General features: G+C 64.9%; 44 protein-coding genes, 2 tRNA genes and 1 pseudogene (2 of these 47 only partly in view). 35 read left to right on the top strand and 12 right to left on the bottom strand.

Annotation, left to right across the window (positions count from 1 at the left end):
• A protein-coding gene (locus BM190_RS20840; RefSeq protein WP_092258379.1) for a GntR family transcriptional regulator crosses the window boundary here: on the top strand, positions 1–91 show its end. Its footprint begins 602 nt before the window's first position; the window shows 91 of its 693 coding nt (coding positions 603–693); its start codon lies beyond the left edge, outside the window; the stop codon is at positions 89–91.
• A 105-nt stretch (positions 92–196) separates the two neighbouring features.
• Here BM190_RS20840 and BM190_RS20835 read toward each other — a convergent pair whose 3' ends face one another.
• The 3 genes from BM190_RS20835 to BM190_RS20825 are packed head-to-tail and all read right to left on the bottom strand — an operon-like array spanning position 197 to position 3125.
• Entirely contained in the window at positions 197–1555 is a 1359-nt protein-coding gene (locus tag BM190_RS20835; RefSeq protein ID WP_018323135.1) for a TRAP transporter large permease, read from the bottom strand.
• Entirely contained in the window at positions 1552–2106 is a 555-nt protein-coding gene (locus tag BM190_RS20830; protein WP_092258376.1) for a TRAP transporter small permease, read from the bottom strand. Before BM190_RS20830 ends, BM190_RS20835 begins: the two co-directional genes overlap by 4 nt.
• Positions 2103–3125 (bottom strand): TRAP transporter substrate-binding protein, encoded by a 1023-nt coding sequence (locus BM190_RS20825; protein ID WP_018323137.1) that lies wholly within the window; start codon positions 3123–3125, stop codon positions 2103–2105. The genes BM190_RS20830 and BM190_RS20825 overlap by 4 nt, the downstream gene beginning before the upstream one ends.
• 336 nt (positions 3126–3461) lie before the next feature.
• On the opposite strand from BM190_RS20825, the gene BM190_RS20820 reads away from it, so the two are divergent.
• Positions 3462–3707, top strand: coding sequence for a pentapeptide MXKDX repeat protein (locus tag BM190_RS20820; protein ID WP_018323138.1), 246 nt, complete (start codon positions 3462–3464; stop codon positions 3705–3707).
• Between the two features lie 109 nt (positions 3708–3816).
• Here BM190_RS20820 and BM190_RS20815 read toward each other — a convergent pair whose 3' ends face one another.
• Positions 3817–4164 carry a DUF6481 family protein gene (locus BM190_RS20815; RefSeq protein ID WP_018323139.1) on the bottom strand — a complete coding sequence of 116 codons (348 nt, stop codon included), beginning with the start codon at positions 4162–4164 and terminating at the stop codon, positions 3817–3819.
• 265 nt (positions 4165–4429) lie between these two features.
• Between BM190_RS20815 and BM190_RS20810 the strand changes: the two genes are divergently transcribed.
• The 3 genes from BM190_RS20810 to BM190_RS20800 all read left to right on the top strand — a co-directional run bounded on the left by BM190_RS20810 (position 4430) and on the right by BM190_RS20800 (position 5934).
• A complete protein-coding gene (locus BM190_RS20810) occupies positions 4430–4666 on the top strand; it encodes a hypothetical protein (protein WP_026202882.1) in 237 nt (78 codons plus the stop codon).
• Positions 4667–4745: 79 nt separating this feature from the next.
• Positions 4746–4964: a hypothetical protein gene (locus BM190_RS20805; protein WP_092258373.1), complete on the top strand. Its 219-nt coding sequence runs from the start codon at positions 4746–4748 to the stop codon at positions 4962–4964.
• Positions 4965–5139: 175 nt separating this feature from the next.
• Positions 5140–5934, top strand: a complete 795-nt coding sequence (locus tag BM190_RS20800; protein ID WP_092258370.1) for a hypothetical protein — start codon at positions 5140–5142, stop codon at positions 5932–5934.
• Positions 5935–6388: 454 nt separating this feature from the next.
• On the opposite strand, the gene BM190_RS40560 is transcribed toward BM190_RS20800, so the two are convergent.
• Positions 6389–6547: a hypothetical protein gene (locus BM190_RS40560; RefSeq protein WP_018323143.1), complete on the bottom strand. Its 159-nt coding sequence runs from the start codon at positions 6545–6547 to the stop codon at positions 6389–6391.
• A 699-nt stretch (positions 6548–7246) separates the two neighbouring features.
• Here BM190_RS40560 and BM190_RS20785 point away from each other — a divergent pair.
• Positions 7247–7465: a hypothetical protein gene (locus BM190_RS20785; protein ID WP_018323145.1), complete on the top strand. Its 219-nt coding sequence runs from the start codon at positions 7247–7249 to the stop codon at positions 7463–7465.
• A 140-nt stretch (positions 7466–7605) separates the two neighbouring features.
• Here BM190_RS20785 and BM190_RS20780 read toward each other — a convergent pair whose 3' ends face one another.
• Positions 7606–7833, bottom strand: a complete 228-nt coding sequence (locus tag BM190_RS20780) for a DUF2171 domain-containing protein (RefSeq protein WP_018323146.1) — start codon at positions 7831–7833, stop codon at positions 7606–7608.
• Positions 7834–7949: 116 nt separating this feature from the next.
• On the opposite strand from BM190_RS20780, the gene BM190_RS20775 reads away from it, so the two are divergent.
• Positions 7950–9236 (top strand): hypothetical protein, encoded by a 1287-nt coding sequence (locus tag BM190_RS20775; RefSeq protein ID WP_092258368.1) that lies wholly within the window; start codon positions 7950–7952, stop codon positions 9234–9236.
• A gap of 33 nt (positions 9237–9269) precedes the next feature.
• Here the strand turns inward: BM190_RS20775 and BM190_RS20770 are convergent, their stop codons facing one another.
• Both BM190_RS20770 and BM190_RS20765 read right to left on the bottom strand, forming a co-directional pair.
• Positions 9270–9497: a hypothetical protein gene (locus BM190_RS20770; RefSeq protein WP_244550686.1), complete on the bottom strand. Its 228-nt coding sequence runs from the start codon at positions 9495–9497 to the stop codon at positions 9270–9272.
• Between the two features lie 141 nt (positions 9498–9638).
• A tRNA-Arg gene (locus BM190_RS20765) sits at positions 9639–9715 on the bottom strand.
• Between the two features lie 408 nt (positions 9716–10123).
• Here BM190_RS20765 and BM190_RS20760 point away from each other — a divergent pair.
• The 6 genes from BM190_RS20760 (at position 10124) to BM190_RS20735 (ending at position 21339) form a co-directional block, all read left to right on the top strand.
• Positions 10124–15328: an alpha-2-macroglobulin family protein gene (locus BM190_RS20760; RefSeq protein ID WP_092258362.1), complete on the top strand. Its 5205-nt coding sequence runs from the start codon at positions 10124–10126 to the stop codon at positions 15326–15328.
• Between the two features lie 122 nt (positions 15329–15450).
• The gene (pbpC, locus tag BM190_RS20755) at positions 15451–17559 is read left to right on the top strand and encodes a penicillin-binding protein 1C (protein ID WP_092258359.1); all 2109 of its coding nucleotides are present in this window, start codon (positions 15451–15453) and stop codon (positions 17557–17559) included.
• 50 nt (positions 17560–17609) lie between these two features.
• Complete coding sequence (locus BM190_RS20750) at positions 17610–19352, top strand: ArnT family glycosyltransferase (protein ID WP_092258356.1); 1743 nt, start codon at positions 17610–17612, stop codon at positions 19350–19352.
• Between the two features lies 1 nt (position 19353).
• Positions 19354–20199 (top strand): phosphatase PAP2 family protein, encoded by an 846-nt coding sequence (locus tag BM190_RS20745; protein ID WP_092258353.1) that lies wholly within the window; start codon positions 19354–19356, stop codon positions 20197–20199.
• Positions 20200–20266: 67 nt separating this feature from the next.
• The gene (locus BM190_RS20740) at positions 20267–21004 is read left to right on the top strand and encodes a glycosyltransferase family 2 protein (RefSeq protein ID WP_092258350.1); all 738 of its coding nucleotides are present in this window, start codon (positions 20267–20269) and stop codon (positions 21002–21004) included.
• The gene (locus BM190_RS20735; RefSeq protein ID WP_018323154.1) at positions 21001–21339 is read left to right on the top strand and encodes a lipid-A-disaccharide synthase N-terminal domain-containing protein; all 339 of its coding nucleotides are present in this window, start codon (positions 21001–21003) and stop codon (positions 21337–21339) included. The genes BM190_RS20740 and BM190_RS20735 overlap by 4 nt, the downstream gene beginning before the upstream one ends.
• A 9-nt stretch (positions 21340–21348) precedes the next feature.
• Here the strand turns inward: BM190_RS20735 and BM190_RS20730 are convergent, their stop codons facing one another.
• The gene (locus tag BM190_RS20730) at positions 21349–23040 is read right to left on the bottom strand and encodes a Na/Pi cotransporter family protein (RefSeq protein ID WP_092258347.1); all 1692 of its coding nucleotides are present in this window, start codon (positions 23038–23040) and stop codon (positions 21349–21351) included.
• 152 nt (positions 23041–23192) lie between these two features.
• Positions 23193–24377, bottom strand: a complete 1185-nt coding sequence (gene metC, locus BM190_RS20725; protein WP_092258344.1) for a cystathionine beta-lyase — start codon at positions 24375–24377, stop codon at positions 23193–23195.
• Between the two features lie 389 nt (positions 24378–24766).
• Between metC and BM190_RS20720 the strand changes: the two genes are divergently transcribed.
• The 8 genes from BM190_RS20720 (at position 24767) to BM190_RS20685 (ending at position 38753) form a co-directional block, all read left to right on the top strand.
• Positions 24767–25783: an amino acid ABC transporter substrate-binding protein gene (locus BM190_RS20720; RefSeq protein ID WP_028144715.1), complete on the top strand. Its 1017-nt coding sequence runs from the start codon at positions 24767–24769 to the stop codon at positions 25781–25783.
• Positions 25784–25807: 24 nt separating this feature from the next.
• Positions 25808–27013, top strand: coding sequence for an amino acid ABC transporter permease (locus BM190_RS20715; protein WP_092258341.1), 1206 nt, complete (start codon positions 25808–25810; stop codon positions 27011–27013).
• Positions 27010–28530 carry an amino acid ABC transporter permease gene (locus BM190_RS20710; protein WP_092258651.1) on the top strand — a complete coding sequence of 507 codons (1521 nt, stop codon included), beginning with the start codon at positions 27010–27012 and terminating at the stop codon, positions 28528–28530. Before BM190_RS20715 ends, BM190_RS20710 begins: the two co-directional genes overlap by 4 nt.
• Before the next feature lie 11 nt (positions 28531–28541).
• Positions 28542–29279 (top strand): amino acid ABC transporter ATP-binding protein, encoded by a 738-nt coding sequence (locus BM190_RS20705; protein ID WP_018323160.1) that lies wholly within the window; start codon positions 28542–28544, stop codon positions 29277–29279.
• A gap of 101 nt (positions 29280–29380) precedes the next feature.
• Positions 29381–31621, top strand: coding sequence for an O-linked N-acetylglucosamine transferase, SPINDLY family protein (locus tag BM190_RS20700; protein ID WP_177237186.1), 2241 nt, complete (start codon positions 29381–29383; stop codon positions 31619–31621).
• 114 nt (positions 31622–31735) lie between these two features.
• Complete coding sequence (locus BM190_RS20695; protein ID WP_177237185.1) at positions 31736–34009, top strand: O-linked N-acetylglucosamine transferase, SPINDLY family protein; 2274 nt, start codon at positions 31736–31738, stop codon at positions 34007–34009.
• Positions 34010–34124: 115 nt separating this feature from the next.
• Positions 34125–36350 (top strand): O-linked N-acetylglucosamine transferase, SPINDLY family protein, encoded by a 2226-nt coding sequence (locus tag BM190_RS20690; RefSeq protein ID WP_177237184.1) that lies wholly within the window; start codon positions 34125–34127, stop codon positions 36348–36350.
• A gap of 162 nt (positions 36351–36512) precedes the next feature.
• The gene (locus BM190_RS20685; RefSeq protein WP_177237183.1) at positions 36513–38753 is read left to right on the top strand and encodes an O-linked N-acetylglucosamine transferase, SPINDLY family protein; all 2241 of its coding nucleotides are present in this window, start codon (positions 36513–36515) and stop codon (positions 38751–38753) included.
• A gap of 61 nt (positions 38754–38814) precedes the next feature.
• On the opposite strand, the gene BM190_RS20680 is transcribed toward BM190_RS20685, so the two are convergent.
• On the bottom strand, positions 38815–39849 hold the full coding sequence (locus tag BM190_RS20680) for a cysteine synthase A (RefSeq protein WP_092258333.1): 1035 nt from the start codon (positions 39847–39849) through the stop codon (positions 38815–38817).
• 721 nt (positions 39850–40570) lie between these two features.
• Between BM190_RS20680 and BM190_RS20675 the strand changes: the two genes are divergently transcribed.
• The 9 genes and pseudogenes from BM190_RS20675 (at position 40571) to BM190_RS40555 (ending at position 52704) form a co-directional block, all read left to right on the top strand.
• Positions 40571–42055 (top strand): efflux transporter outer membrane subunit, encoded by a 1485-nt coding sequence (locus tag BM190_RS20675; protein WP_092258330.1) that lies wholly within the window; start codon positions 40571–40573, stop codon positions 42053–42055.
• Positions 42045–43448, top strand: coding sequence for an efflux RND transporter periplasmic adaptor subunit (locus BM190_RS20670; RefSeq protein WP_092258327.1), 1404 nt, complete (start codon positions 42045–42047; stop codon positions 43446–43448). The genes BM190_RS20675 and BM190_RS20670 overlap by 11 nt, the downstream gene beginning before the upstream one ends.
• Positions 43449–43485: 37 nt before the next feature.
• Positions 43486–46635: an efflux RND transporter permease subunit gene (locus BM190_RS20665; protein ID WP_092258324.1), complete on the top strand. Its 3150-nt coding sequence runs from the start codon at positions 43486–43488 to the stop codon at positions 46633–46635.
• Positions 46635–49739 (top strand): efflux RND transporter permease subunit, encoded by a 3105-nt coding sequence (locus tag BM190_RS20660; RefSeq protein WP_092258322.1) that lies wholly within the window; start codon positions 46635–46637, stop codon positions 49737–49739. The genes BM190_RS20665 and BM190_RS20660 overlap by 1 nt, the downstream gene beginning before the upstream one ends.
• A gap of 37 nt (positions 49740–49776) precedes the next feature.
• A complete protein-coding gene (locus tag BM190_RS20655) occupies positions 49777–50514 on the top strand; it encodes a tRNA-uridine aminocarboxypropyltransferase (RefSeq protein ID WP_092258319.1) in 738 nt (245 codons plus the stop codon).
• A gap of 28 nt (positions 50515–50542) precedes the next feature.
• Complete coding sequence (locus tag BM190_RS20650; protein ID WP_244550685.1) at positions 50543–51430, top strand: ABC transporter permease; 888 nt, start codon at positions 50543–50545, stop codon at positions 51428–51430.
• Between the two features lie 163 nt (positions 51431–51593).
• A pseudogene (locus tag BM190_RS20645) lies at positions 51594–52199 on the top strand (ABC transporter ATP-binding protein); the annotation flags it as partial.
• Positions 52200–52283: 84 nt separating this feature from the next.
• A tRNA-Cys gene (locus BM190_RS20640) sits at positions 52284–52357 on the top strand.
• A gap of 200 nt (positions 52358–52557) precedes the next feature.
• Complete coding sequence (locus tag BM190_RS40555; RefSeq protein ID WP_018320409.1) at positions 52558–52704, top strand: hypothetical protein; 147 nt, start codon at positions 52558–52560, stop codon at positions 52702–52704.
• Positions 52705–52786: 82 nt separating this feature from the next.
• Here the strand turns inward: BM190_RS40555 and BM190_RS20635 are convergent, their stop codons facing one another.
• Positions 52787–52984, bottom strand: coding sequence for a hypothetical protein (locus tag BM190_RS20635; RefSeq protein ID WP_018320410.1), 198 nt, complete (start codon positions 52982–52984; stop codon positions 52787–52789).
• 260 nt (positions 52985–53244) lie between these two features.
• Here BM190_RS20635 and BM190_RS20630 point away from each other — a divergent pair, with 260 nt between their 5' ends.
• From BM190_RS20630 to BM190_RS20610, 5 genes are all read left to right on the top strand, one after another.
• Positions 53245–53505, top strand: coding sequence for a hypothetical protein (locus tag BM190_RS20630; protein WP_026202356.1), 261 nt, complete (start codon positions 53245–53247; stop codon positions 53503–53505).
• A 329-nt stretch (positions 53506–53834) separates the two neighbouring features.
• Positions 53835–54998, top strand: coding sequence for a PspA/IM30 family protein (locus BM190_RS20625; protein WP_092258313.1), 1164 nt, complete (start codon positions 53835–53837; stop codon positions 54996–54998).
• Between the two features lie 10 nt (positions 54999–55008).
• Positions 55009–55668 carry an OB-fold-containig protein gene (locus BM190_RS20620; RefSeq protein WP_092258310.1) on the top strand — a complete coding sequence of 220 codons (660 nt, stop codon included), beginning with the start codon at positions 55009–55011 and terminating at the stop codon, positions 55666–55668.
• Positions 55669–55690: 22 nt separating this feature from the next.
• Positions 55691–57385: a flotillin family protein gene (locus BM190_RS20615; RefSeq protein WP_092258307.1), complete on the top strand. Its 1695-nt coding sequence runs from the start codon at positions 55691–55693 to the stop codon at positions 57383–57385.
• A 206-nt stretch (positions 57386–57591) separates the two neighbouring features.
• Positions 57592–57671, top strand: the start of a protein-coding gene (locus BM190_RS20610; protein ID WP_092258303.1) for a hypothetical protein. Its footprint extends 289 nt past the window's final position; only the first 80 of its 369 coding nucleotides appear in the window; its start codon is at positions 57592–57594; its stop codon lies off the right edge, out of view.

The following is a 57671-nucleotide window of genomic DNA, read 5'->3' as shown; positions in this document are numbered from 1 at the left end:
GCGGCACATCGAAGCCGTGCGCAAGGATCTATTGCAGGTGGTGGCCGGCAGCGTGGTCGCGCCGAAGGTGCGACGGAAAGAGCAGTCGTAGGGTAGGCAAAGGCGCGTAGCGCCGTGCCCACCATCTCTCCGTGACCGCAATCGCGAATGGTGGGCACGCTTCGCTTTGCCCACCCTACGGCCGCCGTGATTGCCGTTACCTGCTCCCGTCCGGCCCCATCACCAGATCCGGCAGCCCGGTCGAAATCGCCGGAAAGAAGCACAGCAGCAGCACTGCCAGCATCATCAGCAGCACGAACGGCAGCGTGCCCCAGATTACCTCGCGCAGGGGAATGTCCGGTGCGACGTTGCGGATGACGAAGATGTTGAGGCCGACCGGCGGGTGGATCAGCCCCATCTCCATCACGATGGTCATCACCACGCCGAACCAGATGATATCGAAATTCGCGGCACGCAGCGGTGGCAGAATGATCGGCGCCGTCATCAGGATGATCGAGACCGGCGGCAGGAAGAAGCCGAGCACGACGACCATGACGAGGATCGCGAACAGCAGCTCCCAGCGCGGCAGGTGCATCGCGACGATGGATTCGGCGACCGATTGCGAGATGTGCAGATAGCTCATCACGTAGGAATAAAGCAGCGACATGCCGATGATCATCATCAGCATGGTCGATTCCCGGATCGTCGACTTCATGATGGGCGCAAGGTCGCTCGGCCGCCACACGCTGTAGATCGCAGCGATGAGCGCCAGCGCCAGCAGGCCGCCGAGGCCGGCGGTCTCTGACGGCGTGGCGTAGCCGCCATAGAGCGCGATCATGACGCCGGTGAGCAGCAGCACGAATGGAATCACCCGCGGCAGCACGCTGAAGCGTTCGGCGAGCGTGTATTCGTCGCGGGCGAGGATCGCCGCTTCCGGGCCGCCGTTCTTGTAGATCGCTTCTGCGGCGGCGTATTCCTGACGGAAGCGGATCACGGCGTAGGCGCCGAACAGCGAGACCAGCAGCAGGCCCGGTCCGATGCCGGCGAGGAAGAGCCGTCCGAGCGATTTTTCGGCGGCGACCGCGAACAGGATCATGGTGATCGAAGGCGGCAGCAGGATGCCGAGCGTGCCGCCGGCAGCGATGATGCCTGCGGCAAAGCCGCCGGAATAGCCGCGCTTGCGCATCTCGGGGATGCCGGCCGAACCGATCGCCGAGCAAGTCGCAGGCGAGGAGCCCGCCATCGCCGCGAACAGCGCGCAGGCGAAAACGTTGGCGACGCCGAGCCCGCCGGGCACGCGATGCAGCCAGGCATGCAGGGCCGAATAGAGATCCTGGCCGGCGCGCGACTTGCCGATCGCGGCGCCCTTCAGGATGAAGAGCGGGATCGACAACAGCGTGATCGAGGCCATTTCCTCGTAGACGTTTTGCGTCACCGTATCGAGGGACGCCGCCGGCATGTAGATGCCCATGAACACGACCGCGACCGCGCCGAGCGCGAACGCAATGGGCATGCCCGAGAACATCACGAGCAGCGTCGCAACGCCGTAGGCAACGCCGATACCGAACACGCTCATGAACGCTTGGCTCCGGTAAACGGCAGCGCAAGCTGCACGAGGATCTGGATGCAGAGCAGGCTCATGCCGAACGCCATCAGCGAATAGGGAATGGCGAGCGGCGGCGACCACATCGAGTTGGAGACCTGGCCGTCGACATAGGCCTCATGGGCCAGCGTCCAGGACTTCCAGGTGAAGAAGGCGCAGAACAGGAACGTGAAGGCGTCGACCAGCCAGAGCCTGATCCGGTTCGCGAGCGGCGAGAGCAGGCCGACAAAGGCCTCGATGCCGATATGGCCGCGGTTCTGCTGCACATAGGCGGCCGTCATGAAGGTCGCGCCGACCAGCAGGAACACGGCGGCCTCGTCCTGCCAGTAATTGGCGGCCTTGAACAAGGCGCGGCTGAGCACGCTGTAGCTCAGGATGGCGCAGGCCGCGACCAGTGCGATCGCGGCGAACACGACGATGATGCTGTTGAGGATGGCAAGACCGCGATCGATCGCCGCCGCAAGGCCGGTCCCTGCGGCAGCGATGGTTTGATCGTCACGATCCGGAAGCGGACCATGGCTCATGCGGCGACGTCGATGGCGAGCTTGAGCAGGTTCGCCGAGGTCGCGGTCTTGGCGCTGTAGTCCTTCCAGGCGGTGTCGCGGGCGATGTCACGCCACTTGCCGACGGTCGCGGCGTCGAGCACCGAGACCTTGGCGCCGGCCTTCTCGTAGACCTTGGCGACCTCGACGTCGTCGTCCTGCGCGCCCTTGCGGCCGAATGCCTCGAGCTCGGTGCCGACCGCGAGCAGGATGTCCTGCTGGTTCTTCGGCAGCTTGTCGAAGATCGCCTTCGACATCATCAGCGGCTCGAGCATGAACCAGTAGGAGGCACCCGCGCCCGAGGTCAGGGACTTTGCGACCTCTTCCAGACGGAACGAGATCAGGCTGGTCGAGGAGGTGATGCCGGCATCGCAGGCGCCGGTCTGCATCGCCGCGTAGATTTCGTTCGAGGGCACCGACAGCACCGAGGCGCCGGCGGTCTGCAGCACCATGTCCATCTCGCGCGAGCCGCCGCGTACCTTCAGGCCCTTGGCATCTTCCGGCGCGACGATCGGCTTGGAGCGGCTGGCGACGCCGCCGGCCTGCCACACCCAGGAGAGCAGGATGATGCCCTTGTCGGCGAGGAAGTCGGTCAGCGCCTTGCCGACCGGCTCCTTCTTCCAGCGCAGGCCCTGGTCGTAGGTGGTCACGAGGCCGGGCATCAGGCCGATATTGGTCTCCGGCAGCTCGCCGCCGGCGTAGGGCATCGGATAGAGGCTGATGTCGAGCGCGCCCTTGCGCATCGCGGAGAACTGCGCGTTGGTCTTGATCAGCGAAGAGTTCGGATAGATCTCGGCGGCGATGTCGCCGTTGCTGCGCTTAGCGACTTCAGCAGCGAACATACGGCAAAGCCGGTCCCGGAAATCACCCTTGTCGATGGTGCCGCCCGGGAACTGGTGCGAGATCTTCAGCGTGGTCGCGGCCTGCGCGGTGCCGGTGCCGAAGCGGAGAATGGCGGGTGCGGCGACCGCGGTCGCGAGCAGATGGCGGCGCGTGAGCATGGTGTGATCCCTCTGAGCGTTTCTTCGAACGGTTCTTGTTGGCGTGATTTGGGCGGGTCATCTGACCGGCACGTAGGCCCATCCTAGCCGGTCTTTCACCCGATATTCTCTCATCTGATAGTTCGAGACCGAATGCCGCGGCAAGGGGGTGGTGACCGTGCTGCGCTGCACACATCCGCTTTCCACCGCAGGCCCCGGCCTGCCTAGAACGGCGGATCGCAGCAGGCTCGTCAAAAATTTATCTCGCGGCGAGGTAACAATGCGGGGCGTCCATCCGTCGAGATTGAATAGCGGCGTCCGTCGCTGACAAACACCATCTCGAAGGAAAGATGATCCATGACCATTCGCACCCGTATCGTGCTCGGCGTCTCCGCTGCCGCTCTCTCGCTCGGCCTCGCGCTCGCGCCGGCCGCCTTTGCTCAGGACAAGATGGGCAAGGATGACGGCATGATGAAAAAGGACACGATGTCCAAGGACGGCATGATGAAGAAGGACACCATGTCCAAGGACGACGGCATGAAGAAGGATCACATGTCGAAGGACGGGATGAAGAAGGACGACGGGATGATGAAGAAGAACTGATCTTCGACTGTCGTCCGCAGCAGACGGACGTGCGTCGAAAACCCAGGGGCGGTCACGTCGACCGCCCCGGAATAGTCAGTTCAACTTCAGTTGAACGCGACCGGGAATGCTACTTGCGCTTGGCCTTGCGGGCGGCGTAGCGGGCGTCGCGCTTGGCCTTCTGCTCGGCCTCGATTTCAGCCTGCTTGGCGATCGCTTCCTCCGCCTCGCGGGCGATCCGGGCTGCCTCTGCCGCTGCGGCCTCTTCCGCGATACGCTTCTGCTCGGCCTTTTCGGCCTCGCGCGCTGCCTTTGTCTCGGCGCGCTTGGCCGCGAGGGCCTCGCGCTCGGCGCGTCGTGCCGCGACCGCCGGATCGTCGTGACCGGGCTGCGACTTGAATTTGTTCAAAAGATTTTTGCGTGCTTCCTGCGCCGCCTTTTGTCGGTCGGAGAAGCCTGGTTCCCTGAATCCACTCATCGAACGAACCTTGTCTTCCTCACTTTCAGCCCTACATCACTGCGTGTTGGTACGTCGGCTGGGCATAGCGGGCGCCACGCGACGCAGAAGCGTGTACATCGGCGCGCGTCGCGAAGCCACCCATAATCGCAGCCGATCAGGTAGACGAAAAATCGCCGCCCCGACGATCTCGTAGCCCGGAAAAACTGCCGAATTGTGATGTCCCTCATAAGGGAGCACGCGGGCGACGCCTAGCGTCCGCCCCGATACGAGACGGAGCACGGGCATGACGTTCTTCCGCTTCCACCAAAAGGCGCTCGCAATCGCCTTGGCCCTGATAGCCGTTGCCGGCGCGGCGCTGCTGCTCGCTCGTCCGCAGCCCATCGAGAGTGCCGTCCTGGGTGCCGACTGGGAATGCACCCAGACCGCGTTCGTGCTCACGACCTGTGCACCGCGGCTCCAACAGGCGATCCCGGCGGTCGAAACCTCGCGCAAGGATGCGATCCGGGCGACCCGAGGCTGAACCCGACGAACTGGGCTGATCGGGATGTGACGGGACGTCGCAGAGGTGGTAAGCCGGCACGCCCGCGCGGTAGGTAGCCATGTCCACGTCCAAGCTTGAGTCCAAGCCCGAACGGGGCGAAAAGCCGAAATCCCAACCCGGTGATAACCGCCGTGGCGCGATCGCCGGCTTGATCATCGCGATCCTGATCCTCGGTGTCGGCTGGTGGCTCGCGCGGGACCTCACCGCGGCCAGCAAGATGCAGGACTGCCTGATGTCCGGGCGGAGCAATTGCAACGTGATCGAGCCGGCCCGCTAGAAGCGGTCCAGCACGGCCCGTCGAGCCGAAAAAATGCCGTGATCTTAACCATTTGTAACGCGACATAGCTGACCAAAGCAGGTCAGCTATGTCAGCCGGCATCAAGCCGAGCGCGATCCGAATCGTCTATCGCGCCAGGCACCACGGCATTCGAGAGAGTAGGGGTCAAGCACGCATGAGTGCGTCCAGCCGCATGAAGATCATCATTTCCCTGGTTTCGGCCACGTCGTTGCTCGCGCTTTCGGCACAGGCCCAGGACGCCGGGCCGTCGTCGAGGGACGCAAGGCTACCAAGGGACGCCGGCCAGCCTCCGGCCCGCCCGGGCGCAGGGGCACCGCCTCCGGACGGTCAGAACATGCGCAGGGGCCCGGCGCCGCAGCAGGCGGCCCGACCCGCGCCGCAGCCCGGTGGCCAGCCTCATGCTGGTCCCGGTCCGCATGGCGCCGGCGGTCCGCCGCCAGGACGCCATGTCGCCCGTGGTCCCGCTCCGACGCGCGACTGGGGCGGACAGGCCTATCGTGGCAATCGCTCCTGGGACGGTGGGCGCTGGCGCCACGAAGTCCACAACGGCCGCTCCGGCTGGTGGTGGGACGTTGGCGGCGTCTGGTATTATTATCCGCAGCGGATGGCCGGTCCGCCCGCCTACATCTCCGAGGAGTATTACGACGACGTGCCGGTGGCCTATGCCCCGCCGCCGCCTCCGGTCGCCTATGCACCGCCACCTCCGCCGCCGCCGGCTGATCCCGGCGCGAGCGCGCTTGGCGGCGCCATCGTCGGCGGCGTGCTGGGCGGACTGATCTCGGGTAACGCCACAGGGGCTGCCGCGGGCGCGGTTCTCGGCGGCGCGACCGGAGCCATCGCCGGTGCCACCGCCGCCTCTCAGCCCGGCTACTACTGGGCGCAGGGCAATTGCTACTACCGCTATCCGGACGGGCAGTACGTGGCGACCGATCCGCGGGCGTGCCGCTAAGGCAGAGGTCGCATCCTGACCTGAAAGAGGCGGGCGAAAGCCCGCCTCTTTTGTTCTGGTGCCGTCAACCGATTGTCTCGATGCGTATGTCGGCGCGACATTCGGCGGCGCACAACAATTGCCTCAAAATAGCACTGGCTCCCGGTGCCGCTTCACGCGATTCTCAAAAGAAAAAACGTTGGGAAAACGATTCGCGGGGACGTGGGACATGCTGGATGCAATCCAGATCAGCCTGGCGCTTTGGGCCATGATCGTTTGCGGCGGGATCAAGCTGGGGCAGGTGGTGCACTGCCTGTTCTAAAGCGCGATGAGATTTGGATGAATCGTCATCGCTCTTTCGGTTGTTGTTTGCGCATGCTCTTTCCGGAAAACCGCTTCGCACGTTTCCGGATCATGCTTTAGCGCACGATCGCTGCCGCGAGCCTTGCTCGCCAGCGCGACGGATCGGCCTGCGTCACACGAGCCAGTTGAAGAACGCAATCGCGCCCCAGACCAGGCCGGCGATCCAGGCCAGCATCACGATGCCGATGGTCCCGAGATAGGCGATGCCGAGCAGGTCGGTCCTTTGTCGTTGCGTCGGGACGTTGGCCGGAGCTGCTGCTTCTTGTGTCATGACGGGAAATACCATCGATGCCTTCGCGGGCTGCTGGAGCGTCGAGATATGGTCTAACCGAGATGCAGGTCGCTGACTGTGACACAATTCACAGATCGCCTGGATGAAAGCCCAGCCAAATGGCTTCGCAATCGGCGCATGCATGCAGTGAAGCAGTCGTGCCGGCCGTTTGCCTCAGTCCGGCAGACGCGACGTTACCCCGCAATCATACGGACGAAATTGCCATGGGCTTGTCCAGATGGCCGGCTAGAGTCGGTCTCATGTGTACCAAGTACGACCCACAGCACGAAGCGGAGGCCGCGATGAAGCGGGCCGCGGCATCGGAAGGCGCCGATCGGCAACGGCTGATCCAGTTGGCGCTGGCCTGGCACGAGCTGGCCCGCGAGCGGCGCGACGAGCGGGCGGACTGAAGGCAAACGCAGGGGAATTTCGCGTCAGACGATGACGGGCCGAGCCCGGCCGATAGGTTGATCTGCATGAGAAAGCCCCGTGCTCGGGGGACAAGCACGGGGCTCTTCAAAGCCGACCGGGGCTGGCAGGTCGGCACCACCTGATTTCAAGCCATCCAACGTCCAGGTCGTGATCTCGTTCCACGCCGCTGCTCATTTTGTTGTGCTCTGCTTGATACGCCTGGCGTTGCGCGGGGCAACGCCTCGCTCACGCTCAGGAACCTCCGTTCCCCGCGGACGTTGGCCGTCCATGACCGACCCTGAGTTACGCGCACAGTCCTTCGACATTGCCTGGAAATATCTCGACCGATCCGGCCTGCTCACAGGCGAACACGAGGACTCCGCTCGCTTCATCTTGAACCGGATCGATCGGTTGATGCTGCGAGGAGAGCGCCGCAGGCTGTTGTTGTCGAACGCTGCGATCGACGCGTACCTGCTGCGGCCGACGCTCGTGCCCATGGCTACGTGATCGATGGCTACGTGATCGATCCGACGAAACGCGATGTTAAGAAAAGCGCAGCGCCGATTTTGCGATTACGATTCGTGCTTTTGGAACGAAGCGGAGTCGGATCGTGAACAAACAAAAAGCCCCCCGAAGGGGCTCAATGTTCAGGCGGCTTCCGTCTTCGGCACGGCGTCGGCATTCATTGAGAGCTTGACGACATCGCCTTCGACGGCACCCACATATTTCGTGTCGATGTAGTGATGATGGTCCTTGTGACCTTCCGGGCTGTCCTTCCGCGTCAGCTTGATGCGATTGCCCTCGACGCGGTCGACCGTGCCGACATGTGCGCCGTCCTTGCCGATGATCTTCATGTGCTCTCTGATCTCAGACATGTTGTCCTCCTTGCACCGTCTCAACGGCCAGGATGGACGTTCGTTGCAGCGGGCGCGCGTTGGACCCAAGGCGATTTCCGTACGTTGTCATCCGATCGGATCTGCCCAAGACGCGCATGGAGACCATTCAGGCCTATCTCGAACGGAAGCACTGGGAACTCGGGCTGTTGAATGACTGCCTGAGGCATCGGCTCGATTTGACGCGTCCGCGATCGGTCGACGAGGTCGTCAGGTCCAAATTCCAGATCACTGCGGCGCTCAGGGCAGAGCACGAGCTGCACGAGTGGAAGGCAACGGAAACAGCCTGGTCGCACACCGCCGATCCCGTCAGCGGGCCCTTCAAGTTCAGTTACGATTACCAGCGTGCCGATCTTACGGTGCGCGGTCCTTCCTTCTATGAGCTCGACGGCGGCTGCATGAGCGCGGCGATCTATACTGCCTCAGGCATGGCTGCGATCTCCGCCGTGCTGCTCGCCTCCGCACAAATCGTCGAGAAGGCCGATTTGCTGGTGCTTCCCGGCTCCTATGGCGAGACACTGGAGCTGATCCGGGGTCTTGTTCCTCATCTGCGGCTCGTCGCTTTGAGTCTGCCGCTGAGCGATGCGTTTGCTTCGGCGAATTCCCCGAAAATTCTTCTGTTGGATTCCTGCTCCCGCGCCGGCGCTTTTGAGGCGGCGATCCGAAGCGACGGCTCGGGTCTCGATCTCGTGATTTTCGATACGACATGCTTCGCGGGCAGCTCGGGCCGGGTCCGGCGCGTCCTGAGCTGGGCCCGACGATACGGAACTCCACTGGTGCTGGTGCGAAGTCACAACAAGCTCGATTCGCTCGGGGCGGAATATGGCCGCCTCGGCTCGGCGGTTTTCGTGCAGGGGGATGAGGACCGGCAGCGGGCGGAGCGGCCTGAATGGACACGTCTTGCAGCCGAAACCCGCAACGCGGTGCGGCTTCTCGGCGGCGCGGCGTTGCCGGCGCACTTCCCGCCCTTTGTCGGCAGCGCGGTCTACTGGGCCCTCACGAAGCGGCGTGTTGCGGCGATCCTGCGCAACGGCCGAAGCATGGGCCGCCATTTTGCTGCAAAGCTCCCGGCGCTCTCGGCCGAGCTCCATTTCGCCCACGGTCTCTACGTCACCTTGCGGGGCAGGCGTCCTCTTGACGAGGCGAGCGCGCGGCAGGCCGCCGAGGACATGAGCAACGAACTGCGCGCCGAGGGCCTCCCGATTCGCCATGCCGGCAGCTTCGGTTTCGACTTTGCTGCGACCGAGTGGTTTCACGACGCGACCACGGACCAATATAGTGTGCGGGTGGCGGTCTCGGATTTGCCGACGGAGGTCTGGGGCGATCTCACCTCAGCGATTGCGTGCTGGTGGCAGATTCGTCAGTCGACAGGTGGCGGAGGATGAATCTCGTCGCTTGCGCGGACGAGGGCGCCTCGATCAGTCGATCGCCAGGCAATGCTCCAGGGCCGGCTTTTCGTTGTTGTCGCGGCTGGGACGCGCCCACTCCTGAACGGCGAAGGCAAGGTGATGCTGGCCCATTCCAGCGCCAATGATCGATGCCTGAGCTACCTTGATGGGCCTTGTGACCACACTGGTGTTCACCACGCCTGCGTCGATTGCCAGATACGACATCGCGACGATCGCCACCGCAGATGCGATAGCCATTCTCGTCCATTCAGTAGGAAGCATCGGAGTCCTTAACGCGGGCGCAATTCGCCCGGCGCATACATAGGGCTGATCTGCGCCGTTCAAAGGCCGGCGTATGGTTACCCACGCGTTCGTGAAGGGCGGTGGATTTAATGAGACTGGCGATCCCAGCAGGACTCGAACCTGCAACCCGCGGAGTAGAAATCCGCTACTCTATCCAGTTGAGCTATGGGACCGTCGCTACGCCAGCCTCCGTTGGGAGGCCGGCTGGTTCATCTACCATGCCAAATATGAAAAATATCGTCTTTCGCCAAGTCTGAACCGAACCCTTTTCCTCAGAGCCGCGACAAAGCGAGACGGTGGCATGTCAGGGTGCCGGGTTGAGCGGCCGCGGACTGGACGATGGATCACATCGCCGGGAACGCTGGCCAGCTTCCGGGATGTGGCCGCCGGTCGACGGGTCGGGTATCGCTGCGCCATCAGGACGGCGTGAGCGGCGGTATCTTGATCGGTCTCCTCTGGGCTTGCCTTTCCATGGCGAATGCGACGATTTGCACCTTTGGTTCCATCGCCTTGAGTCCGTCACCTTTCCGCGCATTTCATGCTGCCAGCGGGCGGCTGTCCGCGATTTCCGGGAGTCCACCATGATCGGTCTTGTTCGCGCCGTCACAATCTGCGCCACGCTGGCGCTCGGCCTTAGCGCAACACACGCTGCCGACAAGGCGTTCAAGCGCGACGACCTCGCCGATTCCGCGATCAAGCTGGAGGCCCAGATCAAGAGCGAGGCGGGGCCCGTCGCCAAGTCCAACGCGACGCTGAAGACGGACGCCGACGCCGCCTTCCGGCGCAACGATTACCGCACCGGTCTGTCGGTGCTCGGCCAGATCGCGGCGACCACGCCGGAAGACGCTGGCAACTGGCTGCGGCTTGCCAAAGTCATCTTCCAGATATCGCCGAAGAGCTCGAGCGAGCAGACCTTCCTGCTGGAACGCGCCTCGACCGCGGCCTACATCGCCTACCTGCGCGCCGGCAATCCGGGCGAGGAGGCCGACGCGCTTGCGGTGCTCGGCAAGTCGCTGTCGGAGCGCAAGCTTTGGCGGCCGGCGCTGGATTCGCTGCGGCTGGCGCTCGACATGCGCGAGGTCGCCGACGTCCGCGGCCAATATGAGAAGATGCGCGACGAGCATGGCTTCCGGCTGCTCGACTACACCGTGGACTCGGATTCGGCGAGCCCGCGGGCCTGCTTCCAATTTTCCGAGGAATTGGCAAAACGCACCGACTTCGCGCCGTACCTCGCGCTGGCGGGGCAGGACAAGCCGGCGCTGTCGGCCGAAGGCAAGCAGCTCTGCGTCGACGGGCTGAAGCACGGCGAGCGCTACAACATCAATCTGCGCGCCGGCCTGCCATCCACCGTGAAGGAGGGGCTGCCGAAATCGGCCGAGTTCAACGTCTATGTGCGCGACCGCAAGCCGTTCGTGCGCTTCACCAGCCGGGCTTATGTGCTGCCCCGAACCGGCCAGCGCGGCATTCCCGTGGTCAGCGTCAACACGCCTGCGGTCAATATCAACGTGTTCCGGATCGGCGACCGCAATCTGATCAACACGGTGGTCGACAGCGATTTCCAGAAGACGCTGTCGAAATACCAGCTCTCCGATCTCGGCGATGAGCGCGGCGTGAAGGTCTGGACCGGCGAGCTCGCGACCGCGATGACGCTGAACCAGGACGTCACCACGGCATTCCCGGTCGACCAGGCGCTCGGCGAGCTTCAGCCGGGCGTCTACGTGATGACGGCCGCCGCCAAGGGCCCGGGCTCGGACGACGATTACCAGCTCGCCACGCAATGGTTCATCGTCTCCGATCTCGGGGTGTCCGCCTATTCCGGCAATGACGGTATCCACGTGTTCGTGAACTCGCTGGCCTCGACCGATCCGGTCGGCAAGGCTGAGGTCCGGCTGGTTGCCCGCAACAACGAGATCCTGGCGACCCGCAAGACCGACGACAGTGGCCACGTGCTGTTCGAGGCGGGGCTTGCGCGCGGCGAGGGCGGCCTGTCGCCGGCGATGCTGACGGTCACGGGCGAGAAGGCCGATTATGCCTTCCTAAGCCTGAAGTCCTCCGCCTTCGATCTGTCCGATCGCGGCGTTTCCGGCCGCGTGGTGCCCGCAGGCGCCGATGCCTTCGTCTATGCCGAGCGTGGCGTCTACCGCTCCAGCGAGACCGTCTATCTCACCGCGCTGTTGCGCGACGGGCAGGGCAATGCCGTCAGCGGCGGACCGCTGACGCTGGTGATCGAGCGTCCTGACGGCGTCGAATACCGACGTGCCGCGCTCGCCGACCAGGGCGCCGGCGGCCGTACGCTGTCCGTGCCGCTCAACTCGGCCGTTCCGACCGGGACGTGGCGGGTGCGCGCCTTCACCGACCCGAAGGGCTCCTCGGTTGGCGAGACCACCTTCATGGTCGAGGACTATGTTCCCGATCGGATCGAATTCGACCTGTCCGCCAAGGACAAGCTGATCAAAGCTAACGCTCCAGTGGAGCTTAAGGCGGACGGCCATTTCCTCTATGGCGCGCCCGCGTCCGGCCTGCAGCTTGAAGGCGACATGCTGGTCGCGCCCGCAAGCGAACGTCCGGGCTTTGCCGGCTACCAGTTCGGCGTCGCCGACGAGGAGACCACCTCCAACGAGCGCACGCCGCTTGAGAACCTGCCCGAGGCCGACGCCAACGGCGTCGCGACCTTCCCGGTGACGCTGGACAAGCAGCCGGCCTCGACGCGTCCGCAGGAGGCCCAGATCTTCGTCCGCATGGTGGAGACCGGCGGCCGCGCCGTCGAGCGCAAGATCGTGCTGCCGGTTGCGCCCGCGACCGCCCTGATCGGCGTCAAGCCGCTGTTCGGTGACAAGAACGTCGCCGAGGGCGACAAGGCCGAGTTCGATGTCGTGTTCGTCTCGCCCGAGGGCGAGAAGCTGCGCCGCGACGGCCTGCGCTACGAGCTCCTGAAGATGGAGTCGCGCTACCAATGGTACCGCCAGAACAATTACTGGGAGTACGAGCCGGTCAAGTCGACCTCGCGCGTGGCCGACGGTGATGTGACGGTTGCCGCCGACAAGCCGGCGCGGATTTCGCTCACCCCCCAGCCGGGCCGCTACCGGCTCGATGTGAAGTCGAACGATGCCGATGGCCCGGTGACCTCGGTGCAGTTCGACGTCGGCTGGTATTCCGACGGCAGCGCCGACACGCCGGACCTCCTGGAGACCTCGATCGACAAGCCGCAATATTCCTCCGGCGACACCATGACGGTGTCGGTCAATGTCCGCAGTGCCGGCAAGCTCACCATCAACGTGCTCGGCGACCGCCTGCTGACGACGCAGACGATCGACGTCAAGGAAGGCACTGCCCAGGTGAAGCTCCCGGTCGGCAAGGACTGGGGCACCGGCGCTTACGTGGTGGCGACGCTGCGCCGGCCGCTCGATGCCGCGGCCCAGCGCATGCCGGGCCGGGCGATCGGCCTGAAATGGTTCGGCATCGACAAGCAGGCCCGCACCTTGCAGGTCAAGCTGTCGCCGCCGGCGCTGATCCGGCCGAACGCAGCGTTGACAATCCCGGTCAAGCTCGACGGGCTCAATCCGGGCGAGGACGCCAAGATCGTCATCGCCGCGGTCGATGTCGGCATCCTCAACCTCACCAATTACAAGCCGCCGGCGCCGGACGATTACTATCTCGGCCAGCGCCGCCTGAGCGCCGAAATCCGCGACCTCTACGGGCAGCTGATCGACGGCATGTCCGGCACGCGCGGCCAGATCAAGTCCGGCGGTGACGCCGGCGCTGGTGAGCTGCAGGGTTCGCCGCCCGCGCAAAAGCCGCTGGCGCTCTATTCGGGCATCGTCACGGTTGGCTCTGATGGCAGCGCGGAAGTCAGCTTCGACATTCCGGAGTTCGCCGGCACCGCACGCGTGATGGCGGTGGCGTGGACCGCGACCAAGCTGGGCCGCGCCAACACCGACGTCGTGATCCGCGACCCCATCGTGCTGACCACGACGCTGCCGCGCTTCCTGCTCAACGGCGACCACGGCACGGTCAACCTCGAGATCGACAATGTCGAGGGCCAGGCCGGCGACTACGTCATCAACGTGAAAACGGGTGGACCGGTGAAGATGACGGGCAATCCCGCCACCACGGTCAAGCTCGCCGCCAAGCAGCGCAACTCGTTCACGCTCGCAATCGATGCGACCGCGGCCGGGCAGGCGACGCTCGACGTCGACATCAAGGGACCGAACGGCCTGGCGCTGGCGCGCCACTATGCGTTCGACGTCAAGGCGGCGACGCAGGTGCTGGCACGGCGGTCGATCCGGACCCTGGCGAAAGGCGAGAGCCTGACGCTGACCTCGGACATGTTCTCCGACCTGGTGCCGGGCACCGGCAGCGTCTCGGTCTCGGCCAGCCTGTCGACCGCGCTCGATGCGGCGACGATCCTGAAGGCGCTCGACCGCTATCCCTATGGCTGCTCGGAACAGATCACGAGCCGCGCGATGCCGCTGCTCTATGTCAACGACCTCGCGGCCGGCGCGCACCTCGCCATGGATACCGAGGTCGACCAGCGCATCCGCGATGCGATCGAGCGGCTATTGGCCCGCCAGGGTTCGAACGGCTCGTTCGGCCTGTGGTCGGCCGGCGGCGACGATGCATGGCTCGACGCCTATGTGACGGACTTCCTGACCCGCGCCCGCGAAAAGGGTTTTGCGGTGCCGGACGTCCTGTTCAAGAACGCGCTCGACCGCATCCGCAACTCCGTCGTCAACGGCAACGAGCCGGAGAAGGACGGCGGGCGCGATCTCGCTTATGGCCTCTATGTGCTCGCACGCAACGGCGCAGCGCCGATCGGCGATCTCCGCTATCTCGCCGACACCAAGCTGAACAACCTCGCAACCCCGATCGCGAAGTCGCAGCTCGCGGCGGCGCTCGCTCTCGTCGGCGACCGCAACCGCGCCGAGCGGGTCTATGGCGCCGCCCTCGACAGCCTCGCGCCGAAGCCTGTCCTGGAGTTCGGCCGCACCGACTACGGCTCGCAGCTTCGCGATGCCGCAGCTTTGGTCTCGCTTGCCAGCGAAGGCAATGCGCCGAAGGCGACGCTGACGCAGGCGGTGTCGCGGGTCGAGACCGCGCGCGGGCTGACGCCCTACACCTCCACGCAGGAGAATGCATGGCTGGTGCTGGCGGCGCGGGCGCTGGCCAAGGAGAACCTGTCCATGGAAGTGGATGGCCAGCCGGTCAAGACCGCGCTCTATCGCAGCTACAAGGCGGACACGTTGAGCGGCAAGCCGCTGAAGATCACCAACACCGGCGATGCGCCGGTGCAGGCGGTGGTCTCGGTGTCGGGCTCGCCGGTGACGCCGGAGCCGGCCGCGTCCAACGGCTTCAAGATCGAGCGCAATTACTTCACGCTCGACGGCAAGCCGGCCGACATCAGCAAGGTCAAGCAGAACCAGCGCTTTGCCGTGGTGCTAAAGATCACCGAGGCCAAGCCCGAGTACGGCCACATCATGGTGTCCGACTATCTGCCGGCAGGCCTGGAGATCGACAACCCGAAGCTGGTCTCATCGGGCGACAGCGGCACGCTGGACTGGATCGAGGACGGCGAGGAGCCTGAGGATACAGAGTTCCGCGACGATCGCTTCACGGCGGCGGTCGACCGGGCCTCGGATTCCAAATCGGTCTTCACCGTCGCCTATATCGTGCGCGTGGTCTCGCCCGGCAAATACGTGCTGCCGCAAGCCTATGTCGAGGACATGTACAATCCCTCGCGCTACGGCCGGACGGGCACGGGCACGGTCGAGGTGCGGGCGGCGAAGTGAGTGCTGATTGAATGAGCGCAGCGGAGCCACATACTCAGTCGTCATGCCCGGGCAAAAGCGCGAAGCGCGTCTTCGCGCAAATGTCCCGGGCATCCACGAACTGTGGCGCAGCGGGCAAGAACGTGGATGGCCTGGACAAGCCCGGCCATGACGCAGCAAGGGGCCGCGGCCTTCGTATCCTCTCCGCCCTCGCACTCTCTTTCATCCTGGCCATCGTCGGCTTCGTCGGCTGGGTCTACTCGCTCGGACCTCTCCCGCTCGACGAGGCACGGCACGTCTCCACCACCATCGTCGACCGCAACGGCAAGCTGCTGCGCGCCTACGCCATGGCCGACGGCCGCTGGCGGTTGCCGGTCGATGCCAAATCCAGCGTCGACCCGACCTATCTCAAGCTGCTGATCGCCTATGAGGACCAGCGCTTCTACGCCCACAACGGGCTCGACCCGCTCGCACTCGGACGCGCCGCGTTGCAGATTGCGACGCGCGGCCACATCGTCTCTGGCGGCTCGACCATCAGCATGCAGCTGGCGCGGCTGATGGAGCCGCGGCGGCAGCGCTCGCTTTACGCCAAGCTGCGGCAGATGGTGCGCGCGATCGAGATCGAGCGCAGCATGAGCAAGGAGCAGATCCTCGACCTCTATCTCGCGCTGGCGCCTTATGGCGGCAATCTCGAGGGCATCCGCGCCGCCTCGATCGGCTATCTCGGCAAGGAGCCGAAGCGGTTGTCGCTGGCCGAAGCCGCGCTGCTGGTCGCGCTGCCGCAGTCACCGGAGACGCGCCGCCTCGACCGCCATCCCGAGGCCGCGCGCAAGGCGCGCGACCGCGTGCTCGATCGCATGGTCGAGGAGCATGTGGTCAGCGCAGACGACGCAAGGCAGGCCAAGGCCGTGCCCGTGCCAAAACTGCGCAAGCCGATGCCGATCCTGGCCCCGCATGCGTCCGATACCGCGCTGTCGACGCTCAAGGATAAGCCGGTCATCAAGCTGACGCTGGATGCGAACCTGCAGAAGGTGCTGGAGCCGCTGGCGCGCGACCGCGCCATTGCGCTCGGGCCGAACATCTCGGTCGGCATCATCGTGGTCGACAATGAGAGCGGCGACGTGCTGGCACGCGTCGGTTCGGCCGATTATTTCGACGAGAGCCGGGCAGGGCAGGTCGACATGACCCGTGCGATCCGCTCGCCGGGCTCGACGCTGAAACCCTTCATCTACGGGCTCGCCTTCGAGGACGGTTTCGTCCATCCGGAGAGCCTGATCGACGATCGGCCGGTCCGCTTCGGCTCCTACGCGCCGGAAAATTTCGACATGACCTTCCAGGGCACGGTGCCCGTGAGGAAGGCGCTGCAACTCTCGCTGAACGTGCCCGCGATCGTGCTGCTCGACCGTGTCGGCTCGAGCCGGCTGGCGTCGCGACTGCGGCAGGCCGGCGGCAATCTGGTCCTGCCCAAGGACGAAGCGCCGGGGCTTGCCATGGGGCTCGGAGGCGTCGGCGTGACGCTGCAGGATCTCGCCCAGCTCTATACGGGCTTTGCCCGCCTCGGCACCACCAAGCCGCTGCGCGAGGTGATCGCTGACAAGGACGACCGCGAGCCACTCCGGCTGCTGGATCAGGTCGCGGCCTGGCAGGTCGGCAACGTGCTGCTGGGAACGCCGCCGCCGGAGAACGCCGCCCACAACCGCATCGCCTTCAAGACCGGCACCTCGTACGGCTATCGCGACGCCTGGTCGGTCGGGTTCGACGGCCGGATGACCATCGGGGTCTGGGTCGGCCGGCCCGACGGTGCGCCGGTTCCCGGCCTGATCGGGCGCGTCGCCGCAGCACCGATCCTGTTCGATGCCTTCGCCCGCAGCGGCAAGACGCTGACCGCATTGCCGAAGCCGCCAAGGGGAACCCTGGTTGCCAGCAACGCCAAGCTGCCGTTGCCGCTGAAGCGGTTCCGGCCGGTGGGGGAACTGGTGCGGACCGGCCGCGAGCAGGCGCTGCATATCCAGTTTCCGCTGAACGGCTCGCGGATCGACGTCGATCGCTCCGGGGGGCAGGAGAGCGGCGCGATGCCGGTCAAGGTCGCGGGCGGCGTGCTTCCCATGACCGTCATGGTTAACGGTACGGCGCTCGGCGAGATCGACGGACGTCGCCAGCGCCTGATCGATCCGCCCGGTCCGGGCTTTGCTCGGCTCACCGTGATCGACGCCACGGGCGCCGCGGACACAGTCGTCATTCGAATTCAATGACCCTGCCTTAAGCGGTTGTGGCGATGGCGGTTTCAGCGTAAGCGGAACCAATGGCCGAGACCTACCCAACTCCCCGTTTTGGAGCGCCCCGCGAGCCAAAATCGCCTGCAAATCCGGGCAGCGGGCTCGTGCGCATGCTCGATGTCGCCACGGCCAGCCATGCCCGCGCCGTTGCCTTCCTGCTCGTGTGCGCTCTGCTGTTGTTCCTGCCGGGCTTCTTCACGATCCCGCCGATCGATCGCGACGAGGCGCGGTTCGCCCAGGCCACCAAGCAGATGGTCGAGAGCGGCGACTATGTCGATATCCGCTTTCAGGAGGACGTCCGCTACAAGAAGCCGGTCGGCATCTATTGGTTGCAATCGGCGACGGTCGAAGCCGCCTCGATGCTCAAGCTGCCGAAGGCCGAATTGCGGATCTGGGTCTACCGGCTGCCGTCCCTGTTCGGAGCGATCGGCGCCGTGCTCATGACCTATTGGGCCGCGCTCGGCTTCGTCACGCGGCGTGCCGCGGTGCTGGCGGCGCTGATGATGTGCGCTTCGGTGCTGCTCGGCGTCGAGGCGCGGCTCGCCAAGACCGACGCGATGCTGCTGTTCTGCGTGACCGCCGCGATGGGTGCGATGGCGCGGGCCTATCTGTCCTGGCAGCGCGCCGAGGACGAGACGCATCCGCCCTGGAGCTGGCCCGCGATCTTCTGGACCGCGCTTGCGGTGGGCATCCTGATCAAGGGCCCGCTGATCCTGATGTTCGCAGGGCTGACCATAGCCGCGCTCGCGATCCAGGACCGCGATGCCTCCTGGCTGTGGAAGCTGCGCCCGGTCTGGGGCCTGATGTGGATGCTGGTGCTGGTGCTGCCCTGGTTCGTCGCGATCTTCTGGCGCGCGGGCGATGCCTTCTTTGCCGATTCCGTCGGCGGCGACATGCTGAGCAAGATCGGCGCCCAGGAATCCCATGGTGCGCCGCCTGGACTTTACCTGGCGCTGTTCTGGATCACGTTCTGGCCGGGCGCACCGCTCGCGGCGATGGCGGCACCCGCGGTGTGGCGGGCGCGGCGTGAGCCCGGCGCGCAGTTTCTGCTGGCCTGGCTGATCCCGTCCTGGATCGTGTTCGAGGCGGTGCTGACCAAGCTGCCGCATTACGTGCTGCCGCTGTACCCGGCGATCGCCATCCTCACCGCCGGTGCGGTGGAGCGGCGCGTGCTGTCGCGCTCCTGGCTGATGCGCGGTTCGGCCTGGTGGTTCGCGATCCCCGCGGCCACCTCGATCATCGCGGTGGTCGGCGCCGTGATGCTGACGCGGCAGCCCGCTTTTGTGGCTTGGCCGTTTATCGCGGCATCGCTGATTTTCGGCCTGTTCGCCTGGTGGCTCTACGACAACAACCGCGCCGAGCGCTCGCTGCTCAACGCGCTGGTTGCGGCCTTGATGCTGGCGGTGGTGGTGTATGGCATCGTGCTGCCGTCGCTGACGCCGCTGTTTCCGAGCATCGAGATCGCGCGCGCCTTGCGTAACGTCACCTGCGTCGGGCCGAAGGCGGCGGCGGCCGGCTATCACGAGCCGAGCCTCGTCTTCCTGACGGGCACCCAGACCCTGCTCACCGACGGGTCGGGCGCGGCCGACTTCCTGAGGCAGGGCAGCTGCCGCTTTGCGCTGATCGAGCAGCGTTCGGAGCGGAGCTTCGTGCAGCGCGCCGAGGCGATCGGGCTGCGCTACAAGGTTGGCACCCGCATCGACGGCTACAATTTCTCGCAAGGGCGCGCGATCTCGATCTCGATCTTCCGCTCGGAAGGCACCGAATAGGATGCCTGTTACGACCAGCCCCGCGCCCCGTCCGGGCTATCCCGCGCAATTGCTCGCCGTGTCCCGGAGCGCGCTGGCGCAGCTCGTCCGCACGCCCTCGCATTCGCGCCGCGCAGAGGCCGCGCGAAAGCTGGCGCGGCATTCGCTGTGGCTCAGTGCGACGGGCGCGGCTCTCGTCATCGCGCTGATGCTCGCGTTCGACCAGACCGAGATCCAGCTGATGCCGGCGCGCGGCACGCCAAGCCTGTGGCCGATCCGCATCCTCACCGATTTCGGCAAGGACGAGTACCTGCTCTCGGTGCTCGGGGGCTTGCTGGTGGTGTTGGCGCTCGTTGCGGCCGGGCTTCACGGCACAAGCCGCGCGCTGCTCCTCGGTCTCGGCACACGGCTGCAATTTGTGTTTCTGTCGATTGCCGTGTCGGCGTTCGTTGCCGAGGTCCTGAAATATGTCATCGGCCGCGGACGTCCGTTTGTCGGCGGCAAAGCCAATCCCTTCAACTTCGTGCCGTTCGAGGGCACGGGGGCCTACGCCAGTCTGCCTTCGGGCCATGCCGTGGCGGCGTTCGCGCTGGCGTTTGCCGTGTCGGCATTGTGGCCGCGCCTGCGCGTGTTCATGTTCACTTACGCAATCGTGATCCTGTTGACGCGGCTGGTGCTGGTCGCGCATCACCCGAGCGACGTCGTTGCCGGCGCCCTGGTCGGCACGGTCGGCGCCATGGCGGTCCGCTATTGGTTCGCGGCCAGGCGGCTGGGTTTTGCCATCCGCGCGGATGGCACCATTGTGCCTCTTCCGGGGGCGGTCTCGGGCCATCTCAAAAGGGTTGCCCGCGGGGCATCCGCCCCATAAAAGCGGCTGCCTGCCGGGACCGCCGGTTCCCAGGGGTCCCAGGCCCACTTCCAACCACGAGCCGCCTTTGTCGACGTCCCAGCCCTCGGTTTCCATCGTCGTTCCCGTGCGCAACGAAGCCGACAACATCGCGCCGCTGATCGCGGAGATCGGCGCGGCGCTCGATGGCCGCTGGGCCTATGAGATCATCTACGTCAACGACGGCTCGACCGATGCGACCGGCGAACGGCTCGCGGCGATCATGGCGCAGCGGAGCAATCTGCGCCAACTGCGCCACGCCAGATCAGGCGGCCAGTCCGCGGCCGTGCGCAGCGGCGTGCGCGCGGCGCGCGGAGCGATCGTGGCGACCCTCGATGGCGACGGCCAGAACAATCCAGCCTTCCTGCCCGACCTGATCTCGGCGGTCGAGAAGGGCACAGGGCGCGTCGGCCTCGCTGCGGGGCAGCGTGTCGGACGCAAGGATACCGGCTTCAAGAAATTCCAGTCGCGCATAGCGAACGGCGTCCGCAACGCCATCTTGAAGGACGGCACGCGGGATACCGGCTGCGGGCTCAAGGCATTCCGCCGCGAGGTCTTCCTGATGATGCCCTATTTCGACGGGCTGCATCGCTTCCTGCCGGCGCTGGTCCGCCGCGAAGGCTACGACATCGCCTATGTCGACGTGATCGACCGGCCGCGCCATTCCGGCGTGTCCAACTACGGCTTCTTCGACCGGCTGTGGATCGGCATCATGGATCTCGCCGGCGTATGGTGGCTGATCCGCCGCAAGAAGCCGACACCAGATGTGACTGAGGTGAACGCATGATCATTCAATACGGTCAGGCGCTGAGCAATTATCTCTACGACGTCTTCGTCGCCAAGTTCGATTTCTGGCTGGCATTCGGCCTCGTCGCGCAGCTGTTCTTCACCGCGCGCTTCCTGGTGCAGTGGATCGCGAGCGAGCGCGCAGGCAACAGCGTGGTGCCGATGGCGTTCTGGTTCTGCTCGATGGGCGGCGGACTGATGACGCTGGTCTACGGCGTCGTGAAGCGCGAGCCGGTGATCATCCTCGGACAATCGCTCGCGACCATCATCTATATCCGCAACATCATGCTGATCATCAAGAACCGCGGCCGCGCCTCGAAGACGCTCGATCGCTGAGCCCAGGTTTTAGTGCGGCAAGGCCGAGGCCGCGCCTGAGGTTGGCAGGGCCGCTGTCTCCGCCTCCGTCCTGCGATAGGGCACGCCGGCCGCGTCGAGCACGGGATAGGCGACCGAGCAGATATGCGAGTGGATGCGCCTGAGGTCGCGCAGCACGTCCAGATGCAGCGACGTCGTTTCGATGGTTTCGGGGCGGCCCTCGCGCAGGCGGTCGAGATGTCGCTCGACCGCGGCGAGCTCGGTGTTGCGCAGCGCGGTTTTCTCCACCAGCAGCTTGCGCGCCTCGTTGGCATCACCGGACATGAAGACCCCGAAGGCGATCCGCAGCGAGTCCATCGTGCGCTTGTGGAAGGCGGCGAGTTCATCGGCGCCTTCCGCCGAGAACTGGAAGCGACGCTTGATCTTCTTGGTGGCGAGCTCGCTCAGGCTCTTGTCGATGATGTCGCCGATATGTTCGAGGTTGATGGCGAAGGAGATGATCTCCATCGCACGCCGTCCTTCGCTCTCGTCGAGGCTGCCCCGCATCAGCTTGGTCACGTAGAGCTTGATGGCCTCGTCGAGACCGTCGACGAAATTGTCCATCTTGGAGACCTGGTCGACCAGCGCACGGTCGCCGGTCATCATCGCCGCCATCACCTTCCGCAGCATGACCTCGACGAGATCGCCCATCCGCAAGGTCTCGCGAGCGGCGTCGGCGAGCGCCAGCGACGGCGTTTCCAGCGCGGTCTCGTCGAGATAGCGCGGCCGGGCTGGGTCGGCCTCCTGCACGCGATCCGGCAGGAGGCGGGTGAGTAGGCGCGACATGGTGTCGAGCAGGCCGATGAAGACGACGGCGGTGCCGACATTGAAGGCGATGTGGAAAGCCGCCGTCATCCTGGCGAGATCGGGCTGCCAGGCGTGCATGTGCTCGGCGATCGCGCCGAGGAAGGGCAGGACGAGGGCAATCCCGATCACGCGGTTGACGAGATTCCCGACCGGCAGGCGGTAGCTCGCGGGGTCGTCACGCCTGGCGCCCTCGAACACGGGATTGATGGCACTGCCGAGATTGGCCCCGAGCACCAGCGCCAGCGCCGCGTCGGGCGTGATGAACTGCGAATAGGCCAGCGACATGATCAGCAGCACGCTGGCGACGCTTGAATGCACGGCCCAGGTGACGAGGGCGGCGATGACGATGCACAATATGGGATCGCCCGTGATGGCCGACATCACGATGCGGACGCCCGGTGCGTTCTCAGCCGGCGCCAGCGTGTCGAGCAGGATGTGCAGCGAGAGCAGCATCAGGCCGAGGCCGATGCAGACGCGGCCGATGTCCTTGATCCGCGATCGCGGGCCGGAGCGGAAGGCGACGAGGCCGAGCACGAACAGGACCGGCGCAACGGCTGCGATGTTGAACGACAGCACCTGCACGATCAGCGTCGTGCCGACATTGGCCCCGAGCATGATGGCGAGCGCCGCGGCGAGGCTGACGAGCCCCTCGGCTGCGAACGAGCTCGTGATCAGGGCGGTCGCGGTGCTGCTCTGGAGCAGCGCGGTGAGGCCAAGGCCGGCGGCGAAAGCGCTGGCGCGGTTGCTCAGCGCCTTGCCGAGCAGGCGCCTGAGGTCGGGACCGAAGGCGCGCAAGATCCCGCTGTGGACCATATGCAGGCCCCACAGCAACAGCGCAACGCCGCCCATCAGATCGAGCAGAACCAACGTTCCCATGCTCCGTGTCCGGATTGGAGTCGATTGGTGAGGCTAGCGCCAAATGCTTGAGGTTCAAACCTTTTGTTGGCGCGTCGACGTTAACGTTTACGCCAACTGCACGTTCCCGCGGCGCGTTGAGCGTCCGCAGTCGAGATGCCTTGTGAGCAGGCTCACATTGCCGCTTTGAGGGCAGCGAAGCCGCGGTCGAGATCGGCCTTGAGGTCGTCGACGCTCTCCAGACCGATGTGGAGACGCAGCGTCGGGCCGCCCGGCGACCACTTGGTCGCGGTGCGATAGGCATCGCAGTCGAAGGGAATCGCAAGGCTCTCGAAGCCGCCCCACGAAAAACCCATGCCGAACAGCTTGAGCGTGTTCAGCATGGTGTCGACCGCTTTCTGCGGGGCCGGCTTCAGCACGATGCTGAACAGGCCCGAGGCGCCAGTGAAGTCACGCTTCCAGATCGCGTGACCGGGATCGGTCTCCAAGCCGGGATGCAGCACGCGCGCGACCTCGGGCCGGCTAGCCAGCCAGCGCGCCATGTCGAGCCCGGAACGGTGATGCTGCGCCAGCCGCACCGACAGCGTGCGCAGGCCGCGTAGCGCCAGGAAGACATCGTCGGGCCCGGCACAGACGCCGAGCAGGCGGATGCCTTCAGTGACCATCGGCCAGGCCTTGGCATTGGCCGAGATGGTGCCGAACATGATGTCGGAATGGCCGCCGATATATTTGGTGGCGGCCTGCATGCTGATGTCGACGCCCTGTTCGAGCGAGCGGTGATAAAGCGGCGTTGCCCAGGTGTTGTCGTCGATGACGAGCGCGCCGCGCCCATGCGCGACCTCGGCGATGGCGCGAATGTCCGGCATCTCGAACGACTGCGAGCCTGGCGCCTCCACCAGCACGGCCCGGGTGTTGGGCTTGAACAGCTTGTCGATGCCGGCGCCGATCATCGGATCGAAATAGCTGGTCTCGACGCCAAAGCGGGTGAGCATGCCGTTGCAGAAATTGCGCGAGGGCCGATAGACGTTGTCGCAGACCAGGAGATGGTCTCCGGCCTTGAGCACCGAGAGCAGGGTGGTCGAGATCGCCGACAGCCCCGACGGCACGATGCCGACGCCGGCGCATTGCGGTCCCTCCAGCGCCATCAGCGTCTCCTGGAACGCCTTGGTGGTGGGGGAACCATGACGGCCATAGGTGAACTCGCCGCGATGGGCGTGCAGGTCCTCGGCGGTCGGGTAGAGCACGGTCGAGCCGTGAAAGACCGGCGGATTGACGAACCCCTTCTGCGCCTTGGTGTCGCGGCCGGAGGTGACCAGCCGGGTCTCGGCCTGCTGCTCTTGGGGGTGCGAGGAATCCATGCGTCTGCTTTCAAAACCGCGTTTCCGCTCGGGCTTGGCGCCTGACGGGCTGGCCGAAAGGCCGCTGTCGTTAATAACAGAACACAGAAGAGTCCCGTCAACCCCTTGACCCGGCACGCCAGTCGTTCTGTGATGCGCAGGTGCTATTCAGTCGCCGCATGTTGAGGGGCCTGCCGCGACCTTCGATCCATCGTCTGACCGGACCTTGCGCCACAGCCATATCGGCGGGCGCCTGCGGCGGGGATTAAGGTATGGCCTCCCGGGATCGGCGGGTGTTCGGCAAGGTTTTCCAGCATGACTCTTGCAGGGCTGGCCTTGATACGCCTGGCCCTGGCAGCGATGATCCTGAGACAACGTTCCTTGAGACGACTTTGAAAGGCCCAAAGCCCATGAAACGCGTAACCCTGGCTCTCACCCTTGCTCTCGCCGCCGGCCTCTCCGCCCAAGCCGCCGACGCGCAAACGCTCAAGACGGTCAAGGACCGGGGCATGCTGTCCTGCGGCGTCAGTCAGGGCCTGCCGGGCTTCTCCTCGCCCGACGACAAGGGCAACTGGACCGGCCTCGACGTCGACGTCTGCAAGGCGATCGCCGGGGCGATCTTCAACGATGCGACCAAGGTCAAGTACGTGCCGCTGTCCGCCAAGGACCGTTTCACCGCGCTGCAATCCGGCGAAATCGACGTGCTCTCGCGCAACACCACCTGGACCATCTCGCGTGATACCTCGCTCGGCGCCAATTTTACCGGCGTGACCTATTATGACGGGCAGGGCTTCATGGTGAAGAAGTCGCTCAAGGTGAATTCGGCGCTCGAGCTCAACAGCGCCTCGGTCTGCGTGCAGACCGGCACTACCACCGAGCAGAATCTGGCCGACTACTTCAAAGCCAATAACATGAAGTACGAGGTGATCGCGTTCGGCACCAACGACGAAACGGTCAAGGCCTATGAGGCCGGACGCTGCGACGTCTTCACCACCGACCAGTCGGGCCTGTACGCCAATCGCCTGAAGCTTGCCAATCCCAACGACCACATGGTGCTTCCCGAGATCATCTCGAAGGAGCCGCTCGGCCCCATGGTGCGCCACGGCGACGATCAGTGGTTCGACATCGTGAAGTGGACGCTGTTCGCGATGGTCACCGCTGAAGAGCTTGGCGTGAGCTCGAAGAACGTCGACGAGAAAGCGAAGCTGGAAAATCCCGAGTTGAAGCGCGTCCTCGGCACCGACGGCAATTTCGGCGAACAACTCGGCCTGACCAAGGACTGGGTGGTGCGGATCGTGAAGGCGGTCGGCAATTACGGCGAGGTGTTCGATCGCAATGTCGGCGCGGGCTCGCCGCTCGCTATCAATCGCGGCCTCAACAATCTCTGGAACAAGGGCGGTCTTCAGTACGCGCCGCCGATCCGCTGATCATCCTGATCCGCTGGCAGCGGCATGAGCACCGAGGCCCGAAAACCGCCACCCCAGATCGCGCTGAAGATCAGGCGCGTTCTGGGTGGCAAGGCAGGCTGGAACGGCATTGCCGTCCAGTTTGCCTTCGCGGCGATCCTGGGCTGGATCGGCTATGAGATCGTCTCCAATGCCCGCGCCAATCTCGAAAACCAGCACATCGCCGCCGGTTTCGGCTTCCTCAGGAATAATGCCGGCTTCGACGTCAACCAGACCCTGATCTCCTATACCGGTTCGGACACGTTCCTGCGCGTGTTCGTGGTCGGGCTCTTGAACACGCTCGTGGTCTCGGTGGTGGGCATCGTCTTCGCCACCTTGATCGGCTTCATCGTCGCGCTGTGCCGGCTGTCGCCCAATTGGCTGTTGTCGCGCGTCGGCGAGATCTATGTCGAGATCATCCGCAACCTGCCGCTGCTGTTCCAGATCCTGTTCTGGTACCTCGCGGTGCTGGCTGCCTTGCCCAATCCTCGGCAGAGCATCTCGCTGCTCGGCGTTGCCTTCATCAGCAATCGCGGCCTCGTCATTCCTAGCCCGATCGGCGGGAGCGGCCTGATGCCATTCCTGGCGATGCTGGCGCTCGGTATCGCCGCGTCACTGGCCTTGCGCTTCTATGCGCGGCGCGCGCTGTTTCAGGAAGGGCGGATGATCCGGATCTGGCCCACCGTGCTGGGCCTGCTGTTCGGGCTGCCGCTTGCCACGATGTTGGTGTTCGGTCTGCCCTTCACCTTCGAGCTCCCGCAGCTGAAGGGATTCAATTTTGCCGGCGGATCGCGGATCATCCCGGAGTTCGTGGCGCTGACGCTGGCGCTGTCGACCTATACCGCCGCCTTCATCGCCGAGATTGTGCGCGCCGGAATCTTGTCCGTCCACAAGGGGCAGATGGAGGCGGGGGCCTCGCTCGGCCTCAGCCGCGGCAACACGCTGCGGCTGATCGTGGTGCCGCAGGCCATGCGGGTCATCGTGCCGCCGCTGACCAATCAGTACCTTAATCTCACCAAGAACTCGTCGCTGGCGGTCGCGATCGGCTATCCCGACCTCGTCTCGGTGTTCGCCGGCACGTCGCTGAGCCAGACCGGGCAGGCGATCGAGATCATCGCGATGACCATGGGCATCTATCTCCTGATCTCGCTGCTCACCAGCGCGATCATGAGCGTCTACGGGTGGCGCGTCAGCCGGAGTCTGGGCGCATGAGCGATATCGCCTCGAGCAGCTTCGTCCGCCGCGACCTGCTCACCGAGCGTCCCGCACCGATGAAGACCACGGGCTTTGTCGGGCTGATGCGCACGCGCCTGTTCAACTCGCCCACCAACATCCTGCTCACGATCGTCGGCGCCCTGCTGCTGTGGTTCACCATCGTTCCCTCGGTCAGGTTCTTGATGGTCGATGCGGTCTGGAGCGGCAAGGACCGCACGGCGTGCCTCGCGGAGAACGCCGGCTTTGCGGTCGGCGCCTGCTGGCCCTACATCCAGGCCAAGCTGCCGCAATTGATCTACGGTTTTTATCCCGAGGCCGAGCGCTGGCGGGTCAACCTCGCGTTTGTCCTTGCGGCGGTCCTGCTCGTGCCACTGCTCGTGCCGCGTCTGCCGGCAAAGGGGCTCAACGCCAGTCTGTTCTTCTTCGCATTTCCAGTGGTCGCGTTCTTTCTGCTGCACGGTGGCGGCATCAAGGGCTTTGGCCTCAGTTGGACCGCCGGCCTGCTGGAATTGTTCGACGAGAGCATCATCGGCGCCGGGCAGGCCGTGCTCGGTTTCAGCAAGACGTCCGCCGTTGCGCCGCTGTTGTGGGCGGTCGGGAATTTCATCGTGCTGTTCGGCACGGCGATCTCCTGGCTGATCCTTCCGCTGACCTGGTTGCGCGATCAGATCCAGGGAGCGGGTCAGTCGGTCTGGGCCGATTTTGCCGTCACGACCGTAGTCGTGTCGTTGATCGCCTTCGGCCTCGGCGGCGGCTTGCGCACGGGTTGGCGCGCTCTGGCCTCGAGCATTGCTGCCTTCGTCGCCATCGCCGCGGTGATCAAGCTGATGGGTCTCGATCGCGGTGGACTGCCGGTCGTGACGACGAATTTGTGGGGCGGCCTCCTGGTGACGCTGGTGGTCTCCGTCACCGGCATCGTCACCTCGCTGCCGATCGGCATCGCGCTGGCGCTCGGCCGCCGCTCCACCATTCCGCTGATCCGGATCTTCTCGATCGCCTTCATCGAGTTCTGGCGCGGCGTGCCGCTGATCACGGTGCTGTTCTTCGCCACCTACATGCTGCCCCTGTTCCTGCCCGGCAATTTCACCGTCGACGGTCTCGTCCGCGCGCTGATCGGCATCGCGCTGTTCACGGGCGCCTACCAGGCCGAGAACGTCCGCGGCGGGCTCGCAGCGATTCCGCGCGGGCAGGGCGAGGCGGCCGCGGCCCTGGGGCTGTCCTGGTGGAAGACGACCTCGCTGATCGTGCTGCCGCAGGCGCTGCGTCACGTCATTCCGAACCTCGTCAACAGCTTCATCTCGCTGTTCAAGGACACATCGCTGGTCTCGATCGTGGCGCTGTTCGACCTGTTGGGCTCGCTCAGGGCCTCGTTCTCGGACCCGAAATGGTCGACGCCTTCGACCGCGTTCACCGGCTTCGCCTTCGCCGGGATCATCTACTTCATCTTCTGCTTTGGAATGTCGCGCTACTCGCTGTTCGTCGAGCACCGCCTCAACGCCCACCGTCGCAACTGATCGAGGTCACCATGTCCGACCCCATCGTCAAGATTTCCGGCCTCAACAAATGGTACGGCGACTTTCACGTGCTGCGCGACATCGACCTTGCGGTCGAGAAGGGCGAGCGCATCGTGATCTGCGGGCCGTCGGGCTCCGGCAAGTCGACCCTGATCCGCTGCATCAACGCGCTGGAGGAATTCCAGGAGGGCGAGATCGTCGTCGACGGCATCGCGCTCGGGCCCAACCTCAAGCACATCGACGCGGTGCGCCGCGAGGTCGGCATGGTGTTCCAGAGCTTCAACCTGTTCCCGCATCTGACCGTGCTGGAGAACTGCACGCTGGCGCCAATCTGGGTGCGCAACATCCCGAAGAAGGACGCCGAGATCAACGCGATGAAGTTCCTGGAGCGGGTCAAGATCCCGCATCAGGCCAACAAGTTTCCGGGACAGATGTCCGGCGGCCAGCAGCAGCGCGTCGCGATCGCGCGGGCCCTGACGATGAACCCGAAGGTCATGCTGTTCGACGAGCCGACCTCGGCGCTCGACCCCGAGATGGTCAAGGAGGTGCTGGACACCATGGTGGACCTCGCCGAGGAGGGCATGACCATGCTGGTCGTCACCCATGAAATGGGCTTTGCCCGCGAGGTTGCCAACCGCGTGGTCTTCATGGATGCCGGCCAGATCATCGAGGCCAACACGCCGAACGAATTCTTTGCGGCGCCCCAGCACGCCCGCACCAAACTGTTCCTGAGCCAGATCCTGCGCTGAGCACCTGCCATCCGGCGACCGCGCCGGTCTGACCGGGCCGCCAGCCTGGCACCATCCGAATCAGCTGTGCCTCGTTCCGGACCAACTTCCGGAGAGAGACCTTGCAGAGCAGTGTCGGCGCGCGCGCATTCCAGAATGCGCGATTGCAAAAGAAGTTGAGGAAGCAGGCGGACGCCGTCATGTCGCTCGCGGTCGAGGCGCTCCGGCAGGGCAGATTTGCCGAGGCCGAGACGCTCTGCCGCGGCATTGTGGAGGAGGTTCCGGATCATTTCCATGCCACGCACCTGCTTGGCCTTTGCGCCTATGAAGGCGGGCGGCTGGAGGAGGCGCAACAGCTGTTCGAGCGCGCGATTGCGCTCGATCCGCGCTCGCCCGATGCCCATGGAAATCTCGGCGCTGTGTATTTCGATCTCCAGAAATTCCAGGACGCCCGCGCATGCCAGGAGAAGGCCATTGCACTGAAGCCGAATTGTCCGATCACCCTCACCAATCTCGGCAATACGCTCCTGAACGTCGGCCTCGGCGAACAGGCGATCAGGCTGCACGAACGCGCTATCGGGCTGCGGCCCGACTACGCCGATGCATTTTGCAACCGCGGCATGGCGGAGCTGATGATCGGCCGGTCCGAGCGCGCCAAGGAGAGTTTCGATCGCGCCCTGTCGCTTCAGCCGCGTCATGCGGAAGCGATCGCCGGCAAGGGCATGGTGTGCATCGAGCTCCGGCATTACGAGGAGGCGGAAGCCGCCCTCGCGGCAGGCTTGGCGATCAAGCCGGGTTCACCGAGGATTCTGGCCCAGCGCGGACGACTCAACTTCGATCTGCATCGGCTGGAGCAGGCGGCGGCGGACTTCGATGCGGCGCTGGCGCAATCGCCGCGGCTCGAGCTCGCGCTGCGTGGCAAGGCGCAGGTCAATCTTCTCTTGGGAAACACGACGCAGGCGATTGCGGCCGTCAAGACCCTGCTCGAGGACAATCCGCGGTCCGATTATGCAATCGTGCTTCTCGGGGCCTGCTACGCGAACCAGGGAGACGTCGCGACGGCGCTCGAGCACCTCGACGCGGCGCTCGAGATATCACCTGACTATGCGGATGCGATCGCACGCAAGATCTTCATCCTGGATTATCTGCCCGAGGCCGATTTCGCGGTCCAGCAGGCGGCGCGAAAATCCTGGTGGGATGCGATCGGCGCCAGACTTCCGCAACGGACACTGCCGCCCCGGCAGCTCGATCCGGACAGGCGGATCGTCGTCGGCTATGTCGCGTCGGAATTCAGGAACCACTCGGCCGCGTTCGCGCTGTTGCCGGTGCTGCGCCAACACGATCACACGAGGTTCGAGATCGTCTGCTATTCCTGCTGGCCGCTGCAGGACGAGATTACCGAGAGATTCAAGCCTCTCGCGGACGTCTGGGTCGATGCCGCGCAGCTTTCGGACGACGAGCTGGCTGACCGCATCCAGTCGGACAAGATCGACATCCTGATCGACGTATCCGGGCATACGGCCGGCAACAGGCTGCCTGTCTTTGCCCGCAAGCCGGCCCCGATCCAGGTCACGGGTTTCGGACACGCCACGGGCACCGGCCTTCAGACCATGGATTACGTGCTCGCCGATCCCATCTTCATTCCACAATCGGCGCGCCATTTGCTGGCCGAAAAAGTCCATGATCTGCCCTGCCTGATCACGATCGATCCCATCCTGGACGTGCCGCCCTCGGAGCTTCCCATGCTCCGGAACGGCCATGTGACCTTCGGCGTGTTCAACCGCATCTACAAGATCTCGGATGATGCGATCCGGGTGTGGTCGAAAGTGATGCGTGAGGTGAGGGGGTCGAAGATCATCATCAAGCACGGGCTGCTCGACGATGCCTTGCTGCGCGACGGCCTGATCGCGCGGTTCGTGGCCCAGGGCATTGCCGAAGACAATATCACCTGCCTGGGCTCGACCACGCGCCACGAGCATCTGCTGGCCTTTGCGCAAGTCGACATCTCCCTCGACACCTTCCCGCAAAATGGCGGCATCAGCACCTGGGAATCGCTCTATGCGGGCGTTCCGGTCGTCGCCAAGCTCGGCAATGGCTCTTCGGCACGCGCCGGCGGCTCCATCGTGGCGGCCGTCGGCCTCGGCGACTGGGTCGCCGAGGATGACGACGGCTACGCCGCGATCGCGTGCAAATATGCGGCACAGCCCGCTCATCTGGCGAAATTGCGGGCGGAACTGCCGGCTCGGATCGCAGCCTCGCCTGCCGGCAACGTCGAACTTTACACGCGTGAGGTCGAAGCGGCCTATCGCCGGTTCTGGCACGATCATTGTGCCGCGGCCTCGGAACGCGGCGAGGTGGCGTAGCCCGACCTTGCGTTGCCCCCCGGGAAATCCCGGAGTCGCTGCCGGCCGGGTGACCGGCCGGCCGTGGCTGCGAATCAGTTAGACTCGCCTCAGGGCATCCTCCGGAGAGACACCTTGCAGAACAGCGGCGGCGGCGCGCGCGCATTCCAGAATGCGCGATTGCAGAAAAAATTGATGAAGCAGGCCGATGCCGTCATCGCCGCTGCGGCGAACGCCTATGGCCAGGGCCGATATGCCGAGACCGAGGCGCTGTGCCGCGAAATCCTGAAAGCCCTTCCGGATCATGTCGACGCCCTGCACCTGCTCGGCATGTGCGCCCATGACGGTCGGCGCTTCGAGGAGGCGCAGCAGCTGCTGGAGCGCGTGATTGCGCTCGATCCGCGCCTGCACGATGCCCATAACAACCTCGCGACCGTGCATTTCGACCTCGGCAATTACGAGGACGCGCGGCGCTGCCAGGAGAGGGCGATCGCGCTGAAGCCGAATTTCGCGGTGGCGCTGACCAATCTCGGCAACACGCTGATGCATATGGGGCTGTACGAGCAGGCGCTCGAAATGCACGAGCGCGCCATCAAGGTCAGACCGGATTATGCCGATGCGCTCTGCAATCGCGGCATGGTCGAACTCGTGCTTGGGCAGATCATGCGCGCCAAGGAGAGCTTCGATCGCGCCCTGCTGTTTCAGCCGCGTCACGCCGAGGCCATCGTCGGCAGCGGCATGGTCAGCATGGAGCTGCGGCACCACGAGGAGGCGGCAGCCAAGTTAGCCACGGCGCTTGCGATCAAGCCCGGCGCGCCGAGGATCCTGGCCCAGCGCGGGCGGCTCAGTTACGAGTTGCAGCGCCTCCACGAGGCGCTGGCGGATTTCGATGCGGCGCTTGCGATTTCGCCCAAGCTCGAACTGGCCCTTCGGGGCAAGGCGCAGGTCTGCCTGGTCATGGGAAAGACCGCGCAGGCGATGGCGGCGGCGGCGACCTTGATCGAGCGCAACCCGCGCTCCGAGATGGGGTTGGCGCTGATGGGCTTTGCTTATTCAAACCAAGGAGAGATGGACGCTGCGATCGAATATCTCGATCGTGCGCTGGCGCTCCGGCCGGACTATGGAGACGCGATCAGAGGCAAGATCTTCCTGCTGGACTACCTCGCGGATGCCGATTTCGCGGTCCAGCAGGCTGTACGAAAGTCATGGTGGGATGCGATCGGCTCGAAGATTCCGCAAAGGACGCTGCCGAAGCGGCCGCTGGATCCGGACAAGCAGATCGTGGTCGGATATGTCGCGGCCGAATTCCGGCAACACTCGGCAGGGCTCACCTTGCTGCCGGTGTTGCGCCATCATGATCACGCCAAGTTCAAGATCATCTGCTACTACTCCTGGCCGGGAGCGGACGAGTACACCGCTATGTTCAAGCAAATGGCGGACGTCTGGGTCGACGCTTGGCAGATGTCGGACGACGAACTCGCCGATCGCATTCAGGCCGACAATGTCGACATCCTGATCGACGTTTCGGGCCACACGACCGGCAACCGGCTGCAATGCTTCGCGCGGAAGCCGGCTCCGATCCAGGCAACCGGCTTCGGACACGCGACGGGCACGGGCATGCAGACCATGGACTACGTGCTCGCGGATCCCATTTTCATTCCGCCATCGGCTCGACATTTGTTTCCGGAAAAGATCTACGATCTGCCGTGCCTGATCACGATGGAGCCGGTCACCAATCTGCAGCCTTCCGAGCTGCCAATGCTCCGCAATGGCTACGTCACCTTCGGCGTGTTCAACCGCATCTACAAGATCTCGGATGATGCGATCCGTGTGTGGTCGCGCATCATGCGGGAGGTGCCGGGATCAAAGATCATCCTCAAGCATGGTTTGCTCGATGATGCCTTGCTGCGCGATAGCCTGATCGCACGCTTCATCGCGCAGGGCATTGCCGAGGAGGACATCACGTGCCTCGGCACCACCTCGCGCGACGATCACCTGATGGCCTTTGACAAGATCGATATTTCGCTCGACACGTTCCCGCAGAATGGCGGCATCAGCACCTGGGAATCCCTCTACAAGGGCGTTCCCGTCGTCGCCAAGCTCGGCATTGGAGCTTCTTCGCGTGCCGGCGCCTCCATCGTGGCCGCCGTCGGTCTCGGCGACTGGGTCGCCGAGGATGACGACGGCTATGTCGAGATCGCCCGCAAATATGCGTCGCAGCCCGAGCATCTGGTGAAGTTGCGCGCGGGCTTGCCGGCTCAGATCGCAGCCTCGCCCGCCGGCAATGTCGAGATCTATACGCGTGAGCTCGAAGCTGGTTACCGTCAGTTCTGGCGCGACTATTGTGCCGCAGCCGCGGAAAGCGGCGACGCTGCGGTAAGCGGGGCAGACGCATCCGGCGGTTCCTGAGCCGGATCCTGCAACACGCCCCGGAACGCCCGGAGGGATTTCGGCTCCGGCCGACCGGCCGGCCCGGAACGCGAATCAGTTAGACTCGCCGCGGGCCATCTTCCGGAGAGACATCTTGCAGAGCAGCGCTGGCGCGCGCGCATTCCAGAATGCGCGGTTGCAGAAGAAATTGAAGAAGCAGGTCGACGCCATCATCGCTGCCGCGGCAAGCGCCTATGGCCAGGGCAGATATGCGGAGACCGAGGCGCTCTGCCGTCAGATCCTGCAAGCCATTCCGGATCATTTCGACGCGACGCATCTGCTCGGCCTGAGCGCGCAACACGGCGGGCGCCTGGAGGAGGCGCAACAATTGCTCGAGCGCGCGATCGCGATTGATCCGCGTTCGCACGAGGCCCATAACAATCTCGCGGCTGTGCACTTGGCCCTTCAGAAATTCGAGGCCGCCCGTGCATGTCAGGAGAAGGCGATCGCGCTGAAGCCGAATTTTCTGCCGGCTCTGGTAGGCCTCGGCAATACCTTGCTTCAGATGAACCTGCCCGAACCGGCGATCGAAATGTACGATCGCGCCATCAAGCTGAAGCCCGATTATACCGATGCGCTCTGCAATCGTGGTCTGGCCGAGCTGGCGCTGGGCCGGTTTGCCCCTGCCATACAAAGCTTCGAGCGTGCGCTGTTGTTTCAGCCGCGCCATGTCGAGGCGCTCGTCGGCAAGGCGGTGGTCGGCCTCGAGCTCAAGCATTACGATGATGCGGAAGCTGCTCTCGCAGCGGCGCTCGCGATCAGGCCCGGTTCGGCGAAGATATTGGCGCAACGCGGGCGGCTCAATTACGAGCTGCAGCGCATGGAACCGGCGGTCGCCGATTTCGAGGCGGCGCTTGCGATTTCGCCCAAGCTCGAGCTGGCTCTCCGAGGCAAGGCACAGGCTTGCCTCGTGATGGGAAAGACAGCGCAGGCGATGGCGGCCGCTGCGGCCTTGATCGAGCGAAATCCGCGCTCGGAGACAGGGCTGGCGCTGATGGGCTTTGCTCATTCGAACCAGGGAGACATGGACGCCGCGATCGAATATCTCGATCGCGCCCTGGCGATCCGGCCGGACTATGAAGATGCGATCCGGGGAAAGATCTTCTTGCAGGACTTCCGTGCCGAGGCCGATTTCGCGCTCCAGCAGGCGGTGCGACGGGATTGGTGGGACGTCATCGGCTCCAGGATACCGCGGCGGACGCTGCCGAAGCGGCCGCTCGATCCGGACAAGCTGATTGTGGTCGGCTATGTCGCTACCGAATTCCGACAGCACTCGGCGGGGCTGACTTTGCTGCCGGTGCTGCGCCATCATGATCACACCAACTTCAAGATCATCTGCTATTCGTGCTCGCCGTCACGAGACGAGATGACCGCCAAATTCAAGTCGCTGGCGGACGTCTGGGTCGATGCGTGGCAGCTCTCGGACGACGAGCTCGCCGATCGCATCCAGGCCGACGATGTCGACATTCTGATCGACGTTTCGGGCCACACGACCGGCAACAGGCTGCAGGTCTTCGCGCGGAAGCCGGCTCCGATCCAGGCCACCGGATTTGGACACGCGACGGGCACGGGCATGCAGACCATGGACTATGTGCTCGCGGACCCCGTCTTCATTCCGCAATCGGCACGGCATCTGCTGGCCGAAAAGGTGTTTGACCTGCCGTGCCTCAACACCATCGATCCGATCCTGGATGTGCCGCCGTTGGACCTTCCCATGCTCCGCAACGGCCATGTGACCTTCGGCGTGTTCAACCGTGTCAACAAGATCTCGGACGAGGCGATCCGGGTGTGGTCGAGCGTGATGCACGAGGTGATCGGATCGAAGATCATCTTCAAACATACGCTGCTTGACGATCCCATGATCCGCGACGGCCTGTTTGCGCGACTCGTGAACCAGGGCATCCCCGAACAGAACATCACCTGCCTGGGCTCGTCAGGGCGGGCGGATCATCTGCGGACCTTCGCGCAAGTCGATATTTCGCTCGATCCATTCCCGCAGAATGGCGGCATCAGCACTTGGGAATCCCTCTATGCGGGCGTTCCTGTCGTGGCCAAGCTCGGTCATGGCGCCTCATCGCGCGCCGGCGGCGCCATCGTGGCGGCGGTCGGGCTTAACGACTGGGTCGCCGAGGATGACGACGGCTATGTCGAGATCGCCCGCAAATTTGCCTCGCAGCCCGAGCATCTGGCGAAATTGCGCGCGGGCCTACCGGCTCGGATCGCAGCTTCGCCAGCCGGCAATGTCGAGATCTACACGCGTGAGCTCGAAGCGGGTTATCGTCAGTTCTGGCGCGACCATTGTGCCGCCGCTGCGGGGTGAGGCAACGCCGTCGCCGGCGAGGCGGGCGCGCCCAGCGGTTCCTGAGCCAGGACAGTCCAGCGCGGGCCCGGGATATCCCGGGTAATTTCCGGTCTCGCCGACCGGCAGGCTAACTGCGCGAATCAGCTAGACTCGCCGAGCACCATCTCCCGGAGAGACATCTTGCAGAGCAGCGCCGGCGCGCGCGCATTCCAGAATGCGCGGTTGCAGAAGAAATTGAAGAAGCAGGCCGACGGTATCATCTCCGCAGCGGCGAGCGCCTATAGCCAGGGTAGATATGCGGAGAGCGAGGCGCTTTGCCGCCAGATCGTGCAAGCCGTTCCGGATCATTTCGACGCTACGCATTTGCTCGGCTTGAGCGTGCAACAAAGCGGGCGCCTGCAGGAGGCGCAGCAGCTGCTGGAGCGCGCAATCGCGATCGAGCCACGCTCGCACGAGGCCCACAACAATCTCGCGGCAGTGCATCTGGCCCTTCAGAAATTTGACGCCGCTCGCGCCTGTCAGGAAAAGGCGATCGCGCTGAAGCCGAACTTTGCGCCGGCCTTGGCCGGCCTTGGCAATAGCTTGCTTCAGATGAACCTGCCCGAACAGGCCATCGAGCTGTACGACCGCGCCATCGTCCTGAAGCCCGACAATGCCGATGCGCTCTGCAATCGTGGCCTCGCCGAGCTGGCGCTGGGCCGATTTGACCGCGCCAGGCAGAGTTTCGAGCGCGCTCTGTTGTTTCAGCCGCGTCACGCCGAAGCCCTTATCGGCAAGGGCGTGGTCGGGATCGAGCTCAAACATTACGACGAGGCGGAAGCCGCGCTCGCAGCGGCGTTCGCGATCAGGCCAGGTTCGGCGAAGCTCCTGGCGCACCGCGGACGGCTCAATCTTGCGCTGTCGCGGCTGGAACAGGCGGCGGCGGATTTTGACGCAGCCCTTGCGCTTTCACCGAAGCTCGAAGTTGCGTTGCGGGGGAAGGCGGAAGTCGCGTTGAGCATGGGTAATACCGCGCAGGCGATCCTGGCCTGCACGGCTTTGCTCGAAGAAAATCCGCGCTCGGCGATCGCATTGGCGCTGCTGAGCTCCTGTTTTGCCAACCAGGGCGAAATCGCAGCCGCAATCGAACATCTCGACGCCGCGCTCGCAATCGCGCCGGACCAGCCGGACCTGCTCGCGCGGAAGATCTATTTTCTGGACTTTCTCTCCGACGCCGATTTCGCGATCCAGCAAGCGGCGCGCAAATCCTGGGGGGATGCGATCGGCGCCAGATTGGCGCAGAAGACGCACGCACCCCGGCAACTCGATCCTGACAGGCGGATCGTGGTCGGGTATGTCGCGGCCGAGTTCTGGTACCACTCGGCGGCGTTCGGCCTGTTACCGGTGCTGCGCCACCATGATCACGCCAAGTTCGAGATCGTCTGCTATTCGTGCTCGCCGGTACGAGATGAGATGACCGCCAAGTTCAAGTCGCTGGCGGACGTCTGGGTCGACGCCTGGCAGCTTTCGGACGACGAACTGGCCGATCGTATCGAGGCTGACAAGATCGATATCCTGATCGACGTGTCAGGGCATACGACTGGCAACAGGCTCCCGGTCTTCGCCCGCAAGCCCGCTCCGATCCAGGTCACGGGCTTCGGACATGCCACGGGCACCGGCCTTCAGACCATGGACTACGTGCTCGCCGATCCGATCTTCATTCCGGAATCGGTCCGTGGTCTACTGGCTGAAAAGGTCTGCGATCTACCTTGCCTGATCACGATCGATCCCATCCTGGATGTGCCTGCTTCGGAGCTTCCCATGCTCCGCAACGGCCATGTGACCTTTGGCGTTTTCAATCGCATCTCCAAGATCTCGGATGAGGCCATCCGCGTGTGGTCGAAGGTGATGCGCGAGGTGCCCGGATCCAGGATCATCATCAAACATACGCTGCTTGACGATCCCATGCTGCGCGACGGCCTTCTTGCGCGGCTCGTGAACCAGGGCATCCCCGAACAGAACATCACCTGCCTGGGCTCGTCAGCGCGCGAGGAACATCTGCGGGCCTTCGCGCGAGTCGATATTTCGCTCGATACGTTCCCGCAAAATGGCGGCGTGAGCACCTGGGAATCCCTTTATGCGGGCGTTCCTGTCGTGGCCAAGCTCGGTCACGGCGCCTCGTCGCGCGCCGGCGGCGCCATCGTGGCGGCGGTCGGGCTTAACGACTGGGTCGCCGAGGATGACGACGGCTATGTCGAGATCGCCCGCAAATTCGCGTCGCAGCCCGACTATCTGGCGAAGTTGCGCGCGGGCCTGCCGGCCCGGATTGCAGCTTCGCCCGCCGGCAATGTCAAGATTTACACGCGCAGGGTCGAGGAGGGGTACCGCCGGTTCTGGCACGACTATTGTGCCGCTGCTGCGGAGCGCGGCGAGGTCATATAAGCCGGACGAACCGCGCTGAGCTTTGTGACGCGCGTCCCCGACCCGAGGGGGCGCGTGACGATCACACGAAGGGCGGCTTGATGTTGCTGCGCTTCTCCAGCCATTCCGGCACCGGCAGGTTCTTGGCGCGCATGAAGTCCGCGTTGAACAGCTTCGACTGATAACGGCTGCCGGAATCGCACAGCACGGTGACGATGGTCTTGCCGGGCCCGAGCTGCCTGGCGAGGCGCATTGCGCCCACGATGTTGACACCGGTCGAGCCGCCGAGGCACAGGCCCTCGTGCTGCAGCAGCTCGTAGATCACGCCAACGGCTTCGGCATCGGGAATGAGATAGGCATCATCGACCTTCGCGGTCTCCACGATGGCGGTCGCCCGGTTGAGGCCGATGCCCTCGGTGATCGAGCCACCCGGCGTCGCCTTGGGATCGCCGGTCCTGAAGTATTCATACATGCCGGCGCCGTGCGGATCGGCGCATGCGATCCGCACGTTCTTGTTCTGCTCTTTCAAGTAACGGCTGACACCAGCCAGCGTGCCGCCGCTGCCGACCGAGCAGACGAAGCCGTCGACCTTACCGCCGGTCTGCTCCCAGATTTCGGGTCCGGTGGACTCGTAATGCGCCTTGGCATTGTCGAGGTTGTTCCACTGGTCGGCGAACAGCACACCATTGGGTTCGGTCTTGCGCAGCTCGTCGGCGAGGCGGCGGCCGACATGCTGGTAGCTGTTGGGGTTGGCGTAGGGCAGGGCCGGCACCTCGATCAGCTCGGCGCCGCACAGCTTCAGGAAGTCTTTCTTCTCCTGGCTCTGCGTTTCCGGGATCACGATCAGGGTGCGATAGCCGCGCGCGCTGGCGACGACCGCAAGGCCGATGCCGGTATTGCCGGCGGTCGATTCCACCACGAGACCGCCCGGCTTGAGCTCGCCGCGCTTCTCGGCCTCCAGGATCATCCATTTGCCGGCGCGGTCCTTGACCGACTGGCCGGGATTCATGAACTCGGCCTTGCCGAGAATGGTGCAGCCGGTCAGTTCCGAGGCGCGCTTCAGCTTGATCAGCGGGGTGTTGCCGATGGCTTCGACAACGTCATTTCGAATGGTCATGTCAGGGAAATCGCTACCAAGGGGGTTGATCTGGTTGGCGAGAACGTAGTGCTTGGGAGGCCAAAGGGGAAGGCTTTTGCGTTGCGGCGAAACCGAGCGAAACCTCTGCTCAAACAGCAATATTCCCAAGAGGCGCGCCCGGCGGCGATGCGCTCGGCCGCAAGCCGGGATATCGATAGGAGGAAACGCCTGCGCTCCGTCAGGCCAGGGAAGATGACAGTCGTGACCAGCCAACTCGCGACAAACTTTTTCCAAGGCCGAGGCTTCTCGCCATCGAGGGCCGTGGATGACGCCCGGATGGTCGAATCATATCGGCCCGAGGAACGGCTTTCTATTCGGCGATTGACGGGCTTGTGAGATTACTCAGCCAGGGCGCGACTGAGGCGGGGCGTGGTGCGGTCGGATGGAAACGCCCAAGTGCCGCTGTGGCAGCAATATCACATGAAATCTTGGTAAGCTTGATCGTGTATCCCAACGTTTCAAATGAGAAAACTCCCTGCGAGACAGCCGTCTTTTGAATTTCGAGCGGTTCGTTTCCACTTCGTCGGCGTGGCCATCTCGCAACTGCGGGACTGTCCCGCAGTTCAGCGCCCGGCTAGTATGATTTTCGAGGTTCCGCAGAAAGCATCGCCGCTGTGAACGAGTTGTCCAAAGCCCCCCGACTGTCGCGCCGCGAATCGGCTAATCCGGCTGCGCGGCGGTTCGATCTGCCCGGCGGGGGATGGATGTGACAGAGGATGTTCCTGCGATCGCCATGCGGCGGTCTGAAGGTCCTGCATCCCGGACGCTGCGCGCGGCGCGCTGGATTGCGGTGATGTGTCTTGCCGCCGGTTCGGGGGCTTGCGTGCTGACCCAGGATCTTCCCGATCCCGCCCTCGACGTTCCCACGCAGTACAAATACGCGGGCAAGGGTGATGCGCCGCCGTCACTGGATTGGTGGCGCGGGTTCCGCTCCGCGGAGCTGACGCAGCTGATGGAGGAGGCGCAAACCGTCAACCTCGACATCGCCGCCGCCGTTGCGCGCATCGTCCAGGCCGACGCCCAGGCGCGGCAGGCGGGGGCTGCGCTGCTGCCGACCGTCTCGACAGGCGGATCGGAAACCTATTCGCGCACCTCGGGCTCCAGCGCGTCCGGCCTCTCCATCGGCGGCCGCGAAGTCGTCAATTATTCGGCCTCGCTGAGCGCGAGCTACCAGCTCGACTTCTGGGGCCAGAATCGCGATGCGCTGCAATCGGCGGAAGAGACGGCGAACGCCAATCGCTTTGACCGCGACACCGTCGCGCTGACGACGCTGGCGGCCGTCGCCAACGCCTATTTCCAGGTGCTGGCCTCGCAGGACCGCATCAGGACCTCACAGCGCAACATTGCGAGCGCGCAGCGCATCCTCGATGCGGTCAGGGAGCGGCGCAGGGCCGGCACTGGCACCGATCTCGACGTCGCCCAGCAGGAGAGCGTGCTTGCCAACCAGAAAGCCCTGGTGCCGCCGCTGCGCCAGACGCTGGACCAGAACGTCAACGCGCTCGCCGTGCTGGTTTCGCGCCCGCCGGAAAGCGTGCGCGTGCTCGGCGGCTCGCTGGACCGGATCGCGATCCCGCGCGTCACGCCCGGCCTGCCTTCGGAGCTGCTGACGCAGCGGCCCGACATCCGCCGACAGGAGGCGCAGCTTGCCTCGGCGACGGCGAATATCGGCAATGCCCGTGCTCAGTTCTTTCCGACCATTCAGCTCACCGGCAATGGCGGCTATCAGAGCTCGGCTTTGGTCTCGCTGTTCCAGCCGCATGCGGCCTTCTTCCAGCTCGTCGGCAGCGCCACGCAGCCGATCTTCGACGGCGGCAAGATCCTCGGCAATTTCGAGTTGGCCAAGGCGCGGCAGGACGAATTGCTCCAGACCTACCGCAAGACCATCATCCAGTCGTTCGCCGACGTCGACAATGCGCTGTTCTCGATCAAGCAGACCACGATCAAGCTGCAATTGCAGCGCGACGTCGTCGTCGCCTCACGCCGCGCCTTCGATCTCTCCGAGCAGCAACTGCGCGCCGGCACCGCCGACATCGTGACTGTACTCAACACTCAACTGACCCTGTTCCAGGCGGAAGACGCGCTGTCACAGGCGCAACTGGCCCGCTTGCTCGCCATCGTCAGCCTGTATCAGGCGCTCGGCGGCGGCTGGGAGCCGCGAATGGAGAAACCGGTCAATGCTCTTTAAGCCGGATACCAAGCAGGACGCGAAGGAGGGGACGGCGAAGAAGTCGCGCGGCCGCGGTTTCGTCATGACCCTGATCACGCTCGCGATCCTTGGTGGCCTCGGCTATCTCGGCTGGAACGCGATGCACCAGAAGCCGGCTGCCGACCGCAACGCGCGGCCGGACCTGCCGGTGCCCGTGCTGGCGGCGACGCCCCGCGTTCAGGACGTTCCGGTCTATCTCGACGGCGTCGGCGCGATCCGCGCGCTCAACACCGTGACTGTGCGCTCGCAGGTCGACGGCAAGCTGATCGCCGTGAATTTTACTGAAGGGCAGGACGTCAAAAAGGGCGACGTGCTCGGCGAGATCGATCCCGCGCTCTACCAAGCCACCTACGACCAGGCGGTCGCCAAGAAGGCGCAGGATCAGGCCCAACTCGCCAACCAGCGCATCGACCTGACACGGTACGAGCAGCTCGCTGCCTCCAACGCCGGCTCCAAGCAGCAGGCCGACACCCAGCGCGCGCTGGTCGCGCAGACCGAGGCGCTGGTCAAGGCCGACCAGGCTGCGATCGACAACGCGGCGGCGACGCTGAGCTACACCAAGATCGTGGCGCCGCTCTCAGGGCGAGCCGGCCTGCGCCAGGTCGACCAGGGCAACATCATCCACGCCGCCGACACCACGGGCCTCGTGGTGATCACGCAATTGCAGCCGATCGCGGTATGGTTCAGCCTGCCGCAGCAACAAATCATGCGCGTCAACGCCGCGGCGTCGAAGGGTACGCTGGCGGTCGACGTGTTCGGCAATGACGGCATCACCGTGATCGATACCGGCAAGCTCACCGGCATCGACAACCAGGTCGACCAGACCACCGGCACGCTCAAGCTCAAGGCCGAGTTTCCCAACGCCAACTACCAGCTCTGGCCGGGCCAGTTCGTCAATGTCCGTCTCAAGGTCGAGACGCTGACTCAGGCGCTGGTGGTGCCGACCTCGGCCGTGCAGCGCGGCCCGATCGGGACGTTCAGCTATGTCATCGGCGAGGACAATATCGTCTCGGCCAAGCCCGTGACCGTGACCCAGCAGAACGAGCATGACGCGGTGATCGCCAGCGGCCTGTCGGCGACCGACAGGGTCGTCACCACGGGCTTTGCCAATCTGTCCGACGGCTCCAAGGTGACCATCGGCCGCGACGACCAGACCCCGTCGGCCGATCTCGCCCCGCGCAAGCGGTCGCGCGGGCCTGACGCCCAGAAGAAGGATGGTGCCAAGGAAGGGCAGAAGGAGCACCAGAAGGACGGACAGGGTAAGGACGGCGAGTTCCGCGCCAAGCGCAAGAGCAGCGAGGGCGACCAAAAGGGGCAGACCGGGCCGGCCCCGGGGCCGGGGGCCGCGGGAAGTGGAGCCAAGCAGCCATGATCCCGACAACAGCCGCTTGAAGCGGCAGGCAGATCCCATGGGTGTCTCCGAACCCTTCATCCGCCGTCCGATCGCGACCTCACTGCTCGGCATCGCGCTGCTGATCGGCGGGCTGCTGGGCTATTTCGCGCTGCCGGTCTCGGCGCTGCCGCAGGTCGATTTCCCGACCGTGCAGGTGACCACGCAGCTTCCGGGCGCGAGCCCCGACGTGATCGCCTCGCTGATCACCGCGCCTTTGGAGCGGCAGCTTGGCCAGATCCCGTCGCTGTCGGCGATGAACTCGACGAGCTCGTTCGGTGTCAGCCAGATCTCGCTCCAGTTCGATCTCAACCGTGACATCGACGGCGCGACCCAGGACGTGCAGGCCGCGATCAACGCAGCGGCGGGCGTGCTGCCCAAGACGCTGCCTTATCCGCCGACCTACGCCAAGGTGAACCCGGCGGACGCCCCCGTGATGACGCTGGCGCTGCGCTCCGACACCATCTCGCTGAGGGCGATGAGCGACATCGCCGACACGCTCCTGGCGCAACGGCTGAGCCAGATCTCCGGCGTCGGACGGGTCTCGGTGCTGGGCGGGCTGAAGCCGGCCGTACGCATCCAGGCCGATCTGGCGCGGCTCGCCGCCTATGGCATCGCCATGGAAGATCTGCGCACTGCGATCGCCAATGCCAACGTCTCGGGGCCGAAAGGCTCGCTCGACGGCGCGCAGCAATCCTACATCATCGCGGCCAACGACCAGATCGCCGCCGCCGATGCCTACAAGCCGGTCATCATCGCTTACCGCAACGGCTCGCCGGTCACCATCGCCGACGTCGCGCAGATCGTCGATGGCCTCGAGAACGACCGCACCGGCGGCTGGTACCAGGGCACGCCCGCCGTCATCATCGACATCCAGCGCCAGCCCGGCGCCAACGTCATCGACGTCGTCAGCCAGATCCGCGCCGAAATCCCCAAGGTGCAGCGCGCGATCCCGGCCGGGGTGAACCTCACCATCGTCTCCGACCGCACCGTCACGATCCGCGCCTCGGTCCACGACGTGCAGTTCACGCTGGTTCTCAGCGTCGTGCTGGTGACGCTGGTGGTGCTGCTGTTTCTGCGCTCGCTGCGGGCCACCCTGATCGCCGGCGTGGCGCTGCCGCTGTCGCTGATCACCAGCTTCGGCATCATGTATTTCGCCGGCTTCAGCCTCGACAATCTGTCGCTGATGGCGCTGACGATCGGCACCGGCTTCGTCGTCGACGACGCCATCGTCATGATCGAGAATATCGTCCGCCACATGGAGAACGGCGACGGGCCGATGGAGGCCTCGCTGAAGGGTGCCAGCGAGATCGGCTTCACCGTGATCTCGCTGACGGTGTCGCTGATCGCGGTCTTCATCCCGCTGCTGTTCATGTCCGGCCTCGTCGGGCGCATGTTCCGTGAATTCGCGTTGACCTTGACGATCGCGGTGGTGACCTCGGCCGTGGTCTCGCTGACGCTGACGCCGATGATGTGCTCACGGCTGCTCAAGCACGCCCATGAGGAGCTGGCGGTGCCGGGCCTCGCCGCCATCAGTCGCTTCATCGACCGCACCGTGGAGGCCTATCACCGGACGCTGCTCTGGGTGCTGGAGCGCCAGCGCGCCACGCTGGTCGTGACCTTCGCCACGCTGATTGCGACCCTCGTCCTCTACGTCGTTGCGCCAAAAGGCTTCCTGCCGCTGCAGGACACTGCCTCGATCACGGCGGTGACGGAGGCGGGGCCGGACGTGTCGTTCGCGGAGATGCAGAAGCGGCAGGGCGAGGTCGCCGACACCATCAAGGCGGATCCTGACGTGGTCGGCGTGGTCTCGGTGATCGGCGCCGGCTCGGTCAATCCGACCACCAATGTCGGCCGGCTCGTCATGACCTTGAAGCCGCGCGGCGAGCGGCGCGATGATGTCAGCGTGGTCGTGAGCCGGTTGAAGCAGCGGGTGGCGGGCATTCCCGGCATGACCGTCTATTTCCAGCCGGTGCAGGACGTGCAGATCTCGACCCAGTCGAGCCGCTCGCAATACCAGTACACGCTCACCGGCACCGATGCGGCGCTGGTGTCGGAATGGGCGCGCAAGCTGGTTACGGAGATGCGGCGCGATCCCCTGTTCCGCGACGTCTCCTCGGAGGCGCAGGAAGGCGGCCTGCGGGCGCAGCTCGACGTCGATCGCACCCGCGCGGGCCAGCTCGGCGTCAGCCTGCAAGGCATCACCGATACGCTCAACGATGCCTTCGCGCAGCGCCAGATCTCGACCATCTACGGCCAGGCCAACCAGTACCGTGTGGTGCTGGAGGCGCTGCCGATGTACCAGCGCGATCCCTCGATCCTGTCAAAACTCTATCTGCCGGGCGCCGCGAGCACTACAGTCGGCGCGCCCAATGCCCAGGTGCCGCTGTCGGCCGTGGCGACGCTGAAGCGCACCACGGCCCCGCTCGCGATCTCACACCAGGCGCAATTCCCGTCCGTGTCGCTCAGCTTCAATCTCGCGCCGGGCGCCGCGCTCGGCGATGCCGTCGAGGCCGTGAAAGCGATCGAGACCCGGATCGAAATGCCCAACAGCATCGTCGGCGTCTATGCCGGCGATGCCGCTGAGTTCGCCAAGGCGCTGGCGGGACAACCCTGGCTGCTGCTTGCGGCCGTGATCACGATCTACATCGTGCTCGGCGTGCTCTATGAGAGCTACATCCATCCGATCACGATCCTGTCGACGCTGCCCTCGGCCGGCGTCGGGGCGATCCTGGCGCTGGTGTTGTGCGGGCAGGACCTGTCGGTGATCGGCCTGATCGGCATCATTTTGCTGATGGGTATCGTCAAGAAGAACGCGATCATGATGATCGACTTCGCGCTCGAGGCCGAGCGCGGGCAGGGCATGTCGCCGAACGAGGCGATCGTGCAGGCCTGCCTGTTGCGCTTCCGTCCCATCATGATGACGACACTGGCGGCGCTGTTCGGCGCCTTGCCGCTGGCGATCGAGAGCGGCACCGGCGCCGAGCTGCGGTTTCCGCTCGGAATCTCCATCATCGGCGGGCTGCTGCTCAGCCAATTGCTGACGCTCTACACCACGCCCGTGATCTACCTCGCGCTCGACCGCATCAACCGCCGCCTCGAGCAGGCGCTGCCGCCGGCCGAATCCGGCGGCCCGCCGGTCGCGGGCGCGACCGAGGGGATGCAGTGATGGCATCGATCTCGGAGCCCTTCATCCGCCGCCCGGTTGCCACCACGCTGCTGTCGATCGGGTTGTTCCTGCTGGGTGTGGTCGCCTACGATTTCCTTCCCGTCGCCTCGGTCCCGAACGTCGACTTCCCCGCCATCTTCGTCTCGGCCAGCCGGCCCGGCGCCGACCCGTCGGTTATGGCGGCCACGGTGGCTTCACCACTGGAGCGGCGGCTCGGCGAGATCTCGGGCATCAATCAGATCACCTCGACCTCGACGCTCGGCAACACCAGCATCCAGCTCCAGTTCGACATCGGCCGCAACATCGACAAGGCCGCGCGCGACGTGCAGGCGGCGATCAACGCCGCGATGGTCGATTTGCCGAGCGACCTGCCGACGCTGCCGCGCTTCCGCAAGGCCAACACGGCCGGCGCGCCCGTCTTCGTCCTGGCGCTGACCTCGAAGACGCTCTCCGCCAGCGCGATTTACGATGTCGCCGACACGGTTCTGGCGCAGCGCATCTCGCAGGTGCCTGGAGTCGGCGACGTCACGGTATCAGGCGCCGACCAGCCGGCCGTGCGGGTCCAGCTCAACCCCGTCGCGCTGTCGAACGCCGGCATCGCCACCGACGACGTCAGGACCGCGATCGTCAACGCCAACCCGCTCGGTCCTGTCGGCATCTTCAACGGCGAGCGCCAGAGCGAGACGCTGGCGCTCAACAAGCAGATGCGCACGGCGAAAGAGTTCCGCGACATCGTCATCAAGAGCGCCAACGGCAATTTCGTGCGCCTGTCCGACGTCGCCGACATCGAGGATTCCGTCCGTAACGCCCGCTCGATCGCCTGGTTCAACAAGCAGCCGGCAGTGCTGATCCAGATCACCAAGCAGGGCGATGCCAACGTCATCGACACCGTTGACAGGGTGAAGGCGCTGGTCCCCCAGCTGAAGCAGTGGATTCCGGCCGGCGTCGAGATCTCCACCCTGGTCGACCGCACCGGCACGATCCGCGCCAGCGTGCTCGATATGCAATGGACGTTGCTGGCGACCGCGGTCCTGGTGATGGTCGTGGTGTTCGTGTTCCTGCGCAGGCTGACGCCGACCATCGCGGCCGGCATCTCGGTGCCGCTGGCGCTGGCCGGCACCTGCGCCGGCATGTGGGTCGCGGGCTTCTCGATCGACAATCTGTCGCTGATGGCGCTCGCGATCTCCGTCGGCTTCGTGGTCGACGACGCCATCGTCATGATCGAGAACATGTACCGCAATCTCGAGCACGGCATGCGGCCGTTCCGGGCGGCGCAGGAGGGCGCGAAGCAGATCGGCTTCACGGTGGTCTCGATCAGCCTGTCGCTGATCGCGGCATTCACGCCGCTGATCTTCATGGACGGTATTGTCGGCCGCCTGCTGCGCGAATTCTCGCTGACGCTGACCTTCGCTATCCTGGTCTCGACGCTGGTGTCGCTCACGGTCACGCCGATGATCTGCGCTCATTACATCCGGCAGGCCACGTCCGGCACGGCGACGCTGTTCGATCGGGTGATCGAGGGCTCGCTGTCGCGCATCGTCGCCTTCTACGCCCGGACCTTGCGCACCGTGCTGGACTATCCGCTGGCGACGCTGCTGGTGTTCTTCGCCACCATCGGCCTTACGGTGACGCTCTACATCAAGGTCCCCAAGGGCTATTTCCCGACCGACGATTCCGGCTTCGTGATCGGAGCGACGCGTGCCTCGGCCGACATCTCGTTCCAGTCGATGCTCGGTCTCCAGCAGCGGCTCGCCGACATCGTGATGCAGGATCCGGCCGTGGCCGGCATCGGCTCGACCGTCGGCGCCGGAGGCGGGCCGGGGGGAGCGACCTCGAACCGCGGCATCATGTATATCAGCCTGAAGCCGCCGGAGGAGCGCGACCACGTCTCGACGCAGGTCGTGATCGACCGTCTGAGGCGCGCGCTGTACCCCGTGCCCGGCATTCGCCTCTTCATGTTCGCTGCCCAGGACGTCCGTGCCGGCGGGCGGCAGAGTGATTCCGACTTCCAGTACACGCTGACCAGCACCGACCTCGGTCTGCTGCAGAAGTGGGCGCCGATCGTGGCCAAGCGCATGGAGAGCGTCGAGGGTATCACCGACATCTCCAGCGACCGCGATCCCGGCGGGCTTCAGCTGACCCTGAACATCGATCGCCAGAAGGCCTCGGCACTCGGCGTCAGGGTTCAGGACATCGACAACGCGCTGAACAACGCCTTCTCGCAGCGGCAGATCTCGATCATCTACACCCAGCGCAACCAGTACATGACCGTGCTGGAGATCGATCCCAAGTTCCAGGTCGATCCCTCCAACCTCGAGCGCATCTACGTTGCCGGCGCGAACGACGCGCAGGTGCCGCTGTCGGCCGTGGTGCATGCGACGCGTGGGTTGGCCGCGCTCGCGGTTTATCACTCGCAGTCGTTTCCCTCGACGACGGTGTCGTTCAACCTGCTGCCGGACGTGCAGCTTCAGGCAGCGACCCAGAACATCCAGCGGGCGGTGGAGGAACTTCACATGCCCGAAGGCATCCGCGGCAGCTTCGACGGCAATGCCGGCGACTTCGCCAAGACCAGCGGCCGCCAGCCGCTCCTGATCCTCGGCGCGCTCGTGGCGATGTATATCGTGCTCGGGGTGCTCTATGAGAGTCTCGCCCATCCGCTCACGATCATCTCGACGCTGCCCTCGGCGGGGTTAGGCGCGCTGCTCGCCTTGCAGCTCACCAACACGCCGCTGACGGTGATCGCCTTCGTCGGCATCATCCTCTTGATCGGCATCGTCAAGAAGAACGGCATCATGATGGTGGATTTCGCGCTCGACGCCGAACGCCAGCGCGGCCTGTCCTCGGCGGAAGCGATCTTCGAGGCCTGCCAGGCGCGCTTCCGGCCGATCCTGATGACGACCATGGCGGCGCTGTTCGCCGGCATTCCGCTGGTGGTGGCGACCGGCCCCGGCACGGAGCTGCGCCGTCCGCTCGGCATCACCATCATCGGCGGCCTGTTCGTCTCGCAGATCCTGACGCTCTACACCACGCCGGTGATCTACCTCTTGATCGATCGCCTGCGGCGCCGGTCCGTGCCGCGCCCGGTGCCTGCGCCGGCGGAATAGGTTGTTGAAGCGCCGCATCAAGCGTATAGCGGCGCCCATGTCGAACCCGCCAGACACGGCCGCCGCGCCGGCCGATCCGATCCCCGAGTGCCCGCATTGCCAGAAGCCGATGCCGCTGTGCATCTGCGACAGCGTCACGCCAATCGAGAATCGCCTCTCACTCCTGATCCTCCAGCACCCGCAGGAGCAGGACAGGGCGCTCGGCACCGCGCGCCTGCTTGCCAGGCATTTTGCCGATGCCACGGTGCGGGTCGGCCTGTCCTGGCCGAGCCTGTCCAAGGCGTTGGGACGGCCGGTCGAGAATGCCGCGCGTTGGGCCGTGCTCTATCTCGGCTCGGCCCGCGCCGCCGATCTCGAAGCGGAAGGCGAGATCGTCGCGCTCAACCGCAAGGGCGAGGTCGCGGAGAACCAGCGCGCGATCCTCGGCAAGCTCGAAGGCGTCGTGCTGCTCGACGGCACCTGGAGCCAGGCCAAGGCGCTGTGGTGGCGCAATCCCTGGATGCTGAAATGCCAGCGCGTCATCCTCAACCCGGCGCACCCCTCGCGCTATGGCCGTCTGCGCAAGGAGCCGCGCAAGGACGGGCTCTCGACAATCGAGGCCGCGGCGACGATTCTCGCCGGGCTCGAGCGGCGTCCCGACATCGCCGAGACGCTGAATGCGAGCTTTGAACGCCTGTTAACACGCTATCGCGAGGTCCAGGCCGAGATGCCGGAATTGGCGCCAAAACCTGCCCCGAAGGGCCGGCGCGACTTCCGGCGGCGCAAACGAGCCTGACTTCGGCCCACATCATCTGTACGGTCGATTGCACCGCGACAGCCGGGCGTCTAGAGACGATCGGCCGAAACCGGTTACGATCTCCTCTCCTGTTGCGGCATCGGAGAGCGAGAACCTGAGGGGCAGTCGAATTCAGCTCGCAGCGAAGGAAATCCTGGCACAGGCGGCGCGGCCCGATCGTTGGGGCACGCTCGCGCTGATGGACATTTCGCTGCGCTACCGCCGGACCGTGATCGGCCCGCTCTGGATCACGCTGACGCTGGCCGCGACGATCGCAAGCGTCGGCACCGTCTATGCGGCCCTGTTCAAGCAGGACATCGCCACCTTCCTGCCGTCCTTCGCAGTCGGCCTGATCGTCTGGACCCTGATCGCCACGACGCTCCAGGAGGGCTCCAACATCTTCGTCGCGTCCGGCCATCTCATCAAGGCGGTGCCGGCCCCGCTGATCGTTCATGTCCTCCAGATGATCGCGCGCAACGTCCTCATCTTCGCGCATCATTTGGTGATCGTCGTGCTGCTCTACGTCGTGATGCCCTGGCCGCTGCGCTGGAGCATGCTGCTCGCGCTGCCCGGCTTCGCGATCCTGTTCCTCACGCTGCTCGGCGGCTCGGTCGCACTCGGCATGCTCTGCGCGCGCTTTCGCGATATTGGTTCGGCGATCGTCAGCGGCCTGCAATTCGTGTTCTTTCTCACGCCGATCATCTGGACCGAGGACAGCGCGCGCGGCACCGCGTTTCACTGGCTGACGCGGGTCAATCCGTTCGCGACGCTGCTCGATCTGGTGCGGCGGCCGCTGTTGTCGCAGCCGACCGATGCGGAGCAATGGCTGTTAGGGGCCCTCTATGCGATCGTCGTGGCCGTCATCGGCCTCGGCTGCTACGCAAAATACCGCCATCGTGTGGCGTATTGGCTGTGATGCGCGCATGACGATCACGGCCCACATCGTGCTTCGCGACGTCTCGGTCACGTTTCCCGTGCTGTCGTTTCGCGACCGCTCGCTGCGCAGCCGGTTCGTCAGCGCCGTGACGCTGCGGCGGAAGGCGGCGGTCTCGCACCTCATCACGGCGTTGAACGAGGTCAGCCTCGACATCCGCGCCGGCGACCGCCTCGCCATCATCGGCGCCAACGGCGCCGGCAAGACCACGCTGCTGCGGGTTCTCGCCGGCATCTACCATCCGACGGCGGGGAGCATCGACGTACGCGGCCGCTGCCTGTCGCTGTTCGATTTGCAGGCCGGCTTCGACGAGGAAGCAACCGGATACGAGAACATCATGCGGCGCGGCCTCGTGATCGGCGCGCGGCGCGCCGAGATCGACGCGCGGCGGGCGGAGATTGCCGAGTTCACCGAGCTCGGCGACCGCCTCGACCTGCCGCTGCGCACCTATTCCAGCGGCATGATGCTGCGCCTGATCTTCGCGGTCGCAACCGCGGTCGAGGGCGAGATCGTGCTGCTCGACGAATGGATCGGCGTCGGCGACCAGCAGTTCCGCAAAAAGGCGCGGCAGCGGCTGGATGAAATCGTCGCCCGCGCCGGCATCCTGGTGCTCGCCTCGCATGACATCGAGCTGATCCAGAGCACCTGCAACCGGGCGATCCTGCTGGAGCAGGGGAAGATCATCGCGGCCGGCGCAACCGATACGATTCTCGCGCGATATCTGGCGGGGTCCGGCGGGAGGAACGCGTAGCGGTTCGAAGATCCCCTGACGGCCAAAATCGGACGAAGGCGGTTGCCTAAACCCTTCATCCCCTATATTGCTCCGGCCTTACGGGGCCACGTGGCGGAGTGGTTACGCAACGGTCTGCAAAACCGTGTACACCAGTTCAATTCTGGTCGTGGCCTCCATCATATCCCTCTGATTTCCCAGCACAATTCGATCTCGCCGCCGGCTCCGCTGATGCTGCGCGCAACGTTCTGCCGACCTCAGAGGCGGATCGATCTCCGGATTTGTCCGGAGCTCGCTGGCCCCCCCGATTCAGTCTCGTTGGCATAGACTTCGCATCTGCGAAGCGATGCGACTGACATCAACGAGCGCTGGAGCACCCGTGGGCGACATCGTCCGATTTGTCCCGAAATCCGAGCTGGAGCGGGCCCGCCTCATTCGCGAGGCTCGCGCGATCTATGACAGCATCTTTCCATCGGCCGCACCCGACCGGGTGCCGCAGGATGGCGAGGATCGCATCAAGACCTGATCGGCGCAGCGCCGGGTTTCACACCCAGTGCCTACGGCAAAACGCCCGCGAAGCGGGCGCTCGGCTCAGGGTGAAAGCAGCTTCAGCAGGCCGCGTACCAGCCGTCGGGGAACGGCAGAAGGGGCCAGGCGCCCTCATTGTCATTGGCGGCTTTGGGCGTCGCGTGAAAACTCCACGAGCGGGGCACGAATTCCTCCTCCGGCGCGGGAGCAAAGTCTTCAATGACCATGGCGTCCCGGACGGCATCCAGCAGCAAGTTGAATTCGGCTTCGCTTCTCATCGCACCCTCGCAGAACGCGGATGGCGCAATGTCGCAAAGCCGGTTTGTTACCCGGTTGAGCGGATCGTTCGCATTTTAACGATCCGGCGATCGGGTCCCGATTGGTTAGCGGTTTGTGAAAATCCCCCAGGAAACTCTAGGTTCCTCCGCTGCGCCGGCAGTGTGAAAGAGATCACATCCTCGGCGGTTTATTTCTCTTAACCCCTTCGCCTACCGGCCCAATGCAGGCCGGAGCGGGCAGGGCGAACGGGAGACTGGTCATGAAGGCGAGGTTCTTGCGGTTTGCGGGTGTAAAGAGTCGGGCCCGCCGCGCCTCCACGGTCGGGCTGTTCCTGACGCTGTTTGCTTCCACCGCCCACGCGCAGGGGACAGCCGAGCAGCGCCGGGCCTGCACGCCCGACGTCTACCGGCTCTGCGCCGGCGAAATACCCAACGTCCGCGCCATCACCGCGTGCCTGCGGCGCAACCGCTCGAGCCTGAGCGAAGCCTGCCGCAGCGTGTTCGATCAGGCCGGCGGTTAAGGGCCTGTGGATGTGTGCGCAGCAAGTGGCTCGCGTCGGCTGACGAATTCGCGATAGCGGTTCTGTGGATATGCTGCGGACAGGCTGTGGATAGCCTTTGAGCCGATGCGAGTGAGAGAAAGTGAGAGAAGACGGGCTTGCCGAGCGCTCGCTGCATTTCGTCTCAAATTGCAACCCGCGCGTGCAAGAAGTCTTGATCGGGTGTGATCTAGGGGTGAACGCCCGGCTTGAACGTGCGTCCCGGGCACAACGACTAATAGTAAGCGTGCATGAGGATCAGGGAAACGTGATCAGGCCTCCTCTTCCTAAAGCACCAAAATGGTGCTTTAGTGCTTTCCATGAGCCAGTCGCCCCGAAACGCGCCGTCCGCGCTGCGTTACAGGCTTGCCCCCGATCCGGCCGCCAAGACTGCACTGGAGGCGACCTTCCAGGCCTATGACCGCATGATGGAGATCCTCGATGAGGTCGCGCGGAGCCACAATGTCGGCTCCAACGTCGTCCTGCTGCATGCCCACGCCTATGACCCGATCCGCAAACAGACCGCGCTGCCCTCGCGCCTGGTAACGCTGGGCCTGCGTGACCGCGCCGAGTATCGCGCGGCACAGGGCCGCCGTCTGCCGCTCGACGACAAGCTCGCCAAGATCAAGGGCCCGGCCACCATTTCGATCGCGACCGTGCAAGGGCGCTTCAGCGTGCCCTTCGATTATGCCGGCTATGCCGAGGGCTGGGGGCAGAGCGTGCCCGCTCGCCTCATCCGCACCGACGACGGCTTTGAAGTTCACTACGGCGTCACGCCGAACAATCTGCCAGAGGAGGAGAACGCCATGGATACCATCGCTGCCACTCCCGAAAACTTCCTGTCCCGGGTCGGGCGCCTGATCGCCGGGATCGCCTATGACGCGATCGAGCAGGCCGAAGGCAAGAACAAGCTGAAAGTGGTCAGCCAGGCCATCCGCGAGATCGAGCGCGCCGAGAGCGAAGCGCGCGACGCGCTCGCCGCTGCGCGTGCCGAGGAATATCGCCTCAACGCGCGCCGCACCGAGATCGAACGCGAGATGGCCGATCTCGCGCCCAAGATCGAGGGCGCGATCGCTGACAGCCGCGACGATCTCGCCCGCGCCGGCATCGCGCGCCAGATGGATCTGGAGGCCCAGTTCGATGTGCTCTCCCGCGCCATCGACGAGAACAACGAGAAGATCGAGCAATGCATCACCTCGCTGCGCGCGGTGCTGTCTGCGCTGCAGGACGCCGAGCAGCGCCGTGCCGATCTCGAAAAGAGCGAGGCGGCCGCAAGCCATCAGGCCTCGACGTCATCCCGAAAACAGGGCGGCGGCTCTGCGGCAGCGAAGGCGCTGCGGGCGGGCAGGGCGGTGGCACGCGCCACCGGCGTGCCGCCGGGCATTCCCTATTCGAGCGACATCGACGAGCTCAGCACGCTGCATCGCGACAAGGAAATTGCGGCGAGGCTCGCGCGGTTGAAGTCGCGCTCCTGAGTGTCGTGTCATGAGCGCTCTGCTCGAACACGTCATGTCGCCGGAGGTCAGGCCGTTCGCGATCGCGGCGGCCATGATCCTCATCGTCGGCTCGATCGAAGTGGTCTCGATGCTGGTCGGGGCTTCCTTGAGCGAAATGCTCGGGACCAACATCGATTTCGGTCACCCCAGCGACAATGGCGTGATCAACGCCATTTCCTGGATCAATGTCGGCGGCGTGCCGCTTCTGATCTTCCTGTTGCTGCTGCTCGGCGCCTTCTCCATCACCGGCTTCCTGATCCAGGACATCGCGCGAATGGTTGCGGGGCCCTTGCCGGCAACAGTGGCCTCGGTGGGGGCCGTCGTGATCTCGGTTCCGGTGGTCCGCGCTGCCAGCAGGGCGATCGCGCGGGTCATCCCCAAGGATGAAAGCTATGCCGTCGGCTTAGGGGATCTCGTCGGCCGCATCGGTGAGGTTGTCATCGGCCCGCTCGACCAGGGGCCGCCCGGCAAGGTCAGCGTCGCCGACGTCCACGGCAACCGCCATTTCGTCTGGGCGGTTGCGGCGCCGGCGTCATCGCCCCTGCCACAGGGAACGATGGTCCTGCTGGTCGATCGCGACGGCACCCGCTTCGTGGCGGTCAAGGCCGACGATGAACTCAAACCTTCCAAGCCCACTCTAAACAGCTAGCAAGTCATTATCGGAGAGCATCATGTTCGACATCGCAGTCCCGGCCATGATCGGCGTCGCGCTGATCGTCGTCCTCGGGATCGTCTTCACCATCCTCTACAAGCGCGCCACCCGCGACGAGGCCTTCGTGCGCACCGGCCTCGGCGGCAAGAAGGTCGTGCTGGACGGCGGCGCCATGATCCTGCCGATCTTCCACTCCTATGCCAGCGTCAATCTGAAGACGCTTCGGCTCACCGTGGAACGCAAGGAGCGGGAATCCCTCATCACCAAGGACCGGCTGCGCGTCGACATCGTCGCCGAATTCTACGTGCGCGTCCGGCCCGACGATGAGAGTATCGCGCTTGCGAGCCAGACGCTGGGCGCACTGACCAATGACGCCGAAGCCCTGCGCAACCAGGTCGAGGCGAAATTCGTCGACGGCCTGCGCTCGGTCGCGGCGACCATGAGCATCCTCGAACTCCAGGAGAAGCGCTCGGACTTCGTCAAACATGTGCAGGCGACAGTCGAATCCGACGTCAAATCCAACGGCCTCGAGCTTGAATCCGTGTCGCTCACGAAGCTCGACCAGACCGACGTCAAGTTCTTCAACCCGGAAAACTTCTTCGACGCCGAAGGTCTCACCCAGCTCAAGACCGTCACCGAGACGCGCCGGCGTGACCGCAACGCCATCGTGCGCGACAACGAGGTGGCGATCGCCCAGAAGGACCTCGAGGCGCGGCAGCAGACCCTCGGCATCGAGCGGACCAAGAAGGAGGCCGAGCTGTCGCAGGAGCGCGACATCGCCAACAAGACCGCGAGCACCCGCGCCGAGGTCGCAACCGCGACGCAGACCGCGCGCCTCACTGAGGAGAATGCCCGCATCGATACCGACAGGGCGGTCGCCGAGAAGGAGGCGGGCGCCAAGCAGGTCAAGGAAACCGCGGTGATCGAGTCGGATCTGGCGATCAACAAGCGCAAGACCGACGCCCAGCGCGAGATCCAGATCGCGACCCAAGAGAACGAGATCCAGATCGCGTCCAAGAGCAAGCAGACCTCGGAGGCCGTTGCCGAGGCCAAGACCGCCGAAGCGATCGCGGTCTCCGCGGAGGAAAAGGTCGTGACCGCACGCGCGGTCGAGGTCGCCGATCGTGCCCGTCTCACCCAGGTGCTGGCCGCGCGGACCGAGGCCGAGCGCAAATCGACGGAGCTGATCGTCGCGGCCGAAGCCGAGAAGAAGGCCTCGCTCGATCGCGCCGAGGCCGTGAAGACGCTGGCCACCGCGGAAGCCGAGTCCAACAAGATCAAGGCCGTGGGTGTGCGCAACATCGGCGAGGCGGAAGCGGCCGTCATCACCATGAAGAACGAGGCGCAGAACAAGCTCGGCAGCAACGTCATCGACTTCGAGATCGCCAAGAAGCGGATCGAGACGATGCCGTCGGCGCTGGCCGAGATGGTCAAGCCCATCGCCAACCTGAAGGACGTCCGTATCCTGCACACCGGCGGCGCGTTCGGCGGCAACGGCACCAGTGGAGGCAATGTCGGCTTCGGCGAGGGCCTCGCTGGCGAGCTGCTCAAGGTGCACGCGCTGCGTCCGATGATCGACGAGATCCTGCGCCAGAGCGGCTTTGCGCCCGGCGAGGATCCCGTGAAGGCGCTGGTCGGCGCCGTGACCGGGAAGAGCAACGGCGCCGCCGTGCCCGCGCCGGCACCGGAGAAGACGAACACCGCCGATCTATGAATGCCCGTTCATTGCTGCGGAGAATTCGAATCGATAAACAGGCTGAGCGCGTCTCGCGTCGCGCAACGTGCCGGAGTGACGATCGATCGTCTTGAACCTTTCGATCGCACTCCGGACGGATCTTCCAAGGCAACGACATTGGTTGCCGCGGCGCCTGCGCCGATCGACGCCAGGCGCTGAAGCCTGTTTCGATCGGGGAATTTCATATGAAATATTTTCTGTCTGGACTGATCGCGATCGGCCTTTCGATCGCCGCCGTGCCCTCGTTCGCGGCCGATGCCCGCAA

It is taken from the genome of Bradyrhizobium sp. Rc3b (assembly GCF_900114915.1).
GTDB lineage: Bacteria > Pseudomonadota > Alphaproteobacteria > Rhizobiales > Xanthobacteraceae > Bradyrhizobium.
The sequence above is the reverse complement of the archived record's forward strand: the minus strand, read 5'-3'. Positions and strand labels throughout refer to the sequence as shown.

What these genes read in the sequence shown, in the direction of transcription:
- BM190_RS20820 (WP_018323138.1), top strand. Translation starts at nt 3,462, where the DNA reads ATGACCATTCGCACCCGTATCGTGCTCGGCGTCTCCGCTGCCGCTCTC.
- BM190_RS20805 (WP_092258373.1), top strand. Translation starts at nt 4,746, where the DNA reads ATGTCCACGTCCAAGCTTGAGTCCAAGCCCGAACGGGGCGAAAAGCCG.
- BM190_RS20730 (WP_092258347.1), bottom strand. Translation starts at nt 23,040, where the DNA reads ATGGGAACGTTGGTTCTGCTCGATCTGATGGGCGGCGTTGCGCTGTTG.
- BM190_RS20705 (WP_018323160.1), top strand. Translation starts at nt 28,542, where the DNA reads ATGTCCGACCCCATCGTCAAGATTTCCGGCCTCAACAAATGGTACGGC.
- BM190_RS20825 (WP_018323137.1), bottom strand. Translation starts at nt 3,125, where the DNA reads ATGCTCACGCGCCGCCATCTGCTCGCGACCGCGGTCGCCGCACCCGCC.
- BM190_RS20710 (WP_092258651.1), top strand. Translation starts at nt 27,010, where the DNA reads ATGAGCGATATCGCCTCGAGCAGCTTCGTCCGCCGCGACCTGCTCACC.
- BM190_RS20785 (WP_018323145.1), top strand. Translation starts at nt 7,247, where the DNA reads ATGACCGACCCTGAGTTACGCGCACAGTCCTTCGACATTGCCTGGAAA.
- BM190_RS20675 (WP_092258330.1), top strand. Translation starts at nt 40,571, where the DNA reads ATGGATGTGACAGAGGATGTTCCTGCGATCGCCATGCGGCGGTCTGAA.
- BM190_RS20750 (WP_092258356.1), top strand. Translation starts at nt 17,610, where the DNA reads ATGGCCGAGACCTACCCAACTCCCCGTTTTGGAGCGCCCCGCGAGCCA.
- BM190_RS20720 (WP_028144715.1), top strand. Translation starts at nt 24,767, where the DNA reads ATGAAACGCGTAACCCTGGCTCTCACCCTTGCTCTCGCCGCCGGCCTC.
- BM190_RS20660 (WP_092258322.1), top strand. Translation starts at nt 46,635, where the DNA reads ATGGCATCGATCTCGGAGCCCTTCATCCGCCGCCCGGTTGCCACCACG.
- BM190_RS20735 (WP_018323154.1), top strand. Translation starts at nt 21,001, where the DNA reads ATGATCATTCAATACGGTCAGGCGCTGAGCAATTATCTCTACGACGTC.
- BM190_RS20620 (WP_092258310.1), top strand. Translation starts at nt 55,009, where the DNA reads ATGAGCGCTCTGCTCGAACACGTCATGTCGCCGGAGGTCAGGCCGTTC.
- BM190_RS20665 (WP_092258324.1), top strand. Translation starts at nt 43,486, where the DNA reads ATGGGTGTCTCCGAACCCTTCATCCGCCGTCCGATCGCGACCTCACTG.
- metC (WP_092258344.1), bottom strand. Translation starts at nt 24,377, where the DNA reads ATGGATTCCTCGCACCCCCAAGAGCAGCAGGCCGAGACCCGGCTGGTC.
- BM190_RS20810 (WP_026202882.1), top strand. Translation starts at nt 4,430, where the DNA reads ATGACGTTCTTCCGCTTCCACCAAAAGGCGCTCGCAATCGCCTTGGCC.
- BM190_RS20630 (WP_026202356.1), top strand. Translation starts at nt 53,245, where the DNA reads ATGAAGGCGAGGTTCTTGCGGTTTGCGGGTGTAAAGAGTCGGGCCCGC.
- BM190_RS40560 (WP_018323143.1), bottom strand. Translation starts at nt 6,547, where the DNA reads ATGACACAAGAAGCAGCAGCTCCGGCCAACGTCCCGACGCAACGACAA.
- BM190_RS20670 (WP_092258327.1), top strand. Translation starts at nt 42,045, where the DNA reads ATGCTCTTTAAGCCGGATACCAAGCAGGACGCGAAGGAGGGGACGGCG.
- BM190_RS20760 (WP_092258362.1), top strand. Translation starts at nt 10,124, where the DNA reads ATGATCGGTCTTGTTCGCGCCGTCACAATCTGCGCCACGCTGGCGCTC.
- BM190_RS20830 (WP_092258376.1), bottom strand. Translation starts at nt 2,106, where the DNA reads ATGAGCCATGGTCCGCTTCCGGATCGTGACGATCAAACCATCGCTGCC.
- BM190_RS20770 (WP_244550686.1), bottom strand. Translation starts at nt 9,497, where the DNA reads ATGGCTATCGCATCTGCGGTGGCGATCGTCGCGATGTCGTATCTGGCA.
- BM190_RS20715 (WP_092258341.1), top strand. Translation starts at nt 25,808, where the DNA reads ATGAGCACCGAGGCCCGAAAACCGCCACCCCAGATCGCGCTGAAGATC.
- BM190_RS20615 (WP_092258307.1), top strand. Translation starts at nt 55,691, where the DNA reads ATGTTCGACATCGCAGTCCCGGCCATGATCGGCGTCGCGCTGATCGTC.
- BM190_RS20800 (WP_092258370.1), top strand. Translation starts at nt 5,140, where the DNA reads ATGAGTGCGTCCAGCCGCATGAAGATCATCATTTCCCTGGTTTCGGCC.
- BM190_RS20835 (WP_018323135.1), bottom strand. Translation starts at nt 1,555, where the DNA reads ATGAGCGTGTTCGGTATCGGCGTTGCCTACGGCGTTGCGACGCTGCTC.
- BM190_RS20775 (WP_092258368.1), top strand. Translation starts at nt 7,950, where the DNA reads ATGGAGACCATTCAGGCCTATCTCGAACGGAAGCACTGGGAACTCGGG.
- BM190_RS20780 (WP_018323146.1), bottom strand. Translation starts at nt 7,833, where the DNA reads ATGTCTGAGATCAGAGAGCACATGAAGATCATCGGCAAGGACGGCGCA.
- BM190_RS20815 (WP_018323139.1), bottom strand. Translation starts at nt 4,164, where the DNA reads ATGAGTGGATTCAGGGAACCAGGCTTCTCCGACCGACAAAAGGCGGCG.
- BM190_RS20745 (WP_092258353.1), top strand. Translation starts at nt 19,354, where the DNA reads ATGCCTGTTACGACCAGCCCCGCGCCCCGTCCGGGCTATCCCGCGCAA.
- BM190_RS20680 (WP_092258333.1), bottom strand. Translation starts at nt 39,849, where the DNA reads ATGACCATTCGAAATGACGTTGTCGAAGCCATCGGCAACACCCCGCTG.
- BM190_RS20635 (WP_018320410.1), bottom strand. Translation starts at nt 52,984, where the DNA reads ATGAGAAGCGAAGCCGAATTCAACTTGCTGCTGGATGCCGTCCGGGAC.
- BM190_RS20655 (WP_092258319.1), top strand. Translation starts at nt 49,777, where the DNA reads ATGTCGAACCCGCCAGACACGGCCGCCGCGCCGGCCGATCCGATCCCC.